Genomic DNA, 57,671 nt, shown 5'->3' on the forward strand with positions numbered 1-57,671 from the left:
TGAAACCCAAAAAGGCTACAACTAAATGTATTTTTGCAGTTATTTAGTAAGACGTTACCTTCCTCCACTGTAAATATCCTCCTCACTGTGGAAGCCATCGGCAAGGATCGTTTCATCTAGATTAGATCTATTAACAGAGACAGGTGAAAGAAGGACAGATGGAACCATAACTTTACCGTTATTTAATTTTCTTTCAATGTCCAAAACCTCTCCTTTGGCTAGACTTACAGAAAGAGAAGCAACCTCTTCAGCTAGGCTGCCAATGGGCTTGTAGACAGTCATAGTCTGTATCCCTTGGACTATTCTTTGAACGGCAGCTAACTCAGCATCCTGCCCAGCAACCGGGATTTGACCAGCAAGCCCTGCTTCCTCCAACGCTTTCAAGGCCATACCAGCTGTTGCATCATTAGCAGCAATCACCGCATCGATTTGGTTATTATTTGCCTTCAGGGCTTCTTGCATGTTTAAAAAAGCATTACTTGGAAGCCAGTTCGTTGTCCATTGATCATAAACGATGTGAATGTCTCCTTGATCTATAAGAGGCTGGAGCACGTTAAATACTCCTTTTTTAAGCAGATGTGCATTATAATCTGTTTCTGCTCCACCTATATACACATACTTCCCTTCAGGAACTAGCCTAATCATGGCTTCGGCCTGCAGCTCCCCTACCCGCTCATTATCAAATGAAACATACAAATCGATATCTGCATTTTTAATCAATCGATCATAGGAAATGACCTTGATCCCTGCGAGCTGGGCCTTTGTCACAATAGTTGCTGCAGATTCTGCATTGTAAGGAACTATGACTAGAACATCGACTCCTCTATTTATTAACGTTTCAGCCTGGACAACCTGAAGTGCTTCATCTCCGTTTGCCGCTAATATCTCAACTTCTGCCCCGAGTTGCTCTACCGCCTTTTTAAATAAATCACGATCCTTAAGCCATCGTTCCTCCTCTAGCGTGTCCATAGAAAAACCAATCCTAATTTTTTTAGAATCATCTGAAGCAGAACCAGGTGAGAGCGATTCTTCAGAATTAGAGGGAGCTACGTCAACTGCTGAATCCTTTCCTAAGTACATGGCATTGGTAGAAACATTTTCATCAAGGCTTTCCTCATTTGAATTTTTTATACAGCCTATTAATAGGGTGCACAAGGCAACAAATACTATTAGTCCCCATTTCCCCTTGTGAGACATGCTATCTCTCCTCTCAAACCTGCTGACCAAGCATTGTCTTTCGATACTCTTTAGGCGAGATATAGGTCACTTTCTTAAATACCTTACTAAAATAGTTTGGATCATGGTATCCCACTTCGAATGTGATCTCTTTAATGCTTTTTTCAGCGTCTGCTAACAGGCTTTTTGCTTTTTCCATTCTGCATTCTGTTAGAAATTCAATATAGTTTACACCCTGTTTTTCCTTAAACATTTTACTTATATAAATAGGGCTAAGCTGTACTTTTTGAGCTAAAGTATCTAGGGAAATATCCTCTTGTGAATGGTCTATGATATACTGCTTTAACTTATGGAACGTATCAGACTCAAGAAGGGTAATATGTTGTTCGTAGGATTGCTTCATTTTCTGTATCAGTTGATCCGTTTCCCCTCGAAGCTGTCGATAGTCTAGTGGCTGAACCATATATAACGGTGTCACTGTTTCTATTCCGCTCTCACTCATCATTCTGGAGGCTATCCAGAGCAGTTCAAGTATTCGTTGCTGTGCATGTACAATCGCCGTTCTTCCTTTTTCAAAATAGGTTAGTTGGTTCATCACCTGGGTATAAACACGATCCCATTTTCCAAGTCTTATATTGTCCACCAATTCTTTGTGATTAGCTATGTTCTCCTCAAGTCGATCAGGTTGGAAGGAAATATCTTCGTAAAAATGATAGTCCTTCCGAGCATTCATATCAATTGTCGTCATTAATGCCTCCTGATAGGATGTTCTAATATCATCCAATGACTTATAAACTCCCCCTATTCCGATAAACCAATCAGTACTTTCAGTTGTTGCGGGAAGAGAAAGAAAATCTCTTGCCCAGGCACTAGCTTGAGAACGGTAGGAAAACTCATACTGTCTAAAAACGATTATAGGAAGCTGTCGCCCATAAAGCGCACCAACCCAGCCACTCTTCTTCTGTCTTACTTTTTCCTTTATGAGAGAATAGTAGACCTCCGCTCCCTCAGGTAAGTGTAGAACCATCACAAACAGTTCATCGGATGAAGGAATTTCAAGCATATTAATAAGCATATCAACATGAACCTCATGCACGTGGTCAAATAAAAACTGTGTGACAACATCTGTTTCCACAAGGACCTGAGCCTTTTCCCAAACTTCTTGCTGTAATTGGCTTTTTCTATAGTGATCACGCTCCGTTATTATTTGTTCAATCACCTTACCGATTGTACTCACAATTTCACTTGCTTTGCTAGGCTTTAAAATATAATCCTTCACACCGAGCTTAATAGCTGCCTTCATATATTGAAACGTATCATACGCTGTTACCATGATGAATTTAATGGCAGGAAAGTCAGAGCTTATCTTCTCAACAGCTTCAAGCCCTGTCATTCCAGGCATCTTAATATCCATAAGAATTAAGTCTGGTGTAAACTCTGTAGCCAGCTCTATAGCCATTTTACCGTTTTTTGCCTGCTGAATTCGCAGATGGGGAAAGCTTCTTTCTAAAATCGCTTGCATTCCCTGGCGTTCAACCTGTTCATCATCCACAATGAGAAGTTTGATCATCAAGAACAGCTCCTTCTCTTCTTATTATCAGCTTTATGTTTGTTCCCTTATCTTGGACACTCAGTATTTCAATCACATCTTGATAGCCGTAAAATAATCGTAGCCGTTTGACAACATTACTAAAGCCTATGCCCGTAGAATGACCCTCTGTAATAGCTGGAGCTTCTTCATTTATAATCTGCTTTATTTTCTCTTGCGGCATTCCACTTCCATCATCTTCAATTTCTATGATAACGTCATGTCCTTTTTTCCTAACTTTAAACCAAATTGTCCCACCCTCTATCTTAGGCTCCACAGCATGAATGACCGCATTTTCAATAATGGGCTGAAGAGTTAAAGCTGGTATTTTCAGATCAAGGCAGGCTTCATCAATGTCTAAATAAACTTGAAGTCGATCTGTGAATCTTGCTTTTTGAATATCTATATATTGCTTTAGCACATTAATTTCGTCTCTTAAAGTAACAGATCTATTCTGCTGCTTTAAATTATAGCGGAGAATACCCGCAACACTTACAAGAAGATCACTGGTTTCTTCGGCCCCATCTAGATAAGCTTTTTTAGAAAGTGTATTTAATGTGTTAAATAGGAAGTGTGGATGAATTTGACTCTGAAGGCTGCGAAACTGACTTTCTTGCAAAAGCAGTTTACTCTCCTGTAGCTCACGCTCTAGAGCTGCTTTATGCTTAATTTCTGAAATAAGATTATTGATATTAATTCGCATACGATCAAACGTTTTAGCCAAAAACTCAATCTCGTCTTTAGCCGTCACCTTCACCTGCCGATCAAAGTTTCCTTTAGAAAGCTCATTGGCTGCCTTAGTTAGCTGAAATATTGGACGAGTAATCCCTAATGAAAACCAATAGGTGATAATTAATAAAATTGAGGTTATAAGTAATAGCACCCATATTCCCAATTTAATAACTTCGCCAGATTGCTCCATGATCCCGCGATAAAATAAGCTATACGTGTTTAATTCTATGTCAATTAGAGCTAAAGTCATCTCAGAGATATAGGTGGAGATGTTGTTTGCTTCAGAAAACTCGTGGGCAGAGCTCTCAGTATCTTTTTCAGCTTGAAACAAAATGAATCGATTCGTTGTTTCTACTAGACTATCAATAAGATGCACATAGTTTGTTAAAGTAAAAGCATTATCGCTGTTCCTTAAGGGATACACCCCTTGCTTTGCATGTAAAAGCTTTTCTTTACTTACTTGAAGTTGCTGCAGGCTTGCTGGGTTAGAATCAAGCATAAGTTGATTTAGATCGTTCACAACCAGTTGGCTAGCTCTAGAAACTTCATTCATACTTAGATAGCGTTGAAGGACATCATTGTATTGCTGATGTGTCTTAAAATTATAGTAAGTCAGGGCTAACCAGATGGATGACATAATCAATAAAACAATCGTCGTGAGTGTTAGGATTTTCTTCTGAATGCTTGTCATTCTGCACCATTCACTTTCAATATCTTCAAGTCTGTTAGGTAGCCTTTATGATTTAAAGGAACAGTCTCTCCATTTAACCATTCAACTAGTAGCTGAACACTCCATTCCCCCATTTTTTCGGGTTCCTGTTCAATGACACCATCTATAATTCCTTGTGCCAATAATGATATGGCTTCAGGACCATCATCAAAGGTATAAATAAGAAAAGGATCAAGTTGAGAACGCTTACTTATTTCACTAATCATTATCCCTACATGATTAGCATTGACTGGGATATAAGCATCTGCCTGCGGGAACCTGTTCATGACATCCCGTGTTGCCGCCTTTACTTGATCTCTTGTACTATCTGTTTCCACTTCAATGATCTCTATCTTAGAGTACATGTTAAGTACGCTCTTAATTCCTCTTATACGCTCCCTTTGATAATATTCGCGTTCACGATCATACATAAGTACAACCTGCCCGTCTGAAACCATCTGCTGTATAAGCTCATCAGCAATCAATTGACCTGCCGTATATTGATCCGATCCTACATACGTTCGTCGTAGACTTTCCTCCATCGGCACATCATTGGCTACTGTTATAATTGGAATCCCATGAAAAGAGGCCTTTACTTTTGTCAGCTCTTTAAATTCTGGTGAATCTAAGCCTTGCACAAGGATCCCATTAACCTTTGAGTGAATGGCTACCTCAATATTTTTGAGAAAATCCTCCTTGTTCATTCCATAGCTACCCCAAACCTCTAAGCTGACTCCTTCTATTTCAGCCTGTCTTATAGCTCCTTCTGCCACCTTATCCCAAAATGGCGTTTGTCTATCTTGCGTAATCAGCACTAAGCGATGATTCCCCTCTTCTTCTCCTATAAGCCGAGGCAGCTGATTATCTAACTGAAGGACCTTTTGAGCTGAAGTGAAAGTGAAATGACAGAGTAAAACGACAACTACAACAGCCACAATTATCCCAAGCTTTTGCAAGGATCTATCCCTCCTACATTCATGTTCTACCCACATCATAGCATAGGCAGCTGAGGAAGGTAGAGTTTACCTTTTTTTACGTGTTAATACATCAAAGATTACTGCACCTGCTAGTACTCCTCCACGAATCATATATTGATAGGAAATACCAACCCCAAGTAGATTCATTCCATTGGTCAGTGATGCCATAACCACCGCACCGATAATAGCCCCTGTTACTTTTCCAACACCACCAGCAGATGAAACCCCACCAACATAAGCGGCAGCAATGGCATCCAATTCAAATAATGTTCCAGCTGTCGTTGTTGCAGCCTGCAGCCTTGAAGTAAAGAGAATGCCCGAAAGAGCAGCTAGCATCCCCATTGAGCCAAACACGATATAGGTGATTTTTTTCACGTTAATACCACTTAAATGTGCGGCTTCAGGGTTACTACCAACGGCATAGATATGCCTTCCTAGAACCGTTTTCTTTGTAAAAAAATGATAGACTACAACAACTAGAAGCATAATCATAACTGTCCAAGAAAAGCCGTTATATCCTGCTAGAATCCATGTAACATAAGCAATAATAGAAGAAATAAAGGCGAGCTTTAAAATGAAAATAGGTTTAGAGATAACCTCAAAGTCATACTTTATCTTATTACGTCGAGTAGAGATCTCACTAAGTATATAAAGGAGAATCCCAACCAATCCTACTAACAAAGTAAGAAGATGCAAGCCATTTATCTCAAGCAAAGACGGGATATAACCGTTCCCAATTGCATTGAAATGGCTATCTTGAATGATGATTGTCCCAGTTCTTTCAGTGACCTGTAATAACGCACCTCGAAATATTAGCATCCCAGCAAGTGTAGCCACAAAGGAAGGTATCCCAATTTGAGCAACCAACACTCCATTAAAAAGACCAATAGCTGCTCCAATGATTAAAATAATGGGGATGGTGAACCATACCGAAACACCAGCCTGCGTTAATAAAATAGCCGCAATAGCTCCTAAAAAACCTGCTGCATAGCCTACAGATAAATCAATGTGCCTAATCACAATAATTAGTGTCATCCCTACAGCAAGTACGGCGATGTAGCCAGCGGAATCCAATAAGTTACTTATATTCCTTGATGAGATAAACAAGCCGTCCGTCATGAATGTAAAGGTAACAATAATAACAAATAAGGCAATATACATTCCGTAATCACGGATATTTTCACGAATTAATGTTTTTGCTTCTTGAAAAACACCCATATCCTTCAGTCCCCCCTATTGTGTTGCAAGCTCCATGATTTGTTCCTGATCCGCTTCTTCAATCGGGATTTCTCCTTTTATTTGTCCCTGAGCCATCACATAAATCCGATCACTCATTCCAAGCACTTCGCCCAGCTCAGAAGAGATCATGACAATACTCAATCCTTGTTCAATTAATTCGTTCATAACGGTGTAAATTTCAAACTTAGCCCCAACATCAATTCCTCGAGTAGGCTCATCCAAAATTAAGAGCTTTGGGCCAACAAAGAGCCATTTTCCTACTGAAACCTTTTGTTGATTCCCACCGCTCAAATTTCCTACTAACTGTTCAAGGGAGGATGCTTTAATATGAAGAGAAGCTTTATATCGTTCGGCCACTTTAATTTCCTCATTGACGTTAATAACCCCATTAGTGGCTATACCATGAAGATTAGCAGCAGAAATATTGCTTTTAATATCCTGTAATAGAAACAAACCATCATCCTTACGGTCTTCTGTAACATAAGCGATCCCTGCTTTAATGGCATCTCTTGGATGATTTAAAGATGTACGCATGCCATTCCAAAACAGTTCTCCTTCAAGCTTGTAGGACTTAGCATTCCCAAAGAGACTTAGAGCAAGCTCTGTTCTGCCTGAGCCCATAAGACCTGCGATGCCAACAATCTCTCCTTTTTTCACATGCAGATTAACGTTTTTTACAACCTCCCTACCTAGCTGAGGATCATAGGCCGACCAGTTTTTGAGCTCCAATATTCTTTGGTCTTCTGATTTTTTCCTTCGTTTAGGATAGATGTTCTCAATTTCTCGTCCCACCATATTCTTAATAATCACTCTCTCTGAGATTTCCCCCTGCCTTGCGTCCAATGTACAAATTGTTTTCCCATCCCGGATGACGGTTGCTTTATCTGCAATGCTAATGACTTCCTTTAATTTATGAGAAATCATAATACTGGTCATGCCCTGTTCCTTTAATTCCTTTAATAGGGCAAGTAAATTTTCACTATCATTCTCATTTAAAGCGGCTGTTGGCTCATCTAAGATAAGTAATTTCACATCTTTACTTAGTGCTTTAGCAATCTCAACAAGCTGTCTTTTTCCTACACTTAATTCTCTAACCAATGTGTCTGGATTTACATGTAGCTTCACTTTTTTCAACAGCCTTTGGGCTTCAACAATTGTTTTGTTCCAGTCAATATAACCTCCATGCTTGATCTCATTACCAGCAAAGATGTTCTCATACACTGTAAGATCAGGAAATAAGGCTAGCTCTTGATAAATGATGGCGATCCCTGTATCTACACTGTCACTGATTTTGTTAAATTGCTGAACCACCCCTTCAAAAACAATGTCTCCTGTATAGGTTCCATACGGATAAACTCCGCTAAGCACCTTCATTAATGTAGATTTTCCAGCACCATTTTCACCGATTAAACAATGGATCTCTCCTTCTTCCACCTTGAAGCTCACATCGCTTAGCGCCTTCACTCCAGTAAATTCCTTGGAGATATCGTGCATCTCCAAAATATAATGGTTCATCTCTTTACCCCCTTTAACAAAAGCAATGGCTAGAGTAGAAAAAGTGGCGGACAGCCCGCCACCCTTCCTCTGCTTATTCCAGTCCGGTGAACTCACTAGCTTCATAATATTCTGAGTCTATTAGCTCCTGCTTCACATTATTCTGATTAACAACAATAACATCTGTTTGCTTCGCTTCTACTTCTTTCGCTCCATTGTCATATGAGCCAGTAGTTTCTGGAGTATTACCATCCAATATATCAATGGCAATAGATATAGCATCTGTTACAAGAGTACGAACATCCTTAAATACAGTCATAGATTGCTTACCATCAATAATGTATTGAATGGATGCCTTTTCCGCATCCTGACCAGTAACAATATAACTAGAAACCTCTCCATCTGATGCAAACACGTCTGCAATAGCACGAGCTGTTCCATCATTCGGAGCAAGGACAGCTACATCCCCTTTCAAGTCAGGACCTACGGCTGTAAGATGAGTTTGAGCTTTATTAATCGCTTCATTTGGATCCCAGTTTGTAGTGACCTGACCAAGGATTCTACTCATTTGATCACGCGTTAATTCAGCCGAATCCTTTAACGCCTCTGCTTCACTAGAATTGGCAATAACAAACGTTCCATCGGCTATCTTTGGCTGAAGAACACTCCAAGCTCCTTCGAAGAATAAAAAGGCGTTGTTGTCTGAAGCTGCGCCAGCATAAAGGTATAATGGAATTCCAGTCCCTCCTGTTTGATCTATTAAGTATTGTCCCTGTGCTGCCCCTACGGAAACACTGTCAAATGTAACGTAGTAATCTACCGCATCTGTATTCGTAATCAGCCGATCGTAAGAAATGACGGTAATTCCTTCTTTCTTCGCTGTCTCAACTGCAGCACCAGCTGCATCGCCATCCTGTGGGGTAATGATTAGGACATCAATCCCTCTATTAATAAGTGTTTCTACATTTTCTTTTTCTCTTGCTGAAGAGCCCTGACTAAAAAGAATTTCAGTGGTATACTCAGAATCCTCTAGCGCTTCCTTGAAGCGTTGCTCATCCTGCACCCATCTAGGCTCATCCCTTGTCGGTAAGACGATTCCAACACTTACACTACCGCTTCCTCCTGTACTGCTATTACACGCGGCAAGAATCCCACTAAAAAGTAGAGCTACCATTAATAAAGCTGTTTTCCACGATTTATTCATACATATCCCCCTTTGCTATAATAACTACAGCTAAATTATATGAGTGAATCAGGCTAAATGTAAGCGCTATCAATAGCATTCATTTGGTATTATCTGTACTTTTTTGGTGTTTGGGTATGTACATAGAGGAAAAAGCAGAGGAGAAGGGATATAGACCATTAGCAAAAAACACAGACTCAGGAGACTTGAACCTGAATCTGTGCTCTTAAATTTTTCATCATCTATCTATAATCTGTACTCAATAACTTGAAGCATTACGGTTATCTAAAGCTCATTAACTCATCATTAAGCTGCTTAGTCTGCTCATACACCTTTTTATAGAGTAAAAACAATCTTTCATACTTTTCAACGTTTTCCGGAATTGGATCGTAGCTTTTATCGTATTTAATAAATGTATTCGTACATTCCTCTAGGGAGTTAAATAGACCACTACCATACGCAGCAAGTATAGCCGCTCCCAAGGCTGGCCCTTGCTCATTAGCTAGCTTCACAATAGTAGCGTTAAAAATATCTGCTTGTATCTGGAGCCACATTTCATTTTTGGCCCCTCCACCTATAGAAATAATGTGATCGATCTTTTTTCCACTATTCCGGAAGATCTCAACGCTTTCCTGCAAGGAAAACGTAATTCCTTCCAATACAGCACGAGCAAAATCAATTCGCTTATGAGCCGCATCTATTCCGATAAAGCTGGAGCGAATACTAGAATCAGCGTGGGGAGTTCGTTCACCAACTAAATAAGGTGTAAACAAAAGTCCTTTTGCTCCAATAGGGACATCTGCTAAACCAGCTAGTAACTGGTCGAAGCTTTCTGATGCAGCGAACGTTTCCTTAAACCAGCTTAAACTATAACCAGCAGACAGTGTGACACCCATCGTATAAAAGGCATCCTCTTGAGCATGATTAAAGTAATGGATATCACCACTAAAATCTCGATCCTTGGACTCCTCATACGAAAGCACGACTCCAGATGTTCCAATACTACATAGAGTACTTCCATTCGAGATGATTCCAGCTCCAATAGCCCCACATGCGTTGTCTGCTGCACCAGCAAATACCTGAGTGCTTTCGCTTAATCCGGTTAGCCCAGCTACTTCACTAGTCAGTGTTCCAACACAGGCATGGGATTCAACGAGAGGTGGACAAATGGAGTGAGGAATTCCAACAAGCTCACACATTTCCTCACTCCAGCGTTTTTCAGCCACTTCAAGGAGCAATGTTCCCGCTGCATCTGAATATTCACTATGAATATGCCCTGTCAAACGGTATCGCAGATAGTCTTTCGGTAGAAGAAAAACATTAGCTTTTTCAAATAAGTCTGGTTCATGCTCCTTCACCCACAGTAGCTTGGTTAATGTAAACCCTTCTAAAACTGGATTTTTAGTGATTTTCAGAACCTTATCCCGACCAGCTCGATCATAAATCTGCTTACATTGCTCAGTGGTTCTAGTATCATTCCATAATATACTATTTCTAAGCACATTCTTATTATCATCTAGCAGAACTAATCCATGCATTTGTCCAGAGAAGCTCAAACCAACAATTTTACTAGGCTCATCATCAAAGTGGTCCACTAACTCCTTAAGGGCTTCTATTGTTTTCTCAACCCATTCCTCGGGATCCTGCTCACTATAACCTGTTTGAGGCTGTAGTAATGGGTAGGATTTAGAAACCTCTTGAATAATCTCCCCGTCCTGCCTAGCTAATAAAACCTTTACAGCACTTGTTCCTAAGTCAACGCCTATCACATAGTTCATTCAACCACCCCCGTGCTTTTCTATTATTCTACACCTTTACACCGGAGCAAGTCTCTATTAAATAACGATTTATTACTCCTTTAATCGCCTCTTGTCGGCCTGACTTATTCTTAATCTCTCCTTGCTCTAAAGCGTATTGCTCTAGAGTATGAAAGCTCGCTTTACCTTCAACGATCTCAAGCCCAATGCCCTCTGAATAGCTACTGTAACGATCCTCAATAACGTTCTCCAACACTTTATCTTCGATGAGTTGAGCAGCGATCTTCGCTCCGATAGCAAAGCTATCCATCCCTGCAATATGAGCATGAAATAAATCCTCCGGCTCAAACGACCCTCTTCTTACCTTTGCATCAAAATTAAGTCCACCTGATCCAAGTCCACCATTTTTCAAAATCTCGTACATCGCTAAGGTTGTTGAATAAAGGTCAGTGGGAAACTCATCCGTATCCCAGCCTAGCAATGTATCCCCCTGATTTGCATCAACTGAGCCAAGCATACCATGTGTTCTAGCAACGCGAAGCTCGTGCTCAAACGTATGTCCCGCTAGAGTTGCATGATTGGCTTCTACATTAAATTTAAAGTAATCCTTCAGTCCGTAGGATTGTAGAAAAGCTAGACCAGTCGCAACATCAAAGTCATACTGATGCTTTGTTGGCTCTTTTGGTTTTGGTTCAATAAGAAACTGACCTTTAAAACCGATCTCCTTTGCGTAATCAATAGCCATATGGAAGAAGCGTGCAAGATTGTCTAACTCAAGCTTCATATCTGTATTTAGAAGGGTTTCGTACCCTTCACGTCCACCCCAAAAAACATAGTTTTCTGCTCCAAGCTCTAGGGCAATCTCAAGCCCTTTCTTTACCTTAGCTGCGGCATGCGCAAAAACGTCTGCATTTGGAGAAGTGGCTGCTCCATGAACCCACCGAGGATGAGAAAATTGATTAGCCGTGTTCCATAAAAGCTTCGTTTTGCTGCTTTTCATATGCTCCTTAAGTAATGCAACAATTTGATCGAGATTAGCAAACGTCTCTCTTAGTGATCCTCCTTCTGGTGCAATGTCCACATCATGAAAACAATAAAAAGGAACCTGTAGCTTTTCAAACAGCTCAAATGCTGCTTCCACCCGAGACTTCGCTAAATCCATTCCATCATATTGATTCCAAGACCGTTGCATCGTACCTTGACCGAAAGGATCACTACCATCCCCAACAAACGTATGCCAATACGCTACAGAGAAGCGAAGCAGCTCCTCCATCGTTTGCCCCTGAATTTCCTCGTTTGGATTGTAATATTTAAAGGCAAATGGGTTCTCTGAATTTGGCCCTTCATATTCTATCTTTTGAACAGACTGGAAAATCTCCATCTCAATTCCTCCCAAAATTAAATTATTTTTTACATACGTTAATCTAATGTATAAATATCTGGACGACTCAGCTTACAACCTGATGACAGTACAACATTTATTCTTGGCCAGCCACTTTGAGAGCATGTAATAATTTCAGGACCTGATTCTGATGTCAGAATCGTATCCTCGGATTTAGTACCTTGAATAGAAGGATTCCAAGCAAACGCTTGGTTAAGCTGTATAGTCTCGGTGCTAGTAGGAGTAATCAAATAATCTCGGTTCTGATAGCCTATCGCTCCTCCCTGATGATGTAATCTCCATTCATCTGCATAGCCAGCTTCTGCATATAGTACTTTTACCTGCTCAAATAATGCTTTGGTTGAGGCTCCGGCTTGAGTTGCAGTAATCATCTCAGCATCAATTCGAGCCGTATGCTTGAAGCGTTCTTTAGCTTCACAAGGATTTTTTACGTAGATCATTCTAGTCAAAGCAACAATTAGCCCTTTGTAGCTTACGCAGGATACGACCATGCATTTTTCAGTAAAAATTTTAGCTGTAGCAATAGGATGACGGTAGATATCGATTCTATCATCACAGCCTACTAGGGTTACCGTTGGTGTTAATCCAGCAGAAAGGTAAGCTTGATTTAATCCTGCAGCGATATCCCTTTCCGATTGTCCAGGCTTTATTCCCATACAGAAACTCTCTAAAATATCCGTTGCTAGCTCACCAAAATACAGATATCGTTCAAGCTCCAAGCTAGTTAATGAATAACGTAATTGGTTGAGTGCCTCTGTTTCGTCAACTGTACAAGATGAGGTATGATCAGAAGCTATCCTCCCATTTGGAACAGCTTTTCTTAAGGCATCCTCAAGGGATTCAAACCAAGAGTATTCCATGATATCTACAGGCAGATCATACAGCTCTTCCTCCAGTATCCTGCGCTTTTCTATGGTATTAGTAACCAAGCAGAAACGATTCTCTGTTACTAGGATTCCACATTCCCCTTTCATCGTATTGTAAGCCACACCATTATATCCACCACTGGTAAGCCACGAGAAGTGATCTCTACGTTGAAGATAGACCGCAGCATAATTCTTTTCATCTAGGAAAAGCTTTCTTACCTTACTTACCTTTAACTCAATATCCTTTCTTACAACCATACGATTTTCTTTGATTTTCCTCACCTCGCTTTCTTAGTTTATTGAATAAACTAAGTATAAATATTATTTGAAAGCGTTGTCAATATTGTTTTGTTTAGATTTTACTTAAATTATTTTAGCTAACTAACCCTTACAATCCTAGATTGATATATGCTACTATGTTTAAAGGATAAACAGATTAGAAATAGGTGATGTATGATGAATCTTATGACAGGAGATCAGCTCCTCATCAAAAAAATTAATAAATCTATAGTGCTCCAGCTTTTAAGGGATAAGTCTCCCCTTTCCCGTGCCGATATCTCTAAGCTTAGTGGGCTTAATAAAGCCACCGTTTCAAGTCTAGTACAGGAATTAATCATGGAACAGCTTGTCTACGAAATTGGCGAAGGACAATCTAGTGGTGGACGTAAGCCTGTCATGCTTTTTTATAACCATCTAGCCGGATTTTCTATCGGTATTGATTTAGGAGTAAAGGATATCCTTGCTGTGCTTACAGACCTTCAAGGGAACATTATTTATGAACATGATATTTCACTAAATCAAGCAGATCCAGAATATGTTCTTGAGCAGCTTAAGGTGGTCATTCAACTTCTCATTGGAAAAGCTCCTTCTAGTCCTTATGGAGTAGTAGGTATTGGAGTGGGGGTACCGGGAATTGTAGATAAGGAAGGAACGATTTTATTTGCTCCAAATCTAGGCTGGAAAAACATTGATCTTAGAACTCCTCTTTTTGAGGATTTCCAAGTACCTATTATTGTTGAAAACGAAGCGAATTCCGGTGCCTACGGAGAAAAGCTATATGGAGCAGGGAAAAACTCTGAGCATCTCATCTATATCAGCTTTGGTAGTGGAGTGGGAACAGGTGTGATGATTGACAACAAGCTTTTTAGAGGGGCAGCCGGTTTTTCAGGTGAAATGGGTCATTTTACGATTGAAGCGAATGGCAAGAAATGCAGCTGTGGAAACCGTGGGTGCTGGGAGCTCTACACATCAGAAATAGCGTTACTCGAGCAAGCTAGACACTTACAGATTGTAGAAAATCAAGGTTTTGAAGGTCAGCCATCTCTGACATCTTTATCAGATATCACTACACTAAAACGCGCTGCCGAGCAAGGAAATCGTGAGGTGATTCAGCTTTTTAACAGAGTAGGTGAATATATTGGCATCGGGTTCGTAAATCTAATCAATATGTTCAATCCGGAGCAGCTTATCCTAGGAAATCGCTATGCGACCTTGGAAAAGTGGCTTGAACAGCCTATCAAACGTATCTTGGAACAGCGTCTTCAGTCCTATGCCTATGCTAACGTTCAAATTAGCTTTTCTCGCCTAGAGCAGCGTTCCGCTGTTTTGGGTGCAGCCGCTTTTGCTACAGCTCACTTTTCTGATCAGCATAAAGCGACTATACAAGCATAACTCAGCAAGCTCTGAACGTAAGCTTCTTATTAAGTAACAATACATTAAACTGTATAGTTAGGTCAGATTATTAAAAATCATAGGAATCGTAATGGAGCAATTTATTTGTATCAATATCATGATGATTTAGATTAGCTATCTTTCCCTGCTCACTAACTGTATAAGCAAGCTGTCGAATAGATTCTCTTTCAACATATTGATATTGAATATGTGGTTCATCTTCAAAAATGACCCAAACACTTAATAACGGTAGCTTGCCAAATGCTCCATTAACACTTTGGAGCTCATTTTGTTGGTACCCTTTTTCTTCTACAAGGTAATTAACTACGCGATTTTCTAATACATGGAGATTGTACTTTATGAGAGCATAAGGAATTATTAGGAGCAGTATGATAAGAATTATAAAAGAATATAAAAAACTTTTTTTTGTTTTTATTTTCATTAGCCTATACCCCTAATAATAATTAATTATATTAGAAATAGATAATGTCTCTCAATATCTATATCTGAATCTCAAGGCTTCGGTAGACTTAATCTGAATGTAGCTTGAGTGTTAATGGCTACTAGATGTTACAGAAAAGGATCGTTTTAAGCTGTATGTAGCATAAAACAATCCTTTTTTCTCTTTCGGCATATGATCTAAATCCTAAGATAGCTGTTTACCTTCCACAAGAAACTGATTATAGCAATAGTTAATGATCTCTCTTCGACGAATAATTCCAATAAATACTTTGTTATCGTCTACTACTGGAACAAAGTTCTGCTCCACCGCTAGAGAAATCAATCCCCCCATATCCGCATTAATCGGAACTGGCTTTATCTTTTTACGCACAGCAATTTCATGCACACGGATTTGATCCGTTTTTTCGAAAGTTAAATCGCCAGCCTCCTTAATCCGTCTGAGTAGGTCCCCTTCGGTTAAAGTAGCTACATACTTCCCTCTTTGATCAATAATAGGTAATGCCGTATATCTATGATAATCGAGTTTCTCTAACGCCTGTCTCATCGTTGATTCCGGGTGAATATACACAACCTCTTCTTTAGGTAAAAGGAAAAAAGCTACATTCATATATATCATCTTCCTTTACAATAAGTCTGTAGTTCTTTTCCCGTTAGACAGCTACTACCATTATTTTTCCATAAAAGAAAATAATAATCATGATTCTTGTTAGATTAACTGACACCACATTTATTAAAAAGTATAGAATCTAAACTATTGTCTAATTTAATAATATGGAGAAATCATTAGATATATAATAACCCCTGTTAAACTAACATATAACCATAAGGGTAACGTCCAACGGGCAATCTTCCGATGCTTCGGAATTTGCATGTTTAAGCCTCTTGCAACTGTAAGTAATGCTAACGGAACAATCGCTATGGCTAATAAAATATGTGAGATCAGTATGAAGAAATAGATCCCACGAACGATTCCTTCTCCACCAAAAGGAGTGGAATCTGTAATAAAATGATAAACCACGTAATTCACTAAAAACAATGCTGTCGTAATAAAAGCAGCCATAGAAAAGCGCTTATGCAACACTATGTTCTTCTTCATTATAAAGTAATATGAGGCCAATAGAAACACAAAAGTAAAGCTGTTAAAGATAGCATTAAACATCGGCATAATAGACAAATCTAGATGACTTAGCTTATCGTAGCTAGGTAACAAGAATAAAATGGCAATCAGTACATTAATACCAATAGATAACGCAATAATTAAGGGAGTATAGTTTTTTACTTGAACAGCTTTATGACTTTCTTCATTTGGTTTTGCATTGGTCTGCTTCACTTGAGCAGGATTATTCTTAGACATACCTTCGACTCCTCTATAGTTATTCCATTCTTAGCATAGACAACTATAGTAGGAATTACAAGTGTACTCCGGTATTCTTTATTACATCTTTTAGAACTTTTCCCTCCAATCATTTCCTCCAATACTCTCTATTCCCCAGATTCTAGATTTAAAACGTAAAATACAAGTCAAAGAGCTAGATTTTGGAAGAATCTCTGATCAACACTCTTACAGCACCATTCTACAATTGCATTCCTATCCAATAGTAGATATTCCTGAGCTCCACGTTTACAAAGCTATAAAATGGTCAAGAATGCTACTAGCAACATCTGCTCTACACATCATTGTATTCAACAATCGTAAGGAGGTATTCCCATGACTTTATATTGTTGCCCATCCTGTCAAAGTAAATCAAGATTTAATGTCATTAATCAGGTTGTGACTCCGATTAAGGTGAGCTGGCCTACTGGTGAAACCGAAGTTCTTGAACAATTAGAACCGTATCATGTTCAGTATCAGGGTCCAGAAAACCGAATTCAGTGCGGAAGCTGCGGGCTCATTGAAGACGAGCTACGTTTTGAAAAAATGGCTCAAAGAATGAAGCCACAATAAGGTTAATGGCTTTACGAAGGTTAATTAATGGATACCGTTAGCTAAAGTCAGTCCATAGATCGTCAAAGCTAAGCTGCTCAACGTTAACATCCTCTAAATTGCTTAAGCGTACACCGTATAGATATAAGGGAATCTCAAAGATATAATCGTTATAGAGTATTTCTATCTGTTTTAAAATTTCTTCTTTTTTGTTAGTTCCATCTGGCAAGGTTATACTCTTTGTATGGGAGCGTTCACCACGTTCGAGCTTATACACAATAGAGAGAGTTCTTGCCTTTTTCCGTTTCTCCTGTAGCTTCTCAGCCAAACGTTCAATCATAGCCTCAGATGTGCTCAAAATAATTTCAGGACTAGAAGTCATTTCTACAAAAGTTGTTTCCTTCCCTATTGACTTATTACCCTTCACTCTTTCAGGATCCACCACATCAGAGCTTTGACCTAATGCAGCTCTCTGTAACAGCTCTCCCCTCATGCCTAAAAGTAGCTTTAGCTTATACGCATCAACCTTAGCTAAATCTCCAATCGTAACAATATCGTTCCGTTGGAGCTTTTCTGCTGTCTTTTGACCACAGCCATGAAGTCTATAAACAGGTTGGGGATGAAAATAACTACAGTATTGCTTTACCCCCATTTGGACTACACCTCTTGGCTTTTTCACATCAGCTGCCATTTTTGCAACAATTCGATTTGGTCCTACTCCTATGGAGCAAGGCATATGTAGCTTATCCCATAAGGTCTGTTGAATAAAAGCCGTTATCTGCTTAACACTCATTCCATCCTCAACACGTTTCGTAATGTCTACGTACGCTTCATCAATAGAAGCAACCTCCGTATCTCCAATTAAGCGTAGAAAATCCATAATTTTAGCTGAATAGGACGCATACAAACCATGGTCACGCAAGACAAAAATCCCTTGAGGACAACGCTTTTTAGCTTCATAGCTGCTCATTGTTGTGTAGACACCATACTTCTTAGCTTCATAGCTAGCCGCTACAACTAGGCCTCTTCTTTGGTTCGCTAAAGAACCACCAACAATAACGGGTTTACCTCGTAAAGAAGGCTCCACACTTTGATGGCAGCTGGCAAAAAAAGAATTCATATCTGCTAATAAAATGGTTTTTATTTTACCCATAGTATCTACACCTCGGTTGCTCTGAGACTATCTTATACATGCTTAAGACTAAAGCTCATTCGACACTAGACTACCTCTATAACCTACAATTAATCTGCTCTCTAGACCGCCTCTATTTTTCCACTCTACCCTTATATTTTCTCTAACTATTTGCTATATGATTCCTATTCGATGAAGGCTATAAAGCAACAAGGGTAACACTAACAAACAAACCAAATTAAAACTAAGATTTTGCCGAGCAATGGTCCATGGAGACTCGTCAGTTATGCTAGAAACCATAAGAATGGATCCCGAAAAAGGAGATAATGAAGTAGCCAAGCCCCAAGCCATTAGTAAATTTGCTGCTAGAAACACAGGACTAACACCCAGTACACTCGGCTCTAGAGAGCTTCCTATTCCAACAACGACAATAATGGGATGAATCCCAATAGCAGCCAAGGTGACAGTAAAAACAATAATTAATAAAGCAAGCAGATAGGTCATCTCAAATGAAAATCTATAAATTAATGTGGAGATTATTTCTCCAACATTCGTATACGATATAGCCATCCCGAAAAATCCAGCACTAATAAAAACAACCACTTCATTTTTTAGCCTAGTGAATGAGCCTTTAATATACTCGACTACAGAATGAATAAAATCCTGCAAAATACCAATTCTTATAGCCCAAGCTAGCGGGTAGAAAACAGCCATAAGCGAAACCACCGTTAACATACTTAATTCAGTAAGCATATCGAAGGTAAAGGACAAAATAATTAAAACAGATGCCCAGATGGCTAATGATTTTATCTTACGTGAAATATCCATTTCATTATAGCTTGCTTTATCCATGGGTGCTCTGCTAAACGAATCCTCATGAAATTGAATCCTTTTAAAAAATACTGTGGCCAAAACACTATAAGCAATAGCCAGTAGGAGACCTACCCAGCCTACCTCAACCCAAGACAAATCAAACAAGACTAAAATCAGACCAACATTAACAAAATAAGGGGACCAAAACATACAAAAGGTAAACGCCCTTAACAGAACAACCCCCATCTTCTTCTGTTCAAAAGAGGGGAAGCTTTCCTGAGCAATTCGGTAAATAAGTGGGAGACTGCCTAAGTTAAGAATAAGACCCATTGAAGCTGTTAATAAAGCACTCCACCGGTATGGGTGAGCCTCTTTCCCCTGCTGTAGCTGCATAAGTTTATATTTTAAAGCTGTTAAATACCCACCCGCTGAAATCACAATCCCTATGAGCGGAACTACAAAAAACAAAGTGAGGAGATTGATGTTCTGACCAAAGCCCTCAATTACAACCCATGGATCAATACGATACATCAAAAAAATTAGGAATCCACCAATCAGAAGAAGGATGACAGCAATCTGATTTCCTTTCCTTACAGAAAACACTCCGAAGACGAGCAGAATGATGGTAAGGAGACTATATACTCTCTCAAGCCATATAGAGGGCACAAACACATGCACAAGATATAGGATAGCTATAGAACATGTAATGATTCCTAATAACATGGTAAGACGATCCTTAAACGTGACGGATGATCGGTCTGTATCTTGGATTGTTCGTTGTCTATCTGTAGGAGTCACAAACCATCTCTTCCTTCCCTCTCCATATTGATATATTTAATCAGTATCCATTCTTTAATTGCTTTAATTCCAAGCGCTCAATTCTCCTCTGGCATTCCTTCCCATCTTCTGTTCTACTTTTTCGAAGGAATGCCGCCCTGTTTTTCCAGTGCTCATAGGCTTTAGCTGCATAGTATAAAGCCTGCTCATAATCCTTATATTGATGCTCATACAGCTTAGACAGTTCAACATAAACATCTACTGAATCAGTATGAGTAGAAAGCTCCTCCCATAGCTTTTTAGCTTGGGTATAATTTTTATCCTTTTTGTAAAGCATCGCCAATAAGTGCTTTGCCTTGTTAGAGTGGGGGTGATCATCCTCTGCGAGACTTTGATACAAAAGCATCGCATGCTCCGTCTCTCCCACAGCTTCATACCATCTACCTACCTGAAACAATTCTTCGGGAGAACAAACCGTGTAATTAATATCTAGAAGAATACGTGAAATATGAATATACAGGCTGATTAAGGAGCATACATCTAACTCATTATGTTTGACGATTCCCTCAATAACGGTAGGATCTTGAGTACGCAAATAATCAAAATAGAGCATTGGAGCTAAATAGCCTGGTGTATCCTCTTCTCTTTCTATCCCTAAAATATGATTCTCAACCACTCCCAGACGGCAGGAAGGCAGTGTATCCTTCCATAGTCTCCGACTGGCGTGAAGTAAATCAAAATGACCAAAGCTTGGTAGCTTAGGCAGGCGTTCACGGATCAGTGTATGTCTAGTTTTGACCTGAGGCCAATCAAATGCTTTACCGTTATACGTTACCAAGCGGTGTATATCATTTATATCGGTTAAAAAATGGTGATATAAAGCTAATTCACAGGATGGATCAGAAAGGAAAAATTGCTTGACCTTTACCTTATCCTGTTCGACCTGACTATAGCCAAGCAAGAAAATGGTGTTTCCTGTTCCCCCTCCAAGTCCTGTTGTTTCCGTATCAAAAAAGTACAGATCCTCTAACCTTAAGGATCTAGATGATAAAGGATGAGAGAGACGCTCTTGATTCCATCTCTCCACAATTTCCTCTAGTTCACTATAGGAGTACCTCCCGCAATACGTACTAGTAGAATAAGAAACCTCTCTAATCCACGTATGCTGATCCTCATAAACGTGTGGCTTAAACTGAAGCTTTTCCCACTCCTTAGTATGAGTAGGACTAATGTCAGGCTCACTAAGACTTTGTTGTGGGAAAGAACCGCCACTCAGCTCTCGCAAAGGAGAATGACTGCCACTTATACCTTGTTGTGGCGAAGATGTGCTATCCTTCACGCTATTTTCTTCAGTTTGATGCAGCCTTAAATGACCCTTTAACCGATTGAGCTTGCCCTTGAGCGACATTTGTATCACCTTCTCCCCTTACATGGCGCAGCATGCGTAGAGCTGCTAATTTTATGTTCTCTTCATGCTCTACCGATCCGATACAGGATGGACAGCCTACTGTACAAGGACAGCTTTGAAGGACATACTCTGCTTGATCCAGCACCGTATGAATTTCTTGATAGATTTGCTGGCTTAGACCGATTCCACCAGGATAGCGATCATACAGGAAAATCGTTGGACGATCAGAATGGACCGCCTTGATTTGTGGCACCACATGTAAATCATTCGTATCACACATGACAAAGATCGGGGCAACATGTCTCAGCACATGAGCTAGCCCTGTTAACCCATGCTCTAATGTATCCTGACCTAGCTCCTCTACCCAGCTCATAGGAAAGCTAATCCACGCCGAGCTTGTATGTAGCTCCTCCTCTGGAAGATGAATCGGACCCGAACCAATATTGTCATGTGTTTCAAATTTGATCTTTTTAAATATCGTAGCCATTGCGTTGATCATCACATCTCCATAGCATACTTCAGTAGGGCCATGTCCTTTTTGTTGATCAATTTCTAGCACCTTCAATTGAACAGCTAGGTTAGCGTCTGTGAAATAATCGACATCCACCTCACGCACGAACGCCTTTTTCTCCTCATAGTCTAGCTTCTCAACCTGATACTGTGTCCCTTGATGCAAATAAATCGCTTCATCATGAAGCAGAGTCATCGCACTAAAACGATCCATCTCCCCTATCACTTGGACATTGGCTACATCCGTTTGATCAATAATAATGACGTTCTCCGAGGAGGCTGATCGTAAGCTTACGTTGTGGGCAGGAAAGGAATCATTCATCCAATACCAGCTATTTCTTCTATAGTGTAGCACCTGCTCCTCTGTTAGAAACGTTAGAATCTCTTCTACCTCGAGTCCATCAAATGTCTCCCCCACCTTAAAAGGGAGTTCAAACGCTGCACATTTTAAATGATCCACAAGAATAATCAGATTATCTGGAGCGATTTGGGCCTGCTCAGGAGATCGATTAAAGAAATACTCAGGATGCTGAATCACATATTGATCCAATGGCGTAGAGCTAGCTACCATTACCACAACAGATTCATCCTGCCTTCTTCCAGCTCTCCCTGCCTGCTGCCAGGCGCTAGCAATAGAGCCTGGATAACCATTTAGCACACATACCTGAAGCTGTCCAATATCTACACCAAGCTCCAAGGCATTCGTACTAACGACTCCCATAATATCTCCTTTACGAAGCCCTTTTTCAATCTCTCTGCGTTCCTTGGGCAAATACCCCCCTCGATATCCTCTGATCGATTTAGGACCAAGCTCCCGCTGAACGAGCTGCTGCAAATAATTAAGCAGAATTTCAACTCGTACTCTGCTTCTAGCAAAAACGATCGTTTGAATTCTATTTTTTAAAAATAGCTCTGCTATTTTCCTAGTTTCTAGTGTTGCACTTCTCCGGATATTCAAGGGCTTGTTCACAACGGGAGGGTTGTAAAAAACAAAATGCTTTGTCCCCGTAGGAGCACCATTATTATCAATCAGCTCCATAGCTGTTCCAGTCAGCTTTTCAGCAAGCTCCTTTGGATTTGCAATGGTTGCTGACGTACAAATAAACTGTGGCTTGCTCCCGTAAAATTCACAGATGCGCTTCAATCTACGCAATACATTGGCAACATGGCTACCAAAAACCCCTCGATAAATATGTACCTCATCAATGACAATGTATTTTAGGTTTTCGAATAAAGCGACCCACTTCGTATGATGAGGTAAAATAGCCGCATGTAGCATATCGGGATTTGTCATAACAACATGGCCTGCTTTTCGTACAACCTGCCTTATATTAGCCGGAGTATCCCCATCATAAGTGTAGCTATTAATTGGAACACCTAACTCATCTATAAACTCATTTAATTCGCTTTTCTGATCCTGAGCCAAGGCTTTCGTAGGGAACAGATACAAAGCCCTACTTTCAGGCTTGCGTAAAATCGATTCTAAGACAGGCAAATTGTAGCAAAAGGTCTTCCCCGAAGCAGTTGGTGTAACAGCAACAATATTTTCCCCTGCCTCCGCTAGCTCAAACGCTGAAACCTGGTGCGTATATAAGGCATGAACACCTCTACTCTCAAGAGCTGTTCTAATCCGTTGATCGAGAGCCACGGGAAAGTCCCCCACTTTTGCTTCTCTTGGGGGAATCGTCTGCCAATGAGCAATATTTTCTTTAATATCCTGCTCCTCGTTCATCATCTTCATGATTTCTACAATGCTTTGCTTCTTCATCCGATCACTCCTCATTCTCTCTCTATTGTATCGAATGAGTGTTCGTTTCGCAAATGAACTTTTTCTATTTCATAGTCTTCTCTCTTAGCTAGATGTGCTATGATTTAAGAAGAATAATCACAGACGAGGTGAAGAAAATGAAGGTTTTTATCTCAGTAGACATGGAAGGAATATCTGGAGTAGCAACAGGCCAGCAGATGCAGGACCCTGAATACGGACGTTTTAGAAAGCTTATGACACAGGATACAAACGCAGCCATTGCAGGAGCATTTGAAGCAGGTGCAACGGAGGTTCTCGTAGGAGATTCTCACGGTAATATGTCGAATATTTTAATAGAAGAGCTCGATCCGAGAGCTAGATTAATTTCCGGGAGCAATAAGCTGTTATGTCAGATGGAAGGTATTGATGAAACGTTTGATGCCGCCTATTTTGTGGGCTACCATGGGCGTGAAGGTGGCTCCGAAAGAGCAGTCATTAACCACACAATTTCTGGACTATGTGTGACTGAGATCAGAATTAACGGTCGACCTGTTGGAGAAGCAGAAATCAATGCTGGAATTGCTGGTTACTATGGAGTGCCTTGTGTATTAATAACCGGAGATGATGTCCTAGCAGAAGAAGTAAAGGAAACATTACCAGACATAGAAGCAGCTATTGTAAAAAGAGGCATCGATCGTTTTACAGCAGAGCTTTTGTCCCCTCAGCATGCTCAGGAGATTATTAAAGAAAAAGCTAAGCTAGGTCTACAAAAAGCCAAGAGTATAAAACCCTATCAGGTAGCAGGGAAGGTTACCTTCGAAATTGAGTTTAAGCTGACCAATCAGGCTCAAATGTGTACACTTTTCCCTACTGTAGAGCTCATTAGTCCAAAAACAATTCGTATTGAAACGGATGATTATGTAGTGGGTTACAAGCAGCTTTGGGGCTGTCTGATTCTTGGGATGAAAGCGACTAGAAGTGTGTTGGGTGGATAAAATGACAAAGAAAAGAAAGGGAAACAATTGGAATTTCTTATCCACTTGTTTCCCTTTCCTCTTCATAAAAAGTTTGCCGAAACTTGTAGAATCAATTAATGCTAGTACCACAAGGCTGGAGAGCAATGTTGTAAATGCCATAGTGTACCTCACCCTCTTTTGTTGTTATACCCGCTGGCAATACTCCATCAATCATCCTGGACCCAAGCGGAACGTCTTCTCACAAACGGCCTTCGCACCATCTCCTCGCGACCTGTGAGTCGCTACTACTTCTTCGTCATAAAGAATAGTACAGCTTATCCAACTGGCATCGTCATCTATTCTTGCCTTGACATGAGTGGAAGTCAGCGGTATGAACGCGTCTTTTTGGACGGCAAATTCCTCTCTATAGGGAACTTCGATGGAATCAAAATAAATACTTTCAGGATTTTTACGGGCATTTATTTCCACCTCAAGGTCAACTACCGAATCGCCATCACTTTCCACGAGCACCTCAACGATTATTACATCCGAGTCCTTATTAACATCTTTTTTTGACTCTTCACCTTTAATTCCATCTATTGTGTCTTTTGCTATTCCGCAACCTGAAAATATGACCAGTACACCTACTAGTAAGCCTAGAAGCCAAGTATTTTTGCTTATAATCCGCGTTTGTTTACCTTTATTCATATCCGTTCTCCTCTCTCTGTTTTAGCTGAGCATTTTATCTATATAGGACATTAACTCGCTATCCATGCCCATTACTACTGGCTCTCTTTGCACCATCTGTCGGTCTTATGAGTTCCCAATATTTATTGAGTAGCTTTTCATCACCATCAAATAGATCTAATGCCTTTTCAAACAATTGGCAAGCAATGACCAGGGCTCTGAAGAATATGGAGATGAAGGCATCATACATCGTACTTGTTGAAAAATTGTTAAAAGCTCTTCCATCGTTTATCATTACTACCGAGAACAGGTAGACGGTTAAGAACGTCCATTTCCCTTGAAGTTTATGGTAAATCATCACTAAATTCGGCTGGTATTATACCTTCTACAAGAGGGCGATCATTTAATAAGTGCGGGTTGTAACAATTCAATTTGTTCATAGTAATAAAGTGTTCTTTTGCTAATATTTGCTTTTTTCGCTAATTCTCCAATTCGGATCATTGTTTACTGCTCCTTCCTCAAATTATTATAAACGATAACGTATACGTTACTGTAAAGTCATTAACTCTTGAATTATACCTATGTGCTCAAAAAAGGGGATGAATTAAAGCAGCAAATATCACGTTTGCTTAAAATGGCAAGCAGGGCAAGTGTATTGACACTTGCCTATTTGCTTGTGGGGAGTGCCTTCCCCAAACCCTGCAACTTCGGGTCAAATTGGTCCGAAGTCGGCGCTTCGCACCTCATGTGATGGCTTTGTCACCATACTGGATATTCTTTGTAAGATGAAGGGGTCAAGCTGACCCGAAGTATCGCAATCCAGGCACAGAAATACCGCCCTGCTTGTCCAATGGGGCGGTATCCTGTGTAATGCCTACAATGATGACCCCATCCAGGTACATGCTCTGACCGAACAAGCGACACTTTAGTTTAATAATTGTAATGTTCGCAGATAAAAATTATTTTTATGTATTGCGAAGGACGCTACGTAACAAGTTATTATTGATATCATAGTAATCAAAAAACAAGTATATATCTTTTCTTGGAGTGATGATATGGAACTTACTGTCGGAAATTTCGCTAGATATGTAAAAACTACCTTAAGGACACTTAGACATTATGAACAAATTGGACTTCTTGTTCCTAAGATGAAAAACCGCCTAAATCAAAAAGTTTATTCAAGAGATGAATTGAAAAAATTTTATAATATTCAGCTGCTCAAAAGTCTGAACATGCCTTTACACGAAATCAAACAACGACTTGAAAACCCAAAGTATTCTTTTAAAGATATGTTAGAAGTGCAAGAGGCTGTGCTCCTTGATAAGAAAGAGAAAATAAATATGTCATTGGAAATGATCAATAGAATTAAGAATTTAGTTATTGAAACTGGTCATTTAAAAACCGACGATCTGATGCTACTCATGAATTCAATTCGACTAGAAGAAGATCAAAGAGTAATTTTAAATCAATACTTCTCTTCAAATACCGTAGATACTATTATGCCAAAAGGTAAATCCCAACAAAAAGAGTTGGATAGGCTAAATATGAGATTGTTATCTTTTGTTCAATCAGCCATACAAAACGGACTTAGCCCTGAAAGTGATCAAGTGCAAAGAGAATTAAAAGAACTATTAAAAAAGCTTCCTCTACCTATAGACGAGCTTTCTAATACAAATAATAATTTCGATGAACAATTAGAAATCTTTCAAGCTCTACTTCCAGTTGATATGGTGGAATTTGTAAAAGAAGCGATGCAAGCTCTTTATAAAAAGCATAAGGAAGAATAAAGGGGGAAGTGAAACTATGAGCGAATTAAGTACTAAGCAACATAATAAGCTTTTAATTCAAATTGTGTTAGGTTTAATGCCTTTCTTCATATTAGGTTTAATTCTTATAGCTATTTTTAAATGGAAAGAGATTATACCCTTTATTATTTCGTTGTTTACTCCTAATGATTTATCATATCTTTCAGTAACCTTACTTGGCTTAATTGTTGGTGCAATCATAGTGATCATTACCGTCTGCCTTATTATCATGACCAAAACGGAACTACCCCAAAGTGATAGTGCAGAAATAATAAATAAACTAATGAAGACACATAGTGGTATTGCTGTAAGTTCAATAGGAGGAGGTTTTTTTGAAGAATTTTTCTTTAGGGGTGTTTTGATTGGATTGTTTATTGGTTATTCTTATGTCATTGATTGGGTCGTAATTTTTCTAAGTACCTTTCTATTTTGGATCATCCATTTACCTCAATATAAAGGGGTATACTTAGCATATTTAGGTGTATTCATAAATGGACTAATATTTGCTTTATTGTTTTACTTTACTGGTTCATTAATTCCGGCAATAATTGCCCATGCCATTTATAATCTTGGGATAGGGATTTACTTTATAAAAAAGTAGCTAAAAAATTATTAAAGTATCGCCCTCTAGATGCCTTGTGGTTATTATTCTAAACAAAGGAAAGGAAAAGGTTCTATATTAAGAGCCCTTTCCATAGCTTCCTTTATAGCTTCTCCTGAACAGACCTTACCTTGTCCTGCATGTTCACTGCCTTGTCCCTGCGATCATCAATTCGAATATTTGTCGCTACTCTTTGAATCCCTTCTTTGAAAGGAACCTCATGAATGGCTTGAATGACTTCAAACAAATCACTTAACTCCCCTTCTAAAATGGTACTCATTGGTGTTAGTTGAACCTTCACCCTATCTTCATACTGTTTAAGAGCCTTATGAATATGAACAACATAATCCTTTACACTTGGTCCTTCTGTTCCTATTGGAACAATGGTTATATCAACAATTGCCATGTCATCCATCCTCCTTATTATCTTGTTTAAAGTTTAGCTTCAACCTACACGATAGAATATCGTTCACTTAAGATTGAAACGACTAAATTATAGCACAAGGCTATCATTTTTATTGTTCTATTTATCACATGTACCCGTCTCTATAGCTTTAAAACATTAGCTTCAGTAACAAAATTCTCACATGCCCACTGTCCTTCTTTCTCAAAGTACCTGATTACGTAATTCCGTTCTGTTGGCGGATTTTCTAGCCACTTTACGAGAGTTTGAACAATAGGCTCTTTATCAGGGAAGTGACTAATAAACACCTCACATTGCTCATGAAGCCTCGTTGACCAAATCTGAGAACGAGCCATCACCATTGAATAATAGGTTCGAATGAGCTTACGACAAAAGCCTTGTACAATGGCTTTCCATTCATCGTTTGAAGCAGCTTTTAACCTAGTTATAACCCTAGTGAAAACATCACAGATATCCCCGTTAAAGCTTATAGCTATTTGAGGAGTTAGTTTGTACGGTCCAAAGCGTTCTCCTAAGTCCTCTCCATGTACACAAACACAGATCTCCTTAAGAAAAGCTTGCTCGTCATAATTCTTCGGATCAGTGACATAGTCATAGTAAGTATTTGCTACACCAATATCGCGAACCAAAGAACGATATTTTTGAGACAATTCCAAGGCAAGCTTTTTCAACTCAGCAGATCTATCAGAGCTTAACGGATCATTAAAAATAGCGAGAAGATCCAAGTCTGACTTAATAGCTACCGCATCACCTCTACCTACACTACCGTAAACATAAACACTATGTAATTGCTCAGGAAACGATTGACTAAGTTTCTCGACTGACTCTTGTACGCAAACCATATAGGCAGGCTTAATCTTATCTAAGCTAACGTCACTTATAATAAATCCTTGTTGATCAAGTCCATATCCTGCTTCTAAACTTTCCATAACAATACTCCTCCATATGAGAGATAATCCTTATATAAAAGAATAACCGACAATATATGGTCATTGTCGGCTACTCGATATTTCAAATATACCATAAATAGGATTAATAATGGAAACCCTCTATAATCTATTTACTAACATATTTAAGGAAGCACATTTCCAGCAGCACGGTAAATGCCATACCACTCCTCACGAGTTAACTCAACTTCACTTGCTTTGATGCAATCCTTTAATCTAGCCATATTCATTGTGCCGACCACTGGCTGCATTTTTGCTGGATGACGCAAGATCCAAGCAATAGCAATCGTCGTATTACTCACACCGTATTTTTCAGCAATTTCATCTATCTTTTTATTTAACTCAGGAAACTTATCATTGTTTAAGAACACGCCTTCAAAGAAGCCATATTGGAACGGGGACCACGGCTGAATCGTAATATCCTGTAATCGGCAAAAGTCTAGCACATTACCGTCCCTATTAATCGCTGCGTCATTCTCCATGTTCACGTTAAATCCGTTGGAAATCATATTCGCATTTGTAATACTTAATTGCAGCTGATTTGCAACGATTGGTTGCTTAACAAACTTTTGAAGCAACTGAATTTGCATAGGCGTTTGATTGGAAACACCAAAATGGCGCACCTTGCCTAAGCTTTCTAATTGATCAAACGCTTCGGCGACTTCCTCTGGCTCTACCAAAGTGTCTGGACGGTGTAGTAATAGTACATCTAAGTAATCCGTACGTAAGCGCTGTAAAATACCATCAACAGAAGTAAGAATATGCTCTTTAGAAAAATCAAACATTCCCTCCCGAATTCCACACTTAGACTGTAGGATCACTTTTTCTCGCACATCATCATTCATATGTATGGCTTCAGCAAAAATCTCCTCACTCTTACCAGCTCCATAAATATCTGCATGATCAAAAAAGTTTGCTCCTTCCTCCAGCGCTCCTTGCACAAACTTCTCTGCTGCTTGCTTATCTAAAGAATCTATTCTCATGCAACCTACTGCAATAACAGGCACGTCTAAGTTACTTGATCCTAGCTTAATGGTTCTCATCTATAATTACCTCCTTGAAATAGTAGCGTTATTCTACTCATTCTACATGGCTCTATCGTTTCACACAAGGAGATATGTCTTTTACTAGATTAAAGAATAGACTTTATTTGTTATCTACTCAACATCCACAAACCGAATTTCAGTTCCATCCTCTAAAGAACGCACAAATTGCTCCACCAACTGATAGCAAGCCTCAAAATCCTTCCAATCCATCACTTCTACAGGAGAATGGGCGTAGCGTGTGGGGATGGAAACGACTCCTGTTGGAATTCCACCAAGGCTAGTAGCTAAAGCTCCACCGTCTGTACCAATCCCTGGAAAGACCTCCATCTGGTAGTTTATCTCCTTCTTCTTAGCCACCTCAACCAGACGCTTTCTCACCCAAGGATGAGCTACTAAGCTGAAATCTAGCACTTTAATTCCTGCTCCTTTTCCAAGGGCTAAGGTTCCATCCATCATTTCTTCAAATGTATCACTTACCGCTGTGGTGTCTACCGCTAAAGCTACATCAGGCTGCACATGATAAGCAGCTACTTGTGCTCCACGTAAACCGACCTCTTCCTGTACGGAAAATACGGCGTATACATCTCCTGACGAAGGCTGCTCCTTCAACTCCTTTAGTAGCTCCAATAGAATGGCACAGCTTGCCCTATCATCAAAAGATTTTCCGACCAATCGAGAAACTCCGTCCGCTTGACCGATAAAATCTAGCTCACTATCCCATCCAATAGGTGTACCTACTTCTATTCCCATACTATGTACTTCCTCAGCATTTGAAGCACCTACATCAATATATAGCTGAGCATGCTTCCTAACCTTTTGGGGATCATCATATTTCATAAAATGAGCAGAGATTGTACCAATGACCCCTTTCACATAACCTGTTTCGGTTCTAAGCTTTACCTTTTGAGCTAGTATAATACGATCATCATGTCCCCCGTTTTTCTCAAAGCGGATTAATCCGTTAGGCTCTATTTTCTTAACGACAAAGCCTGTCTCATCCATATGAGCAGATAGCAAAACACTCGGAGCACTCCCTCTCCCCTTTTTCAAAGCAATGACATTTCCTAACGCATCAATACGAACCTCATCTGCATATTTCTTCGCTTCCTTATAGACAAATCTGGCCACTTCCTCCTCAAATCCCGGTGGTCCTATTAGTGAAGTTAGTTGTTGTAGTAAATCCTTCATTTACTCTTCCTCCTTCTGCTTAGATAAGTTTATTAATAGGTTTAACTCCTAAGTGAGATCTTATCTACTAGTTTTAACCATATATAGACATATCCTATTATTCCTTTTCAAGCTCATTATCCCTAATCTGCTGAGCCACCTCTGCTGCATCATTCATGGATACGGTCCAGCGAGATTGACTCGCAAGTCCTTGCTCCACTAGCTGACGTACACCACCTTGATCATGAAACAGAAAAGTCCATGGCGTACTTGAAAGAGCCTTCACCTGTAATTCTGGCACATGGAAATGTTGAGCTAAAAAGGCTTCCGACTCAGCTTCGACAGTTTCTAAGTCATATCGTAAATGAGCGTTAGAAAAATCTAGGCTACTCCCTGTTCCATTTTGAATTAAAACTGTGGCAAAGCACTTCCCTTCATGATTAAAGCCTGTCCGCACAGGAAGGAATCTCACTGCACCAAGCTTCGGAGGGTCTTGTTCATTCATTTGTGTAAATAGGAGCCGATCCTGCTGAGAGATCGCCTTATCCCAGGTTTCTTGTAAGAGGACAGGACATACCTTTGACCGCTCTTGGAACTCCACCCAATCTCCGGATTCAATCCACTTTTCAGGTGGAGTAGGAAAAGCTATATTACAATACAAAATAGCCTTCTCCACAGCTTCCTTCCCTTTATATACGTCTACTTCTATCCTATCGTACAGGTTTTCTTCACGTCCCTGTACATAACCTTCAAGCTCATCCACACCTGGCAAATCTCTCGGGTCTAGTAGATATAGCTCACCTTTCACTTTATATGTTTTGCTTTGATTGATTTCTAATACCGGATAGCCTAATCCTGTGTCAAAAAGCTTCCCATACACCCAACATTCCTGCTCAATACAACTAGAGTGGCGCAGAAAAGCATGATTGTTTTCTCCCTGTCTTAACGTCCCATACACAAATAAATATAAAGGGCTCATCTTTTTTTCTCCTTTTTCGCTTCCTATCTGCAACATAATTCTGACTTCTAAAGTCTAGTTTACTATACTAGAGAAAATTTTACCGCATCTAAAACAGCCAGACTTAACAGCATTTTTCAATTTAACTTTAAAAGGGGGAATAAAAACATGTCGGACAAACAAATTAGAAGAAAAAGCATCTTACTGCTAACAGTAGGAGTATCCGTTCTGACTATGGTTCTTCTATTGTTTATTGTTGAGCAACCACCGTCACCTTCACATTCTACTACATCGAATCCGGACACCTTACAGACTCAAGTACCAGACGTACAGCTTCTTAACGCTTCATCACAAGGTCTACCAGTAGTAGGTTCACAGGAGCAGCTTTATGAACTGGTGAAAAAGGTCTATGATGATCAAAAGGAACCTTGGTTCAAAAACCTATTTGGCAGAACCTTTAACCAAAATGATAGCTCAGGAGCAGAAGAAGAAAGTGGAGCCATAGCTGATACAGCAGCTAACTCCTCAGAATTTGCAGAAACCAACCTACAAGTAGCTGGCGTTGATGAAGCAGACATTGTCAAAACTGACGGACAAAATGTGTACAGCTTTCGTCAAAGTAACACGGGACAGTCTAGCTTACTCGTTTCAAGAGTTTACCCCATAGAGGATATGAGTATTTTACAAGAAGTAGAGTATGAGGAATACTTTTACCCTTTTTCAATGTATGTAGATGAGCAGCATCTTGTTGTGATTGGACAGGAATATCTACCCTACATAGCACAAGGCTATGATAATGATACCGAGCAGGCAACTGAGAACGTGGCTAGAGATTTAATTTCTCCTGCGGGACACTCCATGACCAAGGTCATTGTATACAATAGAGATAACTCAGGAAAGCTACAGACTGAGCGTGAGCTTGAATTTGAAGGTTCGTATCTGTCCTCCCGTAAAATAGACAAGGACATCTATGTATTAACAAACGAGTATTTAAGCTACGTGGAACCACGTACTGGCAGGCTAAAAGAAACAATAGCTCCTCCTACCTACCGTGATACGTCCATCTCTGAAGACTATCACTACATTAGCTATGATCAGATGTTCTATTTCCCTGATCCAAGCATGAATTACCTAAATGTCGCTGGATTCAGTTTAGATAAACCAGAGCAGCCTGTGGATTTGAACGCTTATCTAGGTGGAGGTCAAGACATTTACGGAACCAAAGAGCATTTATTTGTGACTCAATCTAATTATCGTACTTTAGACTCCACTTTAGACTCTAATGCCGTCAGTGCAGATATGGCTGTGAGCAGACCTTTCTTCGGTGGAGGTGTTGAATCGACAACCATCTATAAATTTGCTTGGAAAGAAGGACGTACGGAATTCATTACCCAAGGAGATGTTCCGGGAAGAATGCTAAATCAATTTTCCATGGATGAACATAACGGGCATTTAAGAATAGCCACAACATCCGGAGACATGTGGGCAGAGGATGAAAATCAATCGGAAAATCATTTATTTGTCATGGATCATCAGCTACAAATTGTTGGCCAAATTGATGGTATTGCCCCTGGCGAACAAATTTATTCAGCCAGATTCATGGGAGACCGTGCTTATATGGTTACATTTAGAACAGTTGATCCTTTATTTGTACTTGATCTACAAGATCCAACACAGCCAACTGTATTAGGAGAGTTGAAAATACCAGGTTTCAGTAACTATCTGCATCCCTATGATGAAAATCATGTGATTGGCTTTGGTATGGATACAGAAGAGTTTGTTGAAACAGACTGGCAAGGAAATGAAAGAGAGATGGCCATTCAAACTGGAGTAAAGCTTACTCTATTTGATATTACAGACCCTAATCAGCCAAAGGAAAAGTTTGTAGAGAAAATTGGAGACCAAGGAACATACTCAGATCTGAATCACAACCACAAGGCTCTATTGTTCTCTAAAGAGAGAGATATCTTTGCCTTCCCTATTCAGGTCTATAAAGCTCTACCTAATAACACCAACAAGTCACCATGGCAGGAAACGAAATTTGATTATCAGGGAATCTACATTTATGGCATAAACTCAGATCAAGGCTTCCAGTTAAAGGGCAAAATTAGCCAAATGAGTCAAGAACAAATTCAAAACAACCCATGGGATCATTACGATAGATGGATTCAACGAGCACTTTACATTGAAGATACTGTTTACACCATCTCAAACGGCCGCATCCAAGCAAATGATTTAAATAGCCTGGACTTACTTAATACGCTAGATATGAAATAAAGCATAATTTTGTGGGCAAGGTTTGAGCTTATAAATGATCAATGAATGTTTGATAAAAAGTGACTATTGCTAACCAAAATTTAGCTTCATTTAAAAAGTCCTTAAGAAACACATAACGGTGTGCTCTTAAGGACTTTTTGCAAGACAAGACTAAGCTTCCTCTGCCCACTCTCTTAGCTTTTGATCGGACGGAAGGAAATAAGCAACCACTCCGATAAGGGGCAGGAATCCTGCTGCAATCATAACAGGAGTTAAGGAAAAGATATCAACCAATCCTCCCAATGCTAATGAACCTAATGCCCCCATCCCAAATGCTAAGCCAATCGTTAAACCGGTAACCGTGCCGATTTTTCCAGGGACAAGCTCCTGAGCATATACCACCGTTACAGAAAAGCTAGATAAGATAATAAATCCGTTAATTAGGAAAATCGCATACGCCCATTCCTGACTAACATACGGAAGAATCAGGGTTAAAGGTGCTGAACCAAGCATGGAGAAAAGAATAATTTTCTTTTTACCAAAGCGATCAGCTAAAGGACCACCCATAAATGTTCCTACAGCTCCAGCCGCTAAAAAGATAAAAATATAAATTTGTGCCTCCTCAACAAGCAAGCCATACTCCTGCATAAGATAAAAGGGATAATAATTTGTAATGCTAGCATGGTACCAGGAGCGGGCAAAAATGAAAAACAAAAGCAATCCCATCGCTATTCGTACAGCTTTTATCTTCTCAGGATTCACTTTTCTAACCGCTTGTGACTTTTTAGGAGGAGCAAATACATGCATCCTCTCCTTCGCCCACCTTGCTACAAATAGCAATACAATGGAAGCCATTGCAGCAACAAACGTAAACCAAATCGCTCCAAACTGACCAAGAGGTACAAAGATTAGAACGGTCATAATCGGAGCTAAAGCCTGCCCCGCGTTTCCACCAACCTGAAAGATGGACTGTGCTAACCCTCTTCGTTGGCCAGCAGCTAAGTACACCACACGCGAGCCCTCAGGATGAAAAACAGCAGAGCCTACTCCAACCAGGACGACGGAAAGTAAAACAAAGTAAAAATTAGAGGCGAAAGCTAACCCGAGCATCCCTAAAAATGTAAAAAACATCCCCATTGGCAATAAAAAAGGAGATGGACGCTTGTCCGTATAAAATCCCACGAAGGGCTGCATAATTGAAGCTGTCATATTAAGAGCAAAGCCAATCATACCTAGCTGAAAATAGGTCAGATTCATGGACTCCTGTAGGATTGGAAAAATAGCAGGAATAACCGATTGAATAGAATCATTTAACAAATGAACAAAGCTAATAGCAAATAAAACTCTATAGGTTGTTTGCTGATCTAGGTTCACCTTCGGCTTCGGTTGAACCGTTGCTGTTTGCATAAGTGTTTCCCCCACATCTCTCTACTTTCTCTATCACTGAATTTTTTCAATCTTCATAATTAGTATCTTATCTTAATTTCTTGCTTAGAGACAAGAGTTTTTTTCGGGAGGCTAAATATTTCTATAATCTTACTAGAGGATTTTTACTCCGAGACTTTCGGTTTATCTCTGAATGTAAAACTTTTCAATTTATTTTACGTCTATAACACTAGGAAAAGAAATGAAAAACAAAGAAAGGAGACGATCACCAATGAATAACATATCAAATTACACACAAAAAATGATTCAAAAAATCACAATAGCTACTTTACTAACATCACTAGTCGGTTCTGCCGCATTTGCTCCACCAAGTGCTTTTTCAGCAAAGGATGATAAGAGCCACTCCGCAACCCCTTCTGCCTATGTAAATAACTATAAAGCAGATGGTGAAGTGCTTATTCAGAATGGACTTACCTACGCTACTCTCACAGATATGAGCCACCTAGGAAACTATAAATTTTCCTTTAACAACGAAAAGAAAGAAATTACGGTTAGGAATGAAAATGATACGTATGTCCTTAAAGTAGGACAAAAACTAGCAAGCAAAAATGGTGAAACACAGTCGCTTTCTGCTACACCGATCATTCATAACAATAAAACCTTGGTTCCTTTACGAGCGTTAGGAGAGCTTTTTCAAGCGAGGGTTCAATGGAATCAATCTACAAAAACAGCTTATATTTTAAAAGCAGATCAAGTCATTCTTGAGAAGCTTAGTAGCGCTGATCTTAGCACCAAGCGTAACGCTGCTGTGAATCTACCAAGATATTCGCCATTAAAGGAGCATGAACTAGAACATCTTGAACAGCTTGGAGATAGCAACTATAGCAAAACCTATTATTTTGAAAAAGGAAAGTCAGATTCCTTCTTTGAGAAAGATTTTCGAGATCTAATCAGCTATTATGAAATTGAGAATAATATGGCTGTGCTAAAATGGCAGGCAAACCTAGATTCACAAAAGCAAGAAACGCACAGCGATCTATTTTTTATCAGTAATCCTGTTCTGAATGAAATCGGGGCTCGTCCAGCCGTTGAGAACTGGATTGTAGCCGAATTCTACTATGTACTTATGTCAGATTCAACTAATTATTCTCTTAGAGATAAAAACAAAATTTATATAGAACCAACAACAGTCATTTTAGAAAATTACAAGATAGAGAACGTTATCGTTCCTATTCCTGATGAAAAATAAGTCCATGAATTCTAATGGACATTTTTGCACCTTAGACGTGTTTTTTTAGACTCCAGAATTTCTAACGGTCATACGTGCACCTTAGCCGAGTAATAAGTGAAAATCTGCTGGATTTTTCATTCTAAGGGTATCCTATGTCCGTTAGAAATCAAATTTGATAATAATCGCCCTCTAAGAGTCTGATTTGTCCGTTACATTTTTCCTCTCCCCATGAGCTTTATACTCCTACTCTTTCATAAATTCTAGAACCTTAACACAAGATTATATTATGATATTTGTCACAATTTCGCTTATAAATGTAGCCAAAATCATTTGCATAAAGAGATATAATTTAATTAACAGAGTAGATTATAGATTTGCAGGCCTCAAGCTTAAATTTGTTATCTATTACGTCATGATATGGAGATCTTATAAGGTCATGAACTACATTTAAGGAGGTTTAAGATAATGAGTAACAACAATCATAACTTCGACCTTAAGAATCAGAATAATCAACAAAAGGCAAGAGTAAATGAGGATCAAGCTCAGCCAAAGTACCAAAGCTGGATGGATACGATCTACAATGATTATGTAGCAAGTGGTGGCATGGATGACCTTCCTGGTAAAGGAAATCCCTTAAATCTTCAAAACAAAGATGCTCTCCAAAGCGTTCTAGAGGAAGCTGGGTATATTCCACAATGGTTAGAGCTCCAGCACAAAATACGAGATCAGCTCCTAGACCTTATAAAACGTAAAGACTCCCTTGATGAACAGTCACTTCAAGCTGAAGTCATTAAGCTAAATCAACAGATTGCTAAATTTAACAGCGAGGTTCCAAATGCTCAGCTGCAAAAAACAAGAATTTTCCCTGATATTATGGAAAAGCAAGTCAAGCATTGGCTTTAAGCGAAACGAACTGCTTGTTCTAAATTATTTTACGTCCAATAATTCTCCTGTATTGAATAGGTGTAATCCCTTCTATTTTTTTGAATAGCTTTGTAAAATAAGTGGAGTCCGTAATTCCTACTTCTTTTGCAATGGCAGTCATTTTTTCATTTGTTGTTGATAAAAGGTGCTTAGCAACAGACATGCGATAATGAGCTAAATACTGTGTCGGAGTCATTCCCGTTGAATATTGCATACAGCGTGTAATGTAATCCGGATGGAACAGCAGCTCCTGACTGATATCCTCCATTTTAATTGGTTCTTGAAAATGACCATGAATATAAGCGAGCACCTTTTGACTGACCTGCTCAGCTGAGCTGGGTATGGATAGAGCTTCCTTCTGCAAAAATAAAATAAACTCTCCAAATAGAATCTGCTGCCTTAGCTTCGCATCAGGGGCATGGAGGAAATCCAATTCTACGATTCGTTGAAGCATACTCTCTAGCGTTTCTCTTTGCTTAATTTTTTTATACTTGGGGATATGCATTAAAAACTCTGCTGGATTAGTCCAAGTCCCTTCTTCAATCATAATTTTACTCCAATCAATATTCCCTTCCTCAACTAGCCTACATTCATTTTGCATCTGAAAGTGGAGCCAATAATAATCCGTCTGCTGTTTACACCCAAGATGTCCGTAATGCTTAAGCATTGGAGAGAGGATGACATACTCACCTTCTTCTACCTCATATTGAACCTCATCTTCTGTAATAAACAGCTCTCCCTTTTTCACGTACAGCAAATCAAATAGCCTTAAGTCTGATCTTTTCATGTGTTTTTGTCCAATAGCAAAGCTGTCTTCTTCACATTTAATAAAAGTAGGAAATGGTGGAGAAATAAAAGTCAAGATACTCATGATACAGCTCCTTCTATTTAAGTCGAGATAGTGCAAATTAAATCGAATATTTCTCTTCCAATTCTTATATATTCACTTTATACTACATATAGCTTGAGTTCGTCAAAGTTCAAAGGAGTCTTACATAATGAGTAAACAAACAATCAAGAAAATGACCCTATTTACGCTCACATGGCCGATTTTTATTGAGCTTTTACTGCATATGTTTATGGGTAGTGCAGATACATTGATGCTTAGTCAATACTCAGATAATTCCGTTGCAGCTGTTGGTTTGGCTAATCAAATTTTAAATATGGTTATTGTTATGTTTGGATTTATCGCCGTTGGAACAAGTGTTATTATTGCTCAGTTTCTAGGAGCGAAACAAGAAAAGGAAGCGTCTGAGGTCGTTATCGTTTCTATTACAGCCAATATTGTGTTTAGCCTAGTGCTAAGCGTAGTCCTCTTTGTCTTCGCTGAAAGATTTCTCATTTGGATGAACGTTCCGCCAGAGCTTATGGATGAAGCGCTCATTTATACTAAGGTTGTAGGAGGATTCTCCTTCTTAACAGCATTAGTGATGACAGTTGGAGCAGCGATTAAGAGCTACGGCTTTACAAAGGATGCGATGTACGTAACAATCGGGATGAACATTCTCAATATATTAGGAAACTTCATCTCAATCTATGGGCCTTTTGGGCTCCCAGTGCTTGGAGTAGAAGGAGTTGCTATTTCCACCGCGATCAGTAGATTGATTGGACTAATTATCATTACTGTATTGCTGTTTAAAAGAATTGAGCATAAGCTTCCTTTCAACCTATTATTTCGTTTTCACAAGGGACATTTGTCTAAGCTATTAAAAATAGGTGTACCTTCCGCGGGTGAGCATTTAGCCTACAACACATCTCAATTACTAATCGTTTACTTCATTACTATGCTAGGAACGGAAATGCTCACAACGAGAGTATATACAGTTAATCTGATGATGTTTATTCTGGTATTTGCGAGTGCTATTGCTCAAGGTACACAGATTTTGATAGGGCATAAGGTTGGGGCTGGAGATCACAATGGTGCTTACCAATTGTGTATGCGTAGCCTTAGGTATTCGATGGTTATCTCTCTTGGGATGGCCGCTATCATTACGTTGTTTTCTGACTCCTTATTCGGAATTTTTACGGATAACCAAAGCATTATAGCTTTAGGTGGAACCCTGATCATGCTTTGTATGCTCTTAGAGCCTGGAAGATGCTTTAACTTGGTGATCATTAGTTCCTTAAGAGCTGCAGGTGACGTTAAATTTCCTGTATATCTCGGTATAGCTTCTATGTTCGGAGTATCTGTTACTTTAGCTTACCTTCTAGGCATTCATTTTGGTCTAGGACTTATTGGAGTTTGGATTGCTTTTATTGCCGATGAGTGGCTAAGAGGATTACTCATGCTTTGGAGATGGCGCTCTAGAGTATGGGAAAGAATGACTTTCGTAAAGCAAAAGGGCTAACTCTTTATTGAGCTAGCCCTTTTTTATATCCCTCACATTAATTGTATAATTAAGATATACCTAACTTATACCTTCAATGCTGATCATGGGGAGTATTATTAATCTCCTGTCTTAACAATGTTGCTATCTTTAGCTGCTCCACATGTCCCACGAACAATCAGCTTATGAGGAATAATGATACGTTTAATCGGTTCATTTTTGTTTTCAAGCATTTGGATTAAGCTTTTCGTCGCTTGAAATCCTAAATCAAACGTATTGATCTCAACCGTAGTTAATGGCGGACGAGACATCTCCGCCAATAATGTGTTATTAAAGCTGATGACAGACACATCATCTGGAATTCGAATGTTCATTTCATTTAACGTGTTAAGCACACCCAAGGCCATTAAATCATCTGCTACAACAAACGCTGTAGGTGGATGAGCAAGATGCATTAATTCCTTTACTGCCTGTCTCCCACCTTCAGTTGTACAATCTTCATGCATTAAATACTCATCATTGAACTCTACTCCAGCCTCACGCAAAGCACTTTCATAGCCTAACACACGCTCAATGGTTACAACCTGATTCAGGTCTCCCCCAACAAAGGCAATCCTCTTGTGTCCAAGCCCAATAAGGTAGTTGGTCACCTCTTTAGATGCACGATAATTATCATTATCGACATGTGTAATTTGTTCAACCTGAGTAAATGGCTTTCCAATAACCACAAAAGGGAAAGAGTTATCCTGTAGGTACGTAAGGATTGGGTCATCAACCTTTGAGTAGAGCAAAATGACTCCGTCCACTCTACCACCATGCACCATCTGTCTGACCCCTTCATAGATTTCCTCTTCCGTTTTTCCTGTTGTCATATGAAGGCCAAACTGTCTGTCATGTGCTCCCTCACTAAGTCCTCTTAGAACGGTAGGAAAAAAGGGATTCTGAAAAACAATTCCGTTTGAGCTAGGCATCACTAAACCGATCGTTTCCGTCGATTGAATAGCTAAGCTTCTAGCAATCATGTTTGGGTGATAGCCTAGCTCCTTTAACGCTTTGTTCACAATCTCTTTTGTCTTTTCACTAATTCTAGGGTTGTTGGCAATCACACGAGATACAGTTGATGGTGATACATTTGCTAATTTAGCCACATCCTTTATTGTAACAGCCACTTTACTCCCCCCTTTATCTGCACAGAAGTCTTTATCATCTTTTTTATCTATTTAAATCTTTGATATACATTTAATACTTTAGCATTATTTGTATAATTTTGTAATGCTAGAATTTATTCTGATAGAGAGACAGTAAGAATTCCCTCTTCTGATTGAGTGAAATCAATTTGTTTGTCGTTAACAAACACTTTCTCCACATAATTTGCTTGATGAATGAACAAGGTCTTCTTCTTTCCGTCCTGATAATCACCATTCGATTCTACCGTCATATTCAGAACACCAGCTTCACAATGAGCAGTAAAGGTTGTTTTCCTCCACTCCCCTTGCTCATAGGAAAACGTTTTTCCATCATCCTCGTAATGTGTAAACGCAAAGCTCTTACCTTCATCATAATAGCAATGAACGTATCTGTTGTCATCTTTTTCTTTCGTATTCTCTTTTGTGTCTCCAAGCACAATGAAGCTTCCCTTTTTAATAAAGATCGGCAATTTATCTAGTGGTGCTTTAACTAAATGATGCTGTCCACCTGTATACAGATCATTATTCCAATAGTCTACCCATTCACCTTCTGGCAGATAGACAACTCGATGCTCTGTTTTAGGAGTAATCACTGGAGCAACGATAACATTAGAACCAAGCATAAATTGATCCTGTAAATGATGAGTATTTGAATCCTCAGGATACTCTAACACAAGAGGTCTCATAACAGGTAATCCATCTTCATGCGCCTCTCTAAACATCGTATAAAGCTGTGGTAGCCACTGATAACGCAAACGTATATATGCAGCAATAATCTTCTCATACTCTTCACCAAAGCTCCAAGGCTCTTGACGATCAGCTGAAATAGCACTGTGATTTCTAAAGAATGGCGTAAACACACCTACCTGTGTCCAGCGAGTGAGAAGCTCTCCATTCGCATGGAAATCAAAGCCTCCAACGTCTGGACCAGAGAAAGGTACTCCAGATAATCCTAAATTCATCACCATTGGTAAGGAAAGCTGTAAATGCTCCCAAAAGCTTCGATTATCTCCTGTCCAAACAGCAGCATAACGCTGTATTCCAGCAAAGCCCGCTCGTGTTAGAACAAAAGGACGATTCCCTTGTAAATTTTTCTTTTGCCCTTCATAGGTGGATTGAGTCATACGGAAGCCATACAAATTGTGGAGCTCTCGATGAGTTTTAGGATCTCCATCATTACCATGAATGACATTCACATCCATCGTTTTTGTCTCGTTAAAAACAGCGGGCTCGTTCATATCATTCCAAATGCCTTCAATACCGATATCTGAATAAAAACGTTGCTTTTCTCCCCACCATTCACGAACTCTCTCTTCTGTAAAGTCAGGGAATGCACTCACACCTGGCCAAACTTCTCCATTATAGATATTGCCCTCGATATACTTACAAAAGTAGTCCTCACGAACACCTTCTTGATAAATCGCATATTCCGGGTCAACCTTCACCCCTGGATCAACGATAGGAACTATGTGTACACCCTGTTCTTTTAACTCCTGCACAAGCTCCTTCGCATCAGGGAAGCGATTCCCATCAAACGTAAATACACGATAGCCGTCCATGTAATGAATATCTAAATGCACAACATCTAATGGAATGCCTTTTTCCTTGAACGTTTTTACTAAAGTACGAACTTCCTCTGCCGTCTCATAGCTATATCTTGATTGATGGTAGCCTAACGACCATTTTGGTGGAATAGGAGCTCTTCCTGTTAAAGTGGTATATTGAGTAATAACCTCTTTTATTGCAGGACCAACGAATACATAGTAATCGATCTGTCCTCCTGCACTTGCAAAAGAATAGTATTCAGGATCATTTTTCATATCAAACGCTGTGCGCCATGTATTATCAAAATACAAACCATGAGCAGCACCATCACGTAAACTAACGAAGAAAGGAATGGATTGATACAATGTATCTGTTTCTGGATTGTGCGGAGCATACATATCCGTGTTCCACATCTCCATCCGATCTCCACGCTTATTTAATCCACCTGGCTTTTCACCAAAGCCGTAGAAATGATCCTTAGACTCCATTTTTTTATAACAGATGACCTCTCCATTCGCCTTGTAAGCCATTCCTTTTTCCTGCTCTGTCACAATCACTCTACCATTAGCATCCATAATCTGAATACGAATAGGAGACTTTCTCAGATAGACATGAATATGCTCTGTTTTAATCTGATAACCCATGTCTTCCTCAACGATCTGAAGCTCTACAGGCTTGCTTTGGCCGACCACAGCCGGACTAGTCTTAAGTGTAGCTGCTCCGAATGGATTAGCTGTAATACGTACTGTATGAGCATTGAAAAAGCTAATAGCTACTTCTCCTGTCTTTGTCTTAACAGAGACAATATCATTCTGAACAGATAAGGACTCTACACTGCCAATATCGAACAATTCGTCTCCTTTATTATCTTTAAGTTTGCCAGGATGAATGGCAAAGCTAGTATCCTGAAGCATTATTTTTTCCTCCTCCAACCTAGATGCTAAGCTTTCTATTTAGTTGATGCCTAAAAATTATCCTTTTGTTCCACCTGCTGTCAGACCACTAATTAAGTATCTTTGTAGGAATAAGAATACTAGGGCGATCGGTATGGCAATCAGAATGGAACCGGCAGCAAATCGAGTAAAGTTTGTATCGAACTGCTGATTAATAAAGTTAAACAATCCAACCGCTAACGTAAAGTTATCTGGATTTCTCAAAATAATGCGTGGTAATAAAAAGTCCACAAATGGAGCCATAAAGTTGAATAAAGCCACAACAGCTAATATCGGCTTAGCTAATGGAAGTATAATCTTGAAAAACACTCCAAAATGTCCGGCACCGTCAATCTTAGCCGCTTCATCTAAATCCTTTGGAATTGTATCGAAGTATCCTTTTACAAGCCAAGCATTAAATGGAATTTGTCCACCAATATAGACGAGCATTAGTCCATAAAGCGTATCGTACAGACCAAGCATATTAATTAAAATGTATAACGCAACCATCGCCATAATGGATGGAAACATTTGTAGCAATAAGAAAGCATATAATCCATAGCGTCTACCAACAAAACGATAGCGTGAAAAGGCATAAGCAATTAATGACGTTAGTACAACAGAAACAACAGAGTTTACAATCGCTACCATCACACTGTTTTTATACCAAATCAAGTAGTCACTGTTTGGGCTCGTAAACAACCACTTATAATGCTCTAAGGAAGGTGTATCCGGAATCATAGATGTGGAATACATGCTTGTACCCGGATTTAAAGACATCCCCACGGTCCAAAGAAGTGGATACATGATGGCGACAATGATCATCCCAACAAATAAATAGATACCTGTCACTTCTAAGCGTGATCTCATTTTAGTACTCATGATTATCTGCCCTCCTCTTTAAAGGATCTCGTTTTTCTAAACTGATAGAAGGCAAAACCACACACAATTAAGCCTAATATAATCGTAATCGCTGCTGCCATACTATACTGATTTTGTGTAAACGTAATTTTATACACCCAAGAGATAAGAATATCGGATCCCCCAGCATTTTGCCCCGGAACAGCAGGACCCCCATTATTAAACAGATAGATAATATTAAAGTTATTAAAGTTCCCTGCGTATTGCATAATTAAAAGTGGTGCTGTGACAAACAGAACATGTGGAAGCGTGATAAAACGGAATTTTTGCCAGCGTGAGCCACCATCCACGTCTGCCGCTTCATACCAGTCTGACGAGATACTTTGTAGCACCCCTGTAAACAGAGCAAATACAAAAGGAAACCCTAACCAAGTTTGAATCATAATCAAAGCTAGCTTCGTGTAAGCTGGGTCTGTCAGCCATGGAAATGAGACACCAAATAACGGCTCTAGTAGATCCCGATTAATTGCACCGAAACTTCCATTAAACATCGCAGCAAACACAAGAATCGTAACAAAGGAAGGAACAGCCCATGGTAAAATGAGTAACGTTCTAAGTGTGCGTTTAAACTTGATACGTTTATCATTTACTAGCAGCGCTAGAAACAGTCCTAAACCAACCTGTAGTGTCGTAGCCACTACGGTCCATACGATTGTCCAAGAGAAAACACTGACAAACGTTTCCTTCCATAGGTTCATTTCAATAAGATTCTTGAAGTTAGAAAAGCCAACCCAATTCAATAAATGCCTCGGGGGCGAATTGTTCAAGCTATAATCTGTGAAAGCTAACGTTACCGTAAAAAGTATAGGTAAAATGACGATAAAACAAAGCAAGATTAAACCCGGTGTAACAAATAAGTAAGGAAACCCTAAATCCCACGTATTTTTTAACGTTTGACGAATAGTTGGATTCTCCTCACCTTGTTCTCGGCGGATCGCATTTTTCCGTGCGTCTATCACATTGTAGACGTAGAATACTATGGCAAAGACAAGGATAAGCAAGGCAATTAATCCTTCTACAATGAGGAAAATGGAATGATCTTCTCCCCTAACTACACCTAATGTTCGTAGACCCCATAAACCTCTATTGATAAACTCACCTAACGTAATAATAAAGCTGAGCTTAAGAATGATAAATAAAATACCTTTAATAATTCTTCCGTTATAGAGCTGTCCTAGTCCGGCAAACAATATCGAAAGAATTGTTGCTATATTTCTTTTCTTGAAAAAGGATCCTTTTCCTTGATCCAGTTGTGGTTTTGTGTCATCCATTTCTCACAGCCCCCTCCCCATAAATTCTAAGGTGGATAGAGACTATTGTCTCCATCCACCTTTTATTATCACTTGCTTCTTACCATTATTGAGCAGCTTCTATATTTGCTCCGATACTTCTAACAGCACCTTCTAATGATTCTTGAACATCCTGACCGTTAGCAATAAAGAATAACGCGTCATTAATGTCTTCCCAAACCATTTGCATTTCAGGAGCACTTGGCATTGGCTCACCGTAGCCTACTTGCTCAGCAAAAGCAGCGATTAGTTCATTAGAAGTTAAAACATCACTTTCTAGAGCTTCTAGGTTCGCAGGCATTTCACCAGCTGCCTCAAAATAGTGTAAAGAATTCTCTGCATTTGTTATAAACTTCATTAACTCTAAAGCCCACTCTTTATTTTCAGAGTAGGAGGAAAGCATCCAAGATTTCACTCCAACAAATGATTTTGGTGTTTCACCGTTATCTAATTTAGGTAAAATAACCGTTCCTAAATCATCACCTAATGCTTCTCTATACTCGTTCATAGCCCAAGGACCGTTGATCACAACAGCTGTTTTATTATCTTTGAATAAACCTGCCATAATATCTGGGTTTACTTCAATTGGAATATATCCGTTTGCAAACCAAGATTGAATTAATTCTCCACCTTGTAATGCTCCTTCATTCGCTAAACCAATATCTGATACGTCATAAGCTCCATCTTCAAAGTTAAATACATATCCACCATATCCACTGAAGAAAGGATAAGTAAAGTAGAAATTAGCTGCTTCCATTAGAAATCCATATCTGCTCTCTCCGGCGTTTGTTTGCTCTTCCGCAATTTGCATCACTTCAGCCATTGTTTCTGGCGCTTTATCTACTAAGCTTTTGTTGTAGTAAGTCGCATATGTTTCAACTACTAATGGAAGACCATAGTACTCACCATCATACGTTACAGCATCAATTGCCGTATCTACATAGTCACCAATCACATCGTCAATGGAAACAGGTTCAGCTAAACCGCTTGAAACAATGTTACCAATACGATCATGTGGCTGGAAGAATATATCTGGTCCGTTTCCAGCTGGTGCATCTAAAGCAAGGGCTTCAATTTGATCTAACATATTCATCGGTGTAACATCAACTTTAATTCCGTATTCTGTTTCAAAATTATCGAAAATTGTTTGCAAAGCTTCTCTTTGTGTTGATTCATCATTTACCCAAACCTTAAGTGAATCTGGCTTATTTGCCTCTAAATCTACTTCTTCCTGCTCAGCAGGCTCATTGCTATTATTATTTGATGCTTCCTCTACATCTGATCTACTCTCTCCACATGCCGTAAGTACAAATAACGACATCACGATTAACATGACCCATAAAAATGAGCGCTTCTTCATTCTAAATCCCCCCATAAATTAGTAAATACTTACACACTTAATTGTACAACCGTTTGCACAATAAAAATAAAATCAACTATACTACCAATAATAGGTATGGTCTAGCATTATGGTGAAAACGTTTGCACTTCCCTTTCATTATAACCTAGTTTTTCATTAAAGCAATACTTTTTTACAAATTTGCAAACGCTATCTTTATTGTTTTAATCATGATTTATATGTTGACATTCCGTCTCGATTCTCCTACGCTTGAATTAATAAATAGAAAAAGGAGAGTCAATATGAATAAAGAAGCCGTTCTTCATCATCCTTCATTCCAGTATGCATACGCTTGCACAAAAAACTCGATTCAGCTACGAATTCGCACTAAAAAATCTGATCTCCAGTCCATCTCTCTCCTATTTGGTGATGGATTTGACTGGCATGATGGGAAATGGAATTATCAGCAACAAGCTGTTACAAAAAACGGTTCCTGTGAGCTTTTTGATTATTGGGAGATTACATTGAATCCACCAAACCGCAGATTACGCTATGCGTTTATTCTTGAATCCAAAGAGGAGCGTTTATTCTATTGTGAAAAAGGGTTTTATACAGATGTGATTTATGATCCAGGCTACTATTTCTGCTTCCCATTTTTACATGAGCATGAAGAATTCCAAACACCTGATTGGGTTAAGGATACGATTTGGTATCAGATTTTCCCTGAACGTTTTGCTAACGGAAATTCCTCTAATGATCCTGAGGACACTCTTGCATGGAACAGCGCTGATCCAACACCAACAAATCATTTTGGTGGGGACATTGAAGGAATCACCGCTCATTTAGATTATTTACAGGAGCTTGGCATTAACGGAATCTATTTAACCCCGATCTTTAAAGCGTATTCAAATCATAAATATGACACAATCGATTATCTTGCCATAGATCCTAATTTTGGTGATGAAGCAGCTTTTAAGACAATGGTAGAGGAATGTCATAAACGCGGAATCCGAGTTATGCTTGATGCTGTTTTTAACCATTCAGGCTTCTATTTCCCTCCTTTTCAGGATGTGCTTGAAAAAGGTGAGAAATCTAAATATAAAGATTGGTTCCACATTCATGAATTCCCTATCCAGACAGAGCCTAAAGCCAATTACCATACGTTTGCCTTCACTCCTTTCATGCCAAAGTTAAATACGGCTCATCCAGAGGTGAAGGAATATTTACTTAACGTAGCCACTCATTGGATTGAAAAATACGACATTGATGGCTGGCGACTAGATGTAGCCAACGAGGTTGATCATGAGTTTTGGAGAGAATTTCGAAAAGCAGTTAGAAGCGTAAAAGAGGATGTCTACATCCTTGGTGAGCTTTGGCACGACTCAACACCTTGGCTGTATGGAGATCAATTTGATTCCGTTATGAACTACCCGTTTCAAACAAACGTACTCGACCTATTCGTCCGGGATCGTTTAACACCAAAACAATTTAAAGAAAAAATGACTAGTGTCTATTACATGTATCCAAAGCCTATTACAGAAGTTCTTTTCAACCTGGTAGGAAGCCATGACACTCCACGTATCCTGACCGAATGTAAGGATAGTGTAGAAGACGTAAAGCTGATTTTAACCTTACTTTTAACCTATGAAGGTAGTCCTTGTATCTACTATGGAGACGAAATCGGTTTAACTGGCGGAATGGACCCTGGTTGCAGGAAATGTATGCCTTGGGATGAAGCAGAGTATAATCTTGATCTGCTAGATCATACGAAAAAACTAATAGCTCTACGTAAAAGAGAAGGGCTTTTGAGGAATCAAGGCACGTTAACATGGATGGAGCATGAAGGTCTACTCCTATTTAAAGTTACTGAAGAAGAAAAATCTATATATGTGCTAATCAACCCAACACTAGATGAGCAGCATGTTACTCTAGAAGCTTCTGATGGTCATACTCAATGGCACGATGAGTGGCAGAATAAAGCATATGCAACTACCGCATCCGTTCAGGTTACCGTACCTAAAAAGCAGTTTGCTATTCTGTCCAGTAAATAGTGCTAACTCTGTAAATACTAACGTACATGAGTTGAGTGCCTTGGACCAGTTATGTTGCACTCCATAAATTCTAATTGAACGTACTTACGTTCACCTTAAACCTGCTAATTTCACAGAGTTTCGAAAGATTTAAGTTTATAAATGATTTAAGTGCAAAAATACATCTTACTCTAGCTATGTTGAATAGATTGAGCCACTATAGTGCAAAAATACACTTATTTTCTCATTTGAAGAGCAAATTGAGCTATTTCTTGAGAATGAAGTGTATTTTTGCATTTGAATACTCATATTTGTTAAATTTGTAGTCATTTAAGTGTATTTTTGCATTTGATTTGATTTTACCCCCTTTTCAACACATGATTGTCTATCTATCAAAGATCAGTTCTCCAAGAATTGTCTCTATACGTTTTCTTTCTTCGTCCTTGTCTACGTGCTCAAATAATCTAATACGATTCCCCCACGGATCGGCGAAGGTCCCCCACATAACGGGAACCTCAGATCTCGAGTGGATGTCAAAATCATCAATTTCAAGCTCTTTTAACAATCTATCTTTTTCAGCTTTAAGATCAGTTACCCCTATTCTCAATGGTCCATTACCTTCCGAAGGAATTCCTTCAGCAACCTGTAACCAACACCCAGGAATGAGTTCCCACTCTGCAACCCCTTCATGAGGGATAAAATCAGGCCTTCTATTCAATAGAATTTCGTACCATCTCTGCCCTTCTGCCATATACTCTTGTAAAGTGAAGCGCACTTCATTTCACTGAAAAATGGATGTTTAGTATTAAGTTATCACCTATACCAACTGTTAATAGCATTCATATATTAAAACTAACTCTTAGAAAAGGAGGTGCATTCGTTGTCAATAAGCACATTATGCAGAGAATTCGCCGCTATACTTGAAGCAACACCATCTCAATCCAATGGAGTTTGTCTTGCACAAGCATTCCGGACTAATATTCGTCCGACGATTTTGGGAAGAAAATCAAGATCACCTTTAACCATTCCACAATTTCACTCTTTTGAGAATCTTGATAGAAATGGACGTGCCCTATGCCTAGGTGAAACGGTCATTCTTACCGCAGAAATCAATCCGTTTATTTCTAAGCTTAGAAAACATGGAATCTTAGTAACGGCACTTCATAATCACTGGTTATTTGCGAATCCTAACATCTGGTATATTCACTATGAAAAAATTGAAAGACCTTTAACTTTTGCAAGAGCTGTCAGAGATGCAAAAACTGTATTAACAAGAAGAATTGTCAAACCACTAAGAATTGTCAGAGCAAAAAAAGTTAACAAATTAAAAAGAATTGTCAAAGCATAGCAATTCACACGATGCTAAACAAATCTAGGGGCACCGCCCCTTTTTTCTATAACTATTAAGTAGATTTTATCCCTGAACTGCCTCTTTAAATCGCTTGGCTAATTGAGTTAATCCATCCCAATCATTGTTTTGAATCAAAACTTTATCCATTAATGAACCGCCAACACCGACAGCATGTACACCCGCTTTTACATATTCAGCAATGTTGCTTAAGTCGATGCCACCAGTTGTCATAAGAGGAATATGAGATAGAGGTCCTTTTACATCCTTAATGAATTTTGGACCTAAGGTAGTAATCGGGAAAATCTTAACCATATCTGCTCCCCACTGCATAGCCTGCCACATTTCCGTAGGTGTGTATACACCAGGGACGACTAATGAAGACGTTTCTTTAACATGATCAACAACCTCTTTATTTAAAATGGGAGAAACAATAAAGTCTGCCCCTGCCTCCAAAGCTTCCTTTGCTTCCTCTACACTTAGAACCGTTCCTGCACCAACAAAAGCTTCCTGTCCAAAGCGTTCCTTTGACTCCTTAATGAGCTTTAAAGCGTTCTGTGAATCAAGTGTAATTTCAATCCCTGTAACTCCTCCAGCTACAAGAGCTGAGACGAGAGGGATTACCTTATCAGGATCAATTTTACGAATGACGGCTACAACCTGTGCATCCTTTAACGACTGAATCTTCTCTTCTCTAGTTAGCATTTCTATCATTCTCCTTTCACTCTACTTTTTAGCGATCAATAATCTCTCTTTCTCCTAGCTGTGCTAATACCTCTTCATAATACGGTAAGCCTTCATTATCTCCCATAACACTAACAACCATTGATCCAACCATATTAGCGAAGGTTAGAATTTTTTCAAGAGTCCACCCCTGAGTCACTCCATATATAAATCCAGCATCAAAGCCATCACCTGCACCGACAGTGTCTACTACCTTTCTTGGTGGGAAGGCAGGTAGCTCTATCACTTCACTACCTTTGGCACCAACGGCTCCTTCAGCTCCATTTTTTATCGCAATATATTGGATATTGAACTCTTCTTGGAACGTCTTAATAATACTCTTTGTATCTGAAACTCCGATTAAAATTTCTGCTTCGTCCTGCCCCGTAAGGATTATATCTACATATGGGAGGAAACTGCGTAACACTTCACGTGCTCTATCCTTAGACCACATTTTCAAGCGAATGTTTGGATCAAAGGAAACGAGAACTTCATTTTCCTTGGCCACTTCAATGGCTCTTCTAATAATCTCAACATTTTGCGGATCAATAGAAGGAAATACCCCTGAAACATGAAGAATTTTAGCTTGCTTTATGAATTCAGGATCAATAGAATCTGGAGTCATCGTTGATGTAGGAGAAGATTTTCTATAGTAAAAAGTCCTGCCCGAACCGTCCTCCATAATTTCTTTGAAATTAAGGGATGTAGGGTAGCCGTCAACCAGCTCAACCTGAGAAACGTTAACTCCCTCACCACGCATCGTATTGTAGATATGCTTACCAAACTCATCATTTCCTAGGCGACTGATCCATCCAGCCTCAAGGCCAAGTCGTGCACAGCCTAAAGCAAAATTCAGTTCAGCTCCCCCTATTTTACGCTCAAACTCCTGAACAAAACGCATCGGTCCCTTTGCCTTAGGATTCATCGTGATCATTCCATCACCAATCGTAATAACATCTAATTCCCGTTTACTCATTCAGTGACTCTCCCTTCATAATGACCTATTTTCACCACATGAATCTCTGAGTTTCATAGTGGCTGTGAACTCATATTTCAATTGAGCTGGTCTTTTCTTTTCTGAGATATGCCCTAGTAAAAGCTCCGCCGCCTTCCGTCCCATTTGAAAAGCTGGCTGAGAGATGGTTGAAATCGTTGGCTGGAAAAGGTCGGCATACTCAACTTCATCAAAGGTGATAAAGGCTAACTCATCAGGAACCTTGATCCCTTTACTTTTTACAAACTTTAATGTCTCTAAAAGAAGAAAGTCATTTCCAATCACTAATGCTGTTGGTCTTTGTTTTAGTGTAAACATATTTTCTAAGACAGCCATAGCATTAGCTTTAGTCACTTCCTTCATCCAAATATAATCATGCTCTACCTCATGTTGTTCCATAGCGTATAGATAACCATCCACTCTTTCACGACGAACACTAATATTAAGTGGACCCGTTAGCATTCCAATACTGCGATGACCCTGCTGCAACAGATGAGCTACCGCCCCTCTAGCCGCTTCAAAATTGTTCAAAACAACAGCAGGTATGTCGATATCCGCAATAGTCCGATCAAGAAAAACAACTGGATAGCCCTGCTGCACAAGCTCAGCATAAAGCTCCGTATTCCCTTCCGTTGGGATAGCAATAATCCCATCTACCTGCTTAGCGCGGAGCATATCAATATAGCTTCGTTCTTTATCTGGCTGATCATCCGCATTACAGATAATAGCCTGGTAGCCTCGCTCTTGGCATAAATCCTCTATAGCGCGACTAACCTGTGTAGAAAAATGGTGAAGAATATTGGCTACAATAATTCCTATCGTTAGTGTTCTCTTCTGCTTTAAACTCTTAGCAATATAATTTGGTGTATAGCCTAGCTCCTTAATCGCTAATTCAATTTTCCCCTTCGTTTTACTACTCATATATTCGTAGCGTTTATTCATATACTGAGAAACCGTACTTTTGGAAACCCCAGCTTCATGAGCTACATCTGCAATCGTTGGTTTTTTTATGGATAAGCCCTCCTTTACTTCGAGTGACTTCAAAATGACATTTTATTAAAAGCAGTACATATCATAGTATTGTAAATCCAAAATATCACTTTAATTAACTAAAACGATTTAGTAAACCGATTTAGTTTTATTATAAAGAAAAAAAAACAGTTCATCAATCATTTGTTTGTTTTCTCTTCTTTATCTTTATTAATTTCAATACTATGAAATAAGAATGCTTTTCACAAAATCGTTCAGCCTCATCATTACTTCTCTTTATGACTTAGATTAACCCCATTCTTCTGTAATCTAGCTGAAATTAGATCCTTTAATCTCGCTTTATGACTATCCACCCAGGAGGAATTAAGCCGATCAATGGCCTCTACTCGTAGCTTATCTAGCTTTTGCTTCGTAGACTTATATTTAGACACATAAAATAATGTCATTGAATAAAGAACAATGTTCCCTACGACTAGGAAAAAAGCAAACGAATCCTCCAGCAATAGAATAAAAATCCTTTCAAAGGACTGATTGGCTGGAAGCAAAATTTGACTATACAAATACAACCCAAAAGATAATAAAAGCAAGCCCAAACAAATAGCAACAACTCTTGCTTTAAGTAAATAGACTTGCTTTACCTGATGATGCTCTAACAGTTTAGAGAGCATCTGTTTCGTATCTCTTGAGATAGCTATATCGTCCCACATACTAATCCCCCCTGTCCTAAATGTATGTCCAAGGAGTATGGGCTATGCTATTTGCGCTTGAAGTTCGAGCCTTTTTTCTCTCTTAGCTGCTCTAGCTTAGTGGCAATCCTCTGTTTCGATTCCACTGTTTTCTTCATATCCTTCTCAACATGAATTCGCTTTTCTCCATCAAAAGTGACAATGAGCCATGAGCCTTCAAAAACATCAGATGGGAGCTCTTCAATGGGTACAATTAATTCTTCCTGCTCATCGACTAGCAGGACAGCAAGGCGCTGATCAACAATTCTATCAATGACTCCAGATTTCTTCATCATGTCCTATCCCCCATTTCGGAATTTAAATTTAATTCTCCGTCTCTAAGGTGTAGGTTTGTCCGTCTGTATTAATTATAATCGTACCCGAAAAATCTGTTCCGTAATACTCAATGTTAAGTTGTTCTAGGCGATCAATTACCTCATTATGAGGATGTCCATAGCTGTTATCCTTACCCGCCGAGTAAATGGCTATTTTAGGATTTACCCTTTGTAAAAATTCTTCCGTATTAGATGTTGAACTTCCATGATGCCCTAGATGAAAAATGTCTGCCTGAAGTGGTAGCCCACTCCTCAGCATTTCCTCCTCCATTCCTTCCTCAGCATCTCCGGTAAACAAGAAGCTGACCTCTCCATAGTCAATTCGCATCGAAATCGACGATTCATTCAAATCTCCAATCAATTCCTTTGGACTGACAACTGTGATCGTCAGGTCTCCGACTTGAAACTCTTCACCTGCTCTTGGTTCATAATAGTCTGCACTAGACCTAGCAATGGCATCAAGCGCATCCTCAAACGTTTTCGAGGTATGCGGCTCTCCAGACATCCAAACCTCTCGAACATCAAAACCATTCATTATAGCCGCTAACTGTCCGATATGATCCGCATGAGCATGTGTACCCACGACAAGATCGATTTCCTTTATCCCTTGCTCTCTGAGGTAATTGATCGTCTCCTGTCCATCATGGCGACCTGTGTCTATGAGCATAGTAGCCTCCGAGCTCACTAGGAGAGTAGCATCTCCCTGCCCTACGTCAATATAATGAACCATTAGCTCTCCATCTGGAATAGGCCGATGAACAACAGAGGTTTCATTTTGCTCCGTTAGTCCAGCTACTAACCATGCTTCAAGTCTCTGCCCTAGCTCTGATTTGTCAGCAAATTGTCCAAAGCCGATACTTAAAGCTACGATAACGATATAATAAACGGTTAATTTCTTCCTAGTCGGCTTCTTTCCCCACTTTAAGATAGCTTTGGGATTTACTAACCCGATGGCCCAGCCCAGCGTTGCGATAAAAAGTAAAAGTGCGCTAATATCCTGTAATTCCATCTATGCCTGTTTCCCCTCTGTTTATCATGATGATGTCCTAAATTTTTTCTGCTTCAGCTATTGGAGCATGAGGTGGAAGGATCTGTATGACATGTTCAGCCGTTCTATCGTCAGAGAGTAGCTTCTGAGAAAGAATCGTAACCGTACCTTTATCCTCCTTATGTCTAATCAACCGCCCAACTCCTTGCTTCATTCGTAGAAGCATAGCAGGAAGATCTACCTCAAGGTAAGGATCTGCCTTACCCTTCCTTTTCGATTGAAACACTGGATCATTAGGAGGATAGGGCAGCTCCCAAATGATAATATGGGACAAGGACTCCCCTGGAACATCTAATCCCTCCCAAAGTCTTGACGCACAAAGAACAGCTGAAGGTTCCTCTTGAAAAAGCTGTACCATATGACTTCGTTCACTTTTCCCCTCATATAACAACGGAAATGGATAATCGTTATCCTGATTAAGCTGTTCAAACTCGTCCTGTTCCTTAGCAGAAGGGAACAGAACTAATGTCCGTCCTCCTGTTTGTAAAAGCCTTTCCTTAATCCACTGTGTTTTTTCATAGTTAACATTCTTCTTCATACTATTTTCACCGAAAAAATCATCAGACGGCATAAAGATTTTCATCCTTGATTCGTAATCGAATGGAGACGGTGTAGAAAATGAAATGTAATCCTTAATCCCTAAGCTAGATGCCACATATTCAAACGAGCCACCCACTGAAAGAGTCGCTGAGGAGAAAATGACAGGAAGGGATTTAGCAAATACAAACTCCTGAAGAACCGCAGCAACCGTTCTAGGCATAATAAATAAAACAGGTTCTTCCTTACCTTCCTCCCGTTTTACCCATGTAATCGCATCCCTATCCTGAATAAGTAAACGAAGAGAAAGCTCTACACTGTCTAAGCTTTCTTCTAGAGCCCGCTGATCATAGACCTGGATAAAATGTCGCTCACTTTCAATCACTAGCTCTTCACCAAGCATTTGCACCTTAGCATAAAGCTGATCTGTTGCTCTTTGAAGTCCTGCAGATCGATTCACTTCATAACGATCCGATCCTTCAACCTCAATCATCTGCCTCCCTAGCTCTTCAAAAAACAGATCATTCGCCTCATAGACGTCCTCGACTAATAATAGAAAGCTTTCACGTAAATCATGATGCTCAAAGCTTTGTAAGATACGCTCTAGGGTGCGATGCTTTAAATGATAAGACAAAGCCTTCTGTGCCGCGTCCTCAAGAAGATGCCCTTCATCAAAAACAAGGCAAGAAACGTCGGGTAAAAGGGGAAGCTGCCCCTCTCTCACTCTAGAATCCTTTGTCCAGACATGCTCCATATAATAATCATGTGAGCAAAGTATAAGATCCTGAGATTTACGATAAAAATCACGATGTAGAGTTAACCCACAGCGCTGACGCTTAGAGCATTGAGTACAATCTTGAAAGGTATCCCAATTTATTTCTGACCACTCTTCATCACTTAATTCAGGGTATTCCTTCCGATCCCCATACGCTGAGAATTGTTGCAAGGTATTCTTCTCTTTTACAAAAGCAGGAAGCTTTTGATATACTCCAGCAAACACCTGTGAACCGTGCCTATCAGGATTCCCTCTAACCTTGTCCAGTTTTTGAAGACATAAATAGTTGTCCTGAGCTTTGGCCAAACGAACATCAACTTCAAGATCAAGTGCCGTAGAAAGCTTTTCAATATCTCCTTTATCCTTCATCAGCTGTTCGATTAGCAGATCATCCGCACAGGCGATTAGAGCTGGCTTCCCCGTATAGCGCGCATAGCAAATAGCATACAGGAGATAGACTAATGTTTTTCCAGTACCCACCCCTGCTTCAGCAAAGATCACCTTGTTCTCTTTAAATGCTTTCTCTAGCTGAAAGGCCATATAAATTTGCTCATCTCGAACATCAAAGCCGTGCTCAGGAAGAATGTCATAAAAAACATCACCCACCCAGTCTGCTAACACTTCATAAAATGTTTTAGTTTTGTCTAACTGAAAAGGCAGCTTCTGATTCA

General features: G+C 39.4%; 51 protein-coding genes (1 of these 51 only partly in view). 11 read left to right on the forward strand and 40 right to left on the reverse strand.

Translation table 11 applies throughout. The features are described from left to right. Nucleotides 1-54 precede the first annotated feature (54 nt). The 10 genes from J2S11_RS16615 to J2S11_RS16660 form a co-directional block, all read right to left on the reverse strand. A complete protein-coding gene (locus J2S11_RS16615; RefSeq protein WP_307396409.1) occupies nt 55-1,197 on the reverse strand; it encodes a sugar ABC transporter substrate-binding protein in 1,143 nt (380 codons plus the stop codon). A 13-nt stretch (nt 1,198-1,210) separates the two neighbouring features. Then, nucleotides 1,211-2,746 (reverse strand): response regulator, encoded by a 1,536-nt coding sequence (locus J2S11_RS16620; RefSeq protein WP_307396410.1) that lies wholly within the window; start codon nt 2,744-2,746, stop codon nt 1,211-1,213. Next, the gene (locus J2S11_RS16625) at nt 2,721-4,187 is read right to left on the reverse strand and encodes a sensor histidine kinase (RefSeq protein ID WP_307396412.1); all 1,467 of its coding nucleotides are present in this window, start codon (nt 4,185-4,187) and stop codon (nt 2,721-2,723) included. Before J2S11_RS16625 ends, J2S11_RS16620 begins: the two co-directional genes overlap by 26 nt. Beyond that, nucleotides 4,184-5,161 (reverse strand): sugar ABC transporter substrate-binding protein, encoded by a 978-nt coding sequence (locus J2S11_RS16630; protein ID WP_307396414.1) that lies wholly within the window; start codon nt 5,159-5,161, stop codon nt 4,184-4,186. Before J2S11_RS16630 ends, J2S11_RS16625 begins: the two co-directional genes overlap by 4 nt. Before the next feature lie 66 nt (nt 5,162-5,227). Then, nucleotides 5,228-6,400, reverse strand: a complete 1,173-nt coding sequence (locus tag J2S11_RS16635) for a sugar ABC transporter permease (protein ID WP_307396415.1) — start codon at nt 6,398-6,400, stop codon at nt 5,228-5,230. A gap of 15 nt (nt 6,401-6,415) precedes the next feature. Beyond that, entirely contained in the window at nt 6,416-7,936 is a 1,521-nt protein-coding gene (locus tag J2S11_RS16640; RefSeq protein ID WP_307396417.1) for a sugar ABC transporter ATP-binding protein, read from the reverse strand. A 73-nt stretch (nt 7,937-8,009) separates the two neighbouring features. Continuing rightward, complete coding sequence (locus J2S11_RS16645) at nt 8,010-9,119, reverse strand: sugar ABC transporter substrate-binding protein (RefSeq protein ID WP_307396419.1); 1,110 nt, start codon at nt 9,117-9,119, stop codon at nt 8,010-8,012. A 260-nt stretch (nt 9,120-9,379) separates the two neighbouring features. Next, entirely contained in the window at nt 9,380-10,876 is a 1,497-nt protein-coding gene (gene xylB / locus J2S11_RS16650; protein WP_307396421.1) for a xylulokinase, read from the reverse strand. A gap of 28 nt (nt 10,877-10,904) precedes the next feature. Further along, nucleotides 10,905-12,236: a xylose isomerase gene (gene xylA / locus J2S11_RS16655; protein ID WP_307396423.1), complete on the reverse strand. Its 1,332-nt coding sequence runs from the start codon at nt 12,234-12,236 to the stop codon at nt 10,905-10,907. Between the two features lie 38 nt (nt 12,237-12,274). Beyond that, the gene (locus J2S11_RS16660) at nt 12,275-13,405 is read right to left on the reverse strand and encodes a M24 family metallopeptidase (protein ID WP_307396425.1); all 1,131 of its coding nucleotides are present in this window, start codon (nt 13,403-13,405) and stop codon (nt 12,275-12,277) included. A 174-nt stretch (nt 13,406-13,579) separates the two neighbouring features. On the opposite strand from J2S11_RS16660, the gene J2S11_RS16665 reads away from it, so the two are divergent. Further along, a complete protein-coding gene (locus J2S11_RS16665; RefSeq protein ID WP_307396427.1) occupies nt 13,580-14,794 on the forward strand; it encodes an ROK family transcriptional regulator in 1,215 nt (404 codons plus the stop codon). A 70-nt stretch (nt 14,795-14,864) separates the two neighbouring features. Here the strand turns inward: J2S11_RS16665 and J2S11_RS16670 are convergent, their stop codons facing one another. The 3 genes from J2S11_RS16670 to J2S11_RS16680 all read right to left on the reverse strand — a co-directional run bounded on the left by J2S11_RS16670 (nt 14,865) and on the right by J2S11_RS16680 (nt 16,610). After that, a complete protein-coding gene (locus tag J2S11_RS16670) occupies nt 14,865-15,236 on the reverse strand; it encodes a DUF3139 domain-containing protein (RefSeq protein WP_307396429.1) in 372 nt (123 codons plus the stop codon). Between the two features lie 204 nt (nt 15,237-15,440). Further along, a complete protein-coding gene (locus J2S11_RS16675; RefSeq protein ID WP_307396430.1) occupies nt 15,441-15,863 on the reverse strand; it encodes a CBS domain-containing protein in 423 nt (140 codons plus the stop codon). 156 nt (nt 15,864-16,019) lie between these two features. Further along, complete coding sequence (locus J2S11_RS16680) at nt 16,020-16,610, reverse strand: DUF420 domain-containing protein (RefSeq protein WP_307396432.1); 591 nt, start codon at nt 16,608-16,610, stop codon at nt 16,020-16,022. 354 nt (nt 16,611-16,964) lie between these two features. On the opposite strand from J2S11_RS16680, the gene J2S11_RS16685 reads away from it, so the two are divergent. Next, nucleotides 16,965-17,201 (forward strand): DNA alkylation repair protein, encoded by a 237-nt coding sequence (locus J2S11_RS16685; protein WP_307396434.1) that lies wholly within the window; start codon nt 16,965-16,967, stop codon nt 17,199-17,201. Nucleotides 17,202-17,238: 37 nt separating this feature from the next. Here J2S11_RS16685 and J2S11_RS16690 read toward each other — a convergent pair whose 3' ends face one another. The 4 genes from J2S11_RS16690 to J2S11_RS16705 all read right to left on the reverse strand — a co-directional run bounded on the left by J2S11_RS16690 (nt 17,239) and on the right by J2S11_RS16705 (nt 23,588). Then, the gene (locus J2S11_RS16690; protein ID WP_307396436.1) at nt 17,239-18,333 is read right to left on the reverse strand and encodes a Y-family DNA polymerase; all 1,095 of its coding nucleotides are present in this window, start codon (nt 18,331-18,333) and stop codon (nt 17,239-17,241) included. A gap of 153 nt (nt 18,334-18,486) precedes the next feature. Next, nucleotides 18,487-19,923 carry a hypothetical protein gene (locus J2S11_RS16695; RefSeq protein ID WP_307396438.1) on the reverse strand — a complete coding sequence of 479 codons (1,437 nt, stop codon included), beginning with the start codon at nt 19,921-19,923 and terminating at the stop codon, nt 18,487-18,489. 40 nt (nt 19,924-19,963) lie between these two features. Then, a complete protein-coding gene (locus J2S11_RS16700) occupies nt 19,964-21,310 on the reverse strand; it encodes a ribonuclease H-like domain-containing protein (protein WP_307396440.1) in 1,347 nt (448 codons plus the stop codon). Then, the gene (locus tag J2S11_RS16705) at nt 21,252-23,588 is read right to left on the reverse strand and encodes a DEAD/DEAH box helicase (RefSeq protein WP_307396441.1); all 2,337 of its coding nucleotides are present in this window, start codon (nt 23,586-23,588) and stop codon (nt 21,252-21,254) included. Before J2S11_RS16705 ends, J2S11_RS16700 begins: the two co-directional genes overlap by 59 nt. Nucleotides 23,589-23,725: 137 nt before the next feature. Here J2S11_RS16705 and J2S11_RS16710 point away from each other — a divergent pair, with 137 nt between their 5' ends. Beyond that, the gene (locus tag J2S11_RS16710) at nt 23,726-24,562 is read left to right on the forward strand and encodes a M55 family metallopeptidase (protein WP_307396443.1); all 837 of its coding nucleotides are present in this window, start codon (nt 23,726-23,728) and stop codon (nt 24,560-24,562) included. Between the two features lie 192 nt (nt 24,563-24,754). Here the strand turns inward: J2S11_RS16710 and J2S11_RS16715 are convergent, their stop codons facing one another. From J2S11_RS16715 to J2S11_RS16725, 3 genes are read right to left on the reverse strand one after another with little or no spacing between them, the layout of a single operon-like run. Continuing rightward, nucleotides 24,755-25,231, reverse strand: coding sequence for a hypothetical protein (locus J2S11_RS16715; RefSeq protein WP_307396445.1), 477 nt, complete (start codon nt 25,229-25,231; stop codon nt 24,755-24,757). Between the two features lie 58 nt (nt 25,232-25,289). Continuing rightward, on the reverse strand, nt 25,290-25,568 hold the full coding sequence (locus tag J2S11_RS16720; protein WP_307396446.1) for a hypothetical protein: 279 nt from the start codon (nt 25,566-25,568) through the stop codon (nt 25,290-25,292). A 41-nt stretch (nt 25,569-25,609) separates the two neighbouring features. After that, the gene (locus tag J2S11_RS16725; RefSeq protein ID WP_307396449.1) at nt 25,610-25,711 is read right to left on the reverse strand and encodes a MerR family transcriptional regulator; all 102 of its coding nucleotides are present in this window, start codon (nt 25,709-25,711) and stop codon (nt 25,610-25,612) included. 554 nt (nt 25,712-26,265) lie between these two features. Here J2S11_RS16725 and J2S11_RS16730 point away from each other — a divergent pair. Both J2S11_RS16730 and J2S11_RS16735 read left to right on the forward strand, forming a co-directional pair. Next, nucleotides 26,266-26,997 (forward strand): MerR family transcriptional regulator, encoded by a 732-nt coding sequence (locus J2S11_RS16730; RefSeq protein WP_307396451.1) that lies wholly within the window; start codon nt 26,266-26,268, stop codon nt 26,995-26,997. 16 nt (nt 26,998-27,013) lie between these two features. Next, entirely contained in the window at nt 27,014-27,616 is a 603-nt protein-coding gene (locus tag J2S11_RS16735) for a CPBP family intramembrane glutamic endopeptidase (RefSeq protein ID WP_307396453.1), read from the forward strand. A gap of 103 nt (nt 27,617-27,719) precedes the next feature. Here J2S11_RS16735 and J2S11_RS16740 read toward each other — a convergent pair whose 3' ends face one another. The 5 genes from J2S11_RS16740 to J2S11_RS16760 all read right to left on the reverse strand — a co-directional run bounded on the left by J2S11_RS16740 (nt 27,720) and on the right by J2S11_RS16760 (nt 32,179). Then, complete coding sequence (locus J2S11_RS16740) at nt 27,720-28,022, reverse strand: MTH1187 family thiamine-binding protein (RefSeq protein ID WP_307396455.1); 303 nt, start codon at nt 28,020-28,022, stop codon at nt 27,720-27,722. A 140-nt stretch (nt 28,023-28,162) separates the two neighbouring features. Beyond that, nucleotides 28,163-28,969 (reverse strand): nucleotidyltransferase domain-containing protein, encoded by an 807-nt coding sequence (locus J2S11_RS16745; protein ID WP_307396457.1) that lies wholly within the window; start codon nt 28,967-28,969, stop codon nt 28,163-28,165. A gap of 143 nt (nt 28,970-29,112) precedes the next feature. After that, nucleotides 29,113-30,030 carry an aldo/keto reductase gene (locus tag J2S11_RS16750; RefSeq protein WP_307396459.1) on the reverse strand — a complete coding sequence of 306 codons (918 nt, stop codon included), beginning with the start codon at nt 30,028-30,030 and terminating at the stop codon, nt 29,113-29,115. A gap of 114 nt (nt 30,031-30,144) precedes the next feature. Further along, nucleotides 30,145-31,221, reverse strand: coding sequence for a M42 family metallopeptidase (locus tag J2S11_RS16755; RefSeq protein WP_307396461.1), 1,077 nt, complete (start codon nt 31,219-31,221; stop codon nt 30,145-30,147). A gap of 97 nt (nt 31,222-31,318) precedes the next feature. Further along, nucleotides 31,319-32,179 (reverse strand): gamma-glutamylcyclotransferase, encoded by an 861-nt coding sequence (locus tag J2S11_RS16760; protein ID WP_307396462.1) that lies wholly within the window; start codon nt 32,177-32,179, stop codon nt 31,319-31,321. Between the two features lie 147 nt (nt 32,180-32,326). On the opposite strand from J2S11_RS16760, the gene J2S11_RS16765 reads away from it, so the two are divergent. Continuing rightward, a complete protein-coding gene (locus J2S11_RS16765; RefSeq protein WP_307396465.1) occupies nt 32,327-34,435 on the forward strand; it encodes a beta-propeller domain-containing protein in 2,109 nt (702 codons plus the stop codon). Between the two features lie 150 nt (nt 34,436-34,585). On the opposite strand, the gene J2S11_RS16770 is transcribed toward J2S11_RS16765, so the two are convergent. Next, nucleotides 34,586-35,821 (reverse strand): MFS transporter, encoded by a 1,236-nt coding sequence (locus J2S11_RS16770; RefSeq protein ID WP_307396467.1) that lies wholly within the window; start codon nt 35,819-35,821, stop codon nt 34,586-34,588. Between the two features lie 250 nt (nt 35,822-36,071). On the opposite strand from J2S11_RS16770, the gene J2S11_RS16775 reads away from it, so the two are divergent. Both J2S11_RS16775 and J2S11_RS16780 read left to right on the forward strand, forming a co-directional pair. Beyond that, the gene (locus J2S11_RS16775) at nt 36,072-37,049 is read left to right on the forward strand and encodes a copper amine oxidase N-terminal domain-containing protein (protein ID WP_307396469.1); all 978 of its coding nucleotides are present in this window, start codon (nt 36,072-36,074) and stop codon (nt 37,047-37,049) included. 447 nt (nt 37,050-37,496) lie between these two features. After that, nucleotides 37,497-37,934 carry a DnaJ family domain-containing protein gene (locus J2S11_RS16780; protein ID WP_307396471.1) on the forward strand — a complete coding sequence of 146 codons (438 nt, stop codon included), beginning with the start codon at nt 37,497-37,499 and terminating at the stop codon, nt 37,932-37,934. 19 nt (nt 37,935-37,953) lie between these two features. Here the strand turns inward: J2S11_RS16780 and J2S11_RS16785 are convergent, their stop codons facing one another. Beyond that, the gene (locus J2S11_RS16785; protein ID WP_307396473.1) at nt 37,954-38,826 is read right to left on the reverse strand and encodes an AraC family transcriptional regulator; all 873 of its coding nucleotides are present in this window, start codon (nt 38,824-38,826) and stop codon (nt 37,954-37,956) included. A gap of 127 nt (nt 38,827-38,953) precedes the next feature. Between J2S11_RS16785 and J2S11_RS16790 the strand changes: the two genes are divergently transcribed. Next, nucleotides 38,954-40,303, forward strand: coding sequence for an MATE family efflux transporter (locus J2S11_RS16790; RefSeq protein ID WP_307396475.1), 1,350 nt, complete (start codon nt 38,954-38,956; stop codon nt 40,301-40,303). A gap of 98 nt (nt 40,304-40,401) precedes the next feature. Here the strand turns inward: J2S11_RS16790 and J2S11_RS16795 are convergent, their stop codons facing one another. The 5 genes from J2S11_RS16795 to J2S11_RS16815 all read right to left on the reverse strand — a co-directional run bounded on the left by J2S11_RS16795 (nt 40,402) and on the right by J2S11_RS16815 (nt 47,516). Then, complete coding sequence (locus J2S11_RS16795) at nt 40,402-41,451, reverse strand: LacI family DNA-binding transcriptional regulator (protein WP_307396477.1); 1,050 nt, start codon at nt 41,449-41,451, stop codon at nt 40,402-40,404. Nucleotides 41,452-41,564: 113 nt separating this feature from the next. Then, nucleotides 41,565-43,928, reverse strand: a complete 2,364-nt coding sequence (locus J2S11_RS16800; protein ID WP_307396480.1) for a glycoside hydrolase family 31 protein — start codon at nt 43,926-43,928, stop codon at nt 41,565-41,567. 57 nt (nt 43,929-43,985) lie between these two features. After that, nucleotides 43,986-44,828: a sugar ABC transporter permease gene (locus tag J2S11_RS16805; protein ID WP_307396481.1), complete on the reverse strand. Its 843-nt coding sequence runs from the start codon at nt 44,826-44,828 to the stop codon at nt 43,986-43,988. 2 nt (nt 44,829-44,830) lie between these two features. Then, nucleotides 44,831-46,138 carry a carbohydrate ABC transporter permease gene (locus J2S11_RS16810; protein WP_307396482.1) on the reverse strand — a complete coding sequence of 436 codons (1,308 nt, stop codon included), beginning with the start codon at nt 46,136-46,138 and terminating at the stop codon, nt 44,831-44,833. 85 nt (nt 46,139-46,223) lie between these two features. Next, entirely contained in the window at nt 46,224-47,516 is a 1,293-nt protein-coding gene (locus J2S11_RS16815) for a sugar ABC transporter substrate-binding protein (protein WP_307396484.1), read from the reverse strand. Between the two features lie 281 nt (nt 47,517-47,797). Between J2S11_RS16815 and J2S11_RS16820 the strand changes: the two genes are divergently transcribed. After that, nucleotides 47,798-49,546 (forward strand): glycoside hydrolase family 13 protein, encoded by a 1,749-nt coding sequence (locus tag J2S11_RS16820; protein ID WP_307396485.1) that lies wholly within the window; start codon nt 47,798-47,800, stop codon nt 49,544-49,546. A gap of 364 nt (nt 49,547-49,910) precedes the next feature. Here J2S11_RS16820 and J2S11_RS16825 read toward each other — a convergent pair whose 3' ends face one another. Next, nucleotides 49,911-50,276 (reverse strand): VOC family protein, encoded by a 366-nt coding sequence (locus J2S11_RS16825; protein WP_307396488.1) that lies wholly within the window; start codon nt 50,274-50,276, stop codon nt 49,911-49,913. A 120-nt stretch (nt 50,277-50,396) separates the two neighbouring features. On the opposite strand from J2S11_RS16825, the gene J2S11_RS16830 reads away from it, so the two are divergent. Beyond that, complete coding sequence (locus J2S11_RS16830; protein WP_307396490.1) at nt 50,397-50,873, forward strand: DUF1259 domain-containing protein; 477 nt, start codon at nt 50,397-50,399, stop codon at nt 50,871-50,873. A 66-nt stretch (nt 50,874-50,939) separates the two neighbouring features. Here J2S11_RS16830 and J2S11_RS16835 read toward each other — a convergent pair whose 3' ends face one another. The 7 genes from J2S11_RS16835 to J2S11_RS16865 form a co-directional block, all read right to left on the reverse strand. Beyond that, nucleotides 50,940-51,578 (reverse strand): bifunctional 4-hydroxy-2-oxoglutarate aldolase/2-dehydro-3-deoxy-phosphogluconate aldolase, encoded by a 639-nt coding sequence (locus J2S11_RS16835; RefSeq protein ID WP_307396492.1) that lies wholly within the window; start codon nt 51,576-51,578, stop codon nt 50,940-50,942. Between the two features lie 28 nt (nt 51,579-51,606). Continuing rightward, complete coding sequence (locus J2S11_RS16840; RefSeq protein ID WP_307396494.1) at nt 51,607-52,572, reverse strand: sugar kinase; 966 nt, start codon at nt 52,570-52,572, stop codon at nt 51,607-51,609. A gap of 15 nt (nt 52,573-52,587) precedes the next feature. After that, nucleotides 52,588-53,634, reverse strand: a complete 1,047-nt coding sequence (locus J2S11_RS16845) for a LacI family DNA-binding transcriptional regulator (RefSeq protein WP_307396496.1) — start codon at nt 53,632-53,634, stop codon at nt 52,588-52,590. A gap of 212 nt (nt 53,635-53,846) precedes the next feature. Beyond that, nucleotides 53,847-54,287, reverse strand: a complete 441-nt coding sequence (locus tag J2S11_RS16850; RefSeq protein ID WP_307396497.1) for a DUF2663 family protein — start codon at nt 54,285-54,287, stop codon at nt 53,847-53,849. A 47-nt stretch (nt 54,288-54,334) separates the two neighbouring features. Beyond that, nucleotides 54,335-54,601 carry a DUF3006 domain-containing protein gene (locus J2S11_RS16855; protein WP_307396499.1) on the reverse strand — a complete coding sequence of 89 codons (267 nt, stop codon included), beginning with the start codon at nt 54,599-54,601 and terminating at the stop codon, nt 54,335-54,337. A 28-nt stretch (nt 54,602-54,629) separates the two neighbouring features. Then, entirely contained in the window at nt 54,630-55,649 is a 1,020-nt protein-coding gene (locus tag J2S11_RS16860) for a ComEC/Rec2 family competence protein (RefSeq protein ID WP_307396502.1), read from the reverse strand. A gap of 37 nt (nt 55,650-55,686) precedes the next feature. Continuing rightward, nucleotides 55,687-57,671 carry the 3' portion of an ATP-dependent DNA helicase gene (locus tag J2S11_RS16865; RefSeq protein WP_370875556.1) on the reverse strand. Its footprint extends 7 nt past the window's final position, so 1,985 of the gene's 1,992 nt are visible here — the last part of the coding sequence; its start codon lies beyond the right edge, outside the window; it ends in the stop codon at nt 55,687-55,689.

The sequence above is a fragment of the Bacillus horti genome, assembly GCF_030813115.1.
GTDB lineage: Bacteria > Bacillota > Bacilli > Caldalkalibacillales > JCM-10596 > Bacillus_CH > Bacillus_CH horti.

Bases quoted from the DNA above. Each gene is read 5' to 3' on its own strand.
- J2S11_RS16615 (WP_307396409.1), bottom strand. From the start codon at position 1,197: ATGTCTCACAAGGGGAAATGGGGACTAATAGTATTTGTTGCCTTGTGC.
- J2S11_RS16620 (WP_307396410.1), bottom strand. From the start codon at position 2,746: ATGATCAAACTTCTCATTGTGGATGATGAACAGGTTGAACGCCAGGGA.
- J2S11_RS16625 (WP_307396412.1), bottom strand. From the start codon at position 4,187: ATGACAAGCATTCAGAAGAAAATCCTAACACTCACGACGATTGTTTTA.
- J2S11_RS16635 (WP_307396415.1), bottom strand. From the start codon at position 6,400: ATGGGTGTTTTTCAAGAAGCAAAAACATTAATTCGTGAAAATATCCGT.
- J2S11_RS16640 (WP_307396417.1), bottom strand. From the start codon at position 7,936: ATGAACCATTATATTTTGGAGATGCACGATATCTCCAAGGAATTTACT.
- J2S11_RS16645 (WP_307396419.1), bottom strand. From the start codon at position 9,119: ATGAATAAATCGTGGAAAACAGCTTTATTAATGGTAGCTCTACTTTTT.
- xylB (WP_307396421.1), bottom strand. From the start codon at position 10,876: ATGAACTATGTGATAGGCGTTGACTTAGGAACAAGTGCTGTAAAGGTT.
- xylA (WP_307396423.1), bottom strand. From the start codon at position 12,236: ATGGAGATTTTCCAGTCTGTTCAAAAGATAGAATATGAAGGGCCAAAT.
- J2S11_RS16665 (WP_307396427.1), top strand. From the start codon at position 13,580: ATGAATCTTATGACAGGAGATCAGCTCCTCATCAAAAAAATTAATAAA.
- J2S11_RS16670 (WP_307396429.1), bottom strand. From the start codon at position 15,236: ATGAAAATAAAAACAAAAAAAAGTTTTTTATATTCTTTTATAATTCTT.
- J2S11_RS16675 (WP_307396430.1), bottom strand. From the start codon at position 15,863: ATGAATGTAGCTTTTTTCCTTTTACCTAAAGAAGAGGTTGTGTATATT.
- J2S11_RS16680 (WP_307396432.1), bottom strand. From the start codon at position 16,610: ATGTCTAAGAATAATCCTGCTCAAGTGAAGCAGACCAATGCAAAACCA.
- J2S11_RS16685 (WP_307396434.1), top strand. From the start codon at position 16,965: ATGACTTTATATTGTTGCCCATCCTGTCAAAGTAAATCAAGATTTAAT.
- J2S11_RS16690 (WP_307396436.1), bottom strand. From the start codon at position 18,333: ATGGGTAAAATAAAAACCATTTTATTAGCAGATATGAATTCTTTTTTT.
- J2S11_RS16700 (WP_307396440.1), bottom strand. From the start codon at position 21,310: ATGTCGCTCAAGGGCAAGCTCAATCGGTTAAAGGGTCATTTAAGGCTG.
- J2S11_RS16705 (WP_307396441.1), bottom strand. From the start codon at position 23,588: ATGAAGAAGCAAAGCATTGTAGAAATCATGAAGATGATGAACGAGGAG.
- J2S11_RS16710 (WP_307396443.1), top strand. From the start codon at position 23,726: ATGAAGGTTTTTATCTCAGTAGACATGGAAGGAATATCTGGAGTAGCA.
- J2S11_RS16715 (WP_307396445.1), bottom strand. From the start codon at position 25,231: ATGAATAAAGGTAAACAAACGCGGATTATAAGCAAAAATACTTGGCTT.
- J2S11_RS16720 (WP_307396446.1), bottom strand. From the start codon at position 25,568: ATGATTTACCATAAACTTCAAGGGAAATGGACGTTCTTAACCGTCTAC.
- J2S11_RS16725 (WP_307396449.1), bottom strand. From the start codon at position 25,711: ATGATCCGAATTGGAGAATTAGCGAAAAAAGCAAATATTAGCAAAAGA.
- J2S11_RS16730 (WP_307396451.1), top strand. From the start codon at position 26,266: ATGGAACTTACTGTCGGAAATTTCGCTAGATATGTAAAAACTACCTTA.
- J2S11_RS16735 (WP_307396453.1), top strand. From the start codon at position 27,014: ATGAGCGAATTAAGTACTAAGCAACATAATAAGCTTTTAATTCAAATT.
- J2S11_RS16740 (WP_307396455.1), bottom strand. From the start codon at position 28,022: ATGGCAATTGTTGATATAACCATTGTTCCAATAGGAACAGAAGGACCA.
- J2S11_RS16745 (WP_307396457.1), bottom strand. From the start codon at position 28,969: ATGGAAAGTTTAGAAGCAGGATATGGACTTGATCAACAAGGATTTATT.
- J2S11_RS16750 (WP_307396459.1), bottom strand. From the start codon at position 30,030: ATGAGAACCATTAAGCTAGGATCAAGTAACTTAGACGTGCCTGTTATT.
- J2S11_RS16755 (WP_307396461.1), bottom strand. From the start codon at position 31,221: ATGAAGGATTTACTACAACAACTAACTTCACTAATAGGACCACCGGGA.
- J2S11_RS16760 (WP_307396462.1), bottom strand. From the start codon at position 32,179: ATGAGCCCTTTATATTTATTTGTGTATGGGACGTTAAGACAGGGAGAA.
- J2S11_RS16765 (WP_307396465.1), top strand. From the start codon at position 32,327: ATGTCGGACAAACAAATTAGAAGAAAAAGCATCTTACTGCTAACAGTA.
- J2S11_RS16770 (WP_307396467.1), bottom strand. From the start codon at position 35,821: ATGCAAACAGCAACGGTTCAACCGAAGCCGAAGGTGAACCTAGATCAG.
- J2S11_RS16775 (WP_307396469.1), top strand. From the start codon at position 36,072: ATGAATAACATATCAAATTACACACAAAAAATGATTCAAAAAATCACA.
- J2S11_RS16780 (WP_307396471.1), top strand. From the start codon at position 37,497: ATGAGTAACAACAATCATAACTTCGACCTTAAGAATCAGAATAATCAA.
- J2S11_RS16785 (WP_307396473.1), bottom strand. From the start codon at position 38,826: ATGAGTATCTTGACTTTTATTTCTCCACCATTTCCTACTTTTATTAAA.
- J2S11_RS16790 (WP_307396475.1), top strand. From the start codon at position 38,954: ATGAGTAAACAAACAATCAAGAAAATGACCCTATTTACGCTCACATGG.
- J2S11_RS16800 (WP_307396480.1), bottom strand. From the start codon at position 43,928: ATGCTTCAGGATACTAGCTTTGCCATTCATCCTGGCAAACTTAAAGAT.
- J2S11_RS16805 (WP_307396481.1), bottom strand. From the start codon at position 44,828: ATGAGTACTAAAATGAGATCACGCTTAGAAGTGACAGGTATCTATTTA.
- J2S11_RS16810 (WP_307396482.1), bottom strand. From the start codon at position 46,138: ATGGATGACACAAAACCACAACTGGATCAAGGAAAAGGATCCTTTTTC.
- J2S11_RS16815 (WP_307396484.1), bottom strand. From the start codon at position 47,516: ATGAAGAAGCGCTCATTTTTATGGGTCATGTTAATCGTGATGTCGTTA.
- J2S11_RS16820 (WP_307396485.1), top strand. From the start codon at position 47,798: ATGAATAAAGAAGCCGTTCTTCATCATCCTTCATTCCAGTATGCATAC.
- J2S11_RS16825 (WP_307396488.1), bottom strand. From the start codon at position 50,276: ATGGCAGAAGGGCAGAGATGGTACGAAATTCTATTGAATAGAAGGCCT.
- J2S11_RS16835 (WP_307396492.1), bottom strand. From the start codon at position 51,578: ATGCTAACTAGAGAAGAGAAGATTCAGTCGTTAAAGGATGCACAGGTT.
- J2S11_RS16840 (WP_307396494.1), bottom strand. From the start codon at position 52,572: ATGAGTAAACGGGAATTAGATGTTATTACGATTGGTGATGGAATGATC.
- J2S11_RS16850 (WP_307396497.1), bottom strand. From the start codon at position 54,287: ATGTGGGACGATATAGCTATCTCAAGAGATACGAAACAGATGCTCTCT.
- J2S11_RS16855 (WP_307396499.1), bottom strand. From the start codon at position 54,601: ATGATGAAGAAATCTGGAGTCATTGATAGAATTGTTGATCAGCGCCTT.
- J2S11_RS16860 (WP_307396502.1), bottom strand. From the start codon at position 55,649: ATGGAATTACAGGATATTAGCGCACTTTTACTTTTTATCGCAACGCTG.